Origin of the sequence: Halalkalibacter kiskunsagensis, from assembly GCF_037027555.1 — a bacterium.
Classification (GTDB): domain Bacteria; phylum Bacillota; class Bacilli; order Bacillales; family Bacillaceae_D; genus Halalkalibacter; species Halalkalibacter kiskunsagensis.
In genome coordinates this window covers 57,672-115,342 of record NZ_JAXBLX010000010.1, presented here as the reverse complement: position 1 = coordinate 115,342, position 57,671 = coordinate 57,672, and the positions used below count along the sequence as shown (strand labels likewise).

The 57,671-nt window shown below is 38.0% G+C and carries 44 protein-coding genes and 6 pseudogenes (2 of these 50 cut by a window edge); 10 read left to right on the top strand and 40 right to left on the bottom strand.

Annotation, left to right across the window (positions count from 1 at the left end; translation table 11 throughout):
* From SLH51_RS08020 to SLH51_RS08000, 5 genes are all read right to left on the bottom strand, one after another.
* On the bottom strand, positions 1-456 hold the beginning of the coding sequence (locus SLH51_RS08020) for an aldo/keto reductase (RefSeq protein ID WP_335960513.1). The gene continues 528 nt to the left of window position 1, outside the view; only the first 456 of its 984 coding nucleotides appear in the window; its start codon is at positions 454-456; its stop codon lies off the left edge, out of view.
* A 156-nt stretch (positions 457-612) separates the two neighbouring features.
* Complete coding sequence (locus SLH51_RS08015) at positions 613-696, bottom strand: aldo/keto reductase (protein ID WP_335960545.1); 84 nt, start codon at positions 694-696, stop codon at positions 613-615.
* Between the two features lie 187 nt (positions 697-883).
* A complete protein-coding gene (locus SLH51_RS08010) occupies positions 884-1,024 on the bottom strand; it encodes a Rossmann-fold NAD(P)-binding domain-containing protein (protein ID WP_335960511.1) in 141 nt (46 codons plus the stop codon).
* Positions 1,025-1,142: 118 nt separating this feature from the next.
* Complete coding sequence (locus tag SLH51_RS08005; protein ID WP_335960509.1) at positions 1,143-2,333, bottom strand: MFS transporter; 1,191 nt, start codon at positions 2,331-2,333, stop codon at positions 1,143-1,145.
* 52 nt (positions 2,334-2,385) lie between these two features.
* The gene (locus tag SLH51_RS08000) at positions 2,386-2,913 is read right to left on the bottom strand and encodes a cyclophilin-like fold protein (protein ID WP_335960507.1); all 528 of its coding nucleotides are present in this window, start codon (positions 2,911-2,913) and stop codon (positions 2,386-2,388) included.
* 281 nt (positions 2,914-3,194) lie between these two features.
* On the opposite strand from SLH51_RS08000, the gene SLH51_RS07995 reads away from it, so the two are divergent.
* Positions 3,195-4,097 carry a LysR family transcriptional regulator gene (locus tag SLH51_RS07995; RefSeq protein WP_335960505.1) on the top strand — a complete coding sequence of 301 codons (903 nt, stop codon included), beginning with the start codon at positions 3,195-3,197 and terminating at the stop codon, positions 4,095-4,097.
* Positions 4,098-4,834: 737 nt separating this feature from the next.
* On the opposite strand, the gene SLH51_RS07990 is transcribed toward SLH51_RS07995, so the two are convergent.
* Both SLH51_RS07990 and SLH51_RS07985 read right to left on the bottom strand, forming a co-directional pair.
* On the bottom strand, positions 4,835-5,938 hold the full coding sequence (locus SLH51_RS07990) for an NAD(P)/FAD-dependent oxidoreductase (RefSeq protein ID WP_335960503.1): 1,104 nt from the start codon (positions 5,936-5,938) through the stop codon (positions 4,835-4,837).
* Between the two features lie 554 nt (positions 5,939-6,492).
* Positions 6,493-7,200: pseudogene (locus tag SLH51_RS07985) on the bottom strand (tRNA dihydrouridine synthase); the annotation flags it as partial.
* Between the two features lie 101 nt (positions 7,201-7,301).
* On the opposite strand from SLH51_RS07985, the gene SLH51_RS07980 reads away from it, so the two are divergent.
* Both SLH51_RS07980 and SLH51_RS07975 read left to right on the top strand, forming a co-directional pair.
* Positions 7,302-7,442 (top strand): LysM peptidoglycan-binding domain-containing protein, encoded by a 141-nt coding sequence (locus SLH51_RS07980; protein WP_335960501.1) that lies wholly within the window; start codon positions 7,302-7,304, stop codon positions 7,440-7,442.
* Between the two features lie 112 nt (positions 7,443-7,554).
* Positions 7,555-7,818: a cell wall hydrolase gene (locus SLH51_RS07975; protein WP_335960499.1), complete on the top strand. Its 264-nt coding sequence runs from the start codon at positions 7,555-7,557 to the stop codon at positions 7,816-7,818.
* 15 nt (positions 7,819-7,833) lie between these two features.
* Here SLH51_RS07975 and tnpA read toward each other — a convergent pair.
* From tnpA to SLH51_RS07855, 24 genes and pseudogenes are all read right to left on the bottom strand, one after another.
* Positions 7,834-8,213, bottom strand: a pseudogene (tnpA, locus tag SLH51_RS07970) (IS200/IS605 family transposase); the annotation flags it as partial.
* Between the two features lie 555 nt (positions 8,214-8,768).
* Positions 8,769-8,855: pseudogene (locus SLH51_RS07965) on the bottom strand (transposase); the annotation flags it as partial.
* A gap of 248 nt (positions 8,856-9,103) precedes the next feature.
* Positions 9,104-9,748: a YesL family protein gene (locus SLH51_RS07960; RefSeq protein ID WP_335960497.1), complete on the bottom strand. Its 645-nt coding sequence runs from the start codon at positions 9,746-9,748 to the stop codon at positions 9,104-9,106.
* Positions 9,749-9,863: 115 nt separating this feature from the next.
* Positions 9,864-11,600, bottom strand: a complete 1,737-nt coding sequence (locus SLH51_RS07955; protein ID WP_335960496.1) for an SGNH/GDSL hydrolase family protein — start codon at positions 11,598-11,600, stop codon at positions 9,864-9,866.
* Between the two features lie 194 nt (positions 11,601-11,794).
* On the bottom strand, positions 11,795-13,339 hold the full coding sequence (locus SLH51_RS07950) for a glycoside hydrolase family 43 protein (RefSeq protein WP_335960495.1): 1,545 nt from the start codon (positions 13,337-13,339) through the stop codon (positions 11,795-11,797).
* 73 nt (positions 13,340-13,412) lie between these two features.
* Positions 13,413-15,047 carry a response regulator transcription factor gene (locus tag SLH51_RS07945; protein WP_335960494.1) on the bottom strand — a complete coding sequence of 545 codons (1,635 nt, stop codon included), beginning with the start codon at positions 15,045-15,047 and terminating at the stop codon, positions 13,413-13,415.
* Positions 15,040-16,788, bottom strand: a complete 1,749-nt coding sequence (locus SLH51_RS07940; protein WP_335960492.1) for a sensor histidine kinase — start codon at positions 16,786-16,788, stop codon at positions 15,040-15,042. Before SLH51_RS07940 ends, SLH51_RS07945 begins: the two co-directional genes overlap by 8 nt.
* A gap of 68 nt (positions 16,789-16,856) precedes the next feature.
* Positions 16,857-18,536: an extracellular solute-binding protein gene (locus SLH51_RS07935; protein ID WP_335960543.1), complete on the bottom strand. Its 1,680-nt coding sequence runs from the start codon at positions 18,534-18,536 to the stop codon at positions 16,857-16,859.
* 410 nt (positions 18,537-18,946) lie between these two features.
* Complete coding sequence (locus SLH51_RS07930; RefSeq protein WP_335960490.1) at positions 18,947-20,464, bottom strand: glycoside hydrolase family 43 protein; 1,518 nt, start codon at positions 20,462-20,464, stop codon at positions 18,947-18,949.
* A gap of 29 nt (positions 20,465-20,493) precedes the next feature.
* Positions 20,494-21,510, bottom strand: a complete 1,017-nt coding sequence (locus tag SLH51_RS07925) for an endo-1,4-beta-xylanase (RefSeq protein WP_335960489.1) — start codon at positions 21,508-21,510, stop codon at positions 20,494-20,496.
* 204 nt (positions 21,511-21,714) lie between these two features.
* On the bottom strand, positions 21,715-22,152 hold the full coding sequence (locus SLH51_RS07920) for an ATP-binding cassette domain-containing protein (RefSeq protein WP_335960487.1): 438 nt from the start codon (positions 22,150-22,152) through the stop codon (positions 21,715-21,717).
* On the bottom strand, positions 22,149-22,586 hold the full coding sequence (locus SLH51_RS07915; protein WP_335960485.1) for an ATP-binding cassette domain-containing protein: 438 nt from the start codon (positions 22,584-22,586) through the stop codon (positions 22,149-22,151). The genes SLH51_RS07920 and SLH51_RS07915 overlap by 4 nt, the downstream gene beginning before the upstream one ends.
* Complete coding sequence (locus SLH51_RS07910; RefSeq protein ID WP_335960542.1) at positions 22,526-22,702, bottom strand: ABC transporter transmembrane domain-containing protein; 177 nt, start codon at positions 22,700-22,702, stop codon at positions 22,526-22,528. Before SLH51_RS07910 ends, SLH51_RS07915 begins: the two co-directional genes overlap by 61 nt.
* 146 nt (positions 22,703-22,848) lie before the next feature.
* On the bottom strand, positions 22,849-23,331 hold the full coding sequence (locus SLH51_RS07905) for an ABC transporter ATP-binding protein (RefSeq protein WP_335960483.1): 483 nt from the start codon (positions 23,329-23,331) through the stop codon (positions 22,849-22,851).
* A 156-nt stretch (positions 23,332-23,487) separates the two neighbouring features.
* Positions 23,488-24,804 carry an endo-1,4-beta-xylanase gene (locus tag SLH51_RS07900; protein ID WP_335960481.1) on the bottom strand — a complete coding sequence of 439 codons (1,317 nt, stop codon included), beginning with the start codon at positions 24,802-24,804 and terminating at the stop codon, positions 23,488-23,490.
* Positions 24,805-24,916: 112 nt separating this feature from the next.
* Positions 24,917-25,807 (bottom strand): carbohydrate ABC transporter permease, encoded by an 891-nt coding sequence (locus SLH51_RS07895; RefSeq protein WP_390183836.1) that lies wholly within the window; start codon positions 25,805-25,807, stop codon positions 24,917-24,919.
* A gap of 184 nt (positions 25,808-25,991) precedes the next feature.
* Entirely contained in the window at positions 25,992-26,903 is a 912-nt protein-coding gene (locus SLH51_RS07890) for a carbohydrate ABC transporter permease (RefSeq protein ID WP_335960477.1), read from the bottom strand.
* A complete protein-coding gene (locus SLH51_RS07885; RefSeq protein ID WP_335960476.1) occupies positions 26,900-29,461 on the bottom strand; it encodes a DUF5696 domain-containing protein in 2,562 nt (853 codons plus the stop codon). Before SLH51_RS07885 ends, SLH51_RS07890 begins: the two co-directional genes overlap by 4 nt.
* Positions 29,462-29,478: 17 nt before the next feature.
* Positions 29,479-30,105: a YIP1 family protein gene (locus SLH51_RS07880; RefSeq protein ID WP_335960474.1), complete on the bottom strand. Its 627-nt coding sequence runs from the start codon at positions 30,103-30,105 to the stop codon at positions 29,479-29,481.
* Positions 30,098-31,561, bottom strand: a complete 1,464-nt coding sequence (locus SLH51_RS07875; protein ID WP_390183837.1) for a hypothetical protein — start codon at positions 31,559-31,561, stop codon at positions 30,098-30,100. The genes SLH51_RS07880 and SLH51_RS07875 overlap by 8 nt, the downstream gene beginning before the upstream one ends.
* Positions 31,562-31,577: 16 nt before the next feature.
* A complete protein-coding gene (locus tag SLH51_RS07870; protein WP_390183838.1) occupies positions 31,578-32,381 on the bottom strand; it encodes a carbohydrate ABC transporter permease in 804 nt (267 codons plus the stop codon).
* A gap of 74 nt (positions 32,382-32,455) precedes the next feature.
* Positions 32,456-33,337 carry a carbohydrate ABC transporter permease gene (locus SLH51_RS07865; RefSeq protein WP_390183839.1) on the bottom strand — a complete coding sequence of 294 codons (882 nt, stop codon included), beginning with the start codon at positions 33,335-33,337 and terminating at the stop codon, positions 32,456-32,458.
* A 93-nt stretch (positions 33,338-33,430) separates the two neighbouring features.
* Positions 33,431-36,328, bottom strand: coding sequence for an extracellular solute-binding protein (locus SLH51_RS07860; protein WP_335960465.1), 2,898 nt, complete (start codon positions 36,326-36,328; stop codon positions 33,431-33,433).
* Positions 36,329-36,443: 115 nt separating this feature from the next.
* Entirely contained in the window at positions 36,444-37,838 is a 1,395-nt protein-coding gene (locus SLH51_RS07855) for an ABC transporter substrate-binding protein (RefSeq protein ID WP_335960464.1), read from the bottom strand.
* Between the two features lie 285 nt (positions 37,839-38,123).
* On the opposite strand from SLH51_RS07855, the gene SLH51_RS07850 reads away from it, so the two are divergent.
* Positions 38,124-38,876: a response regulator transcription factor gene (locus tag SLH51_RS07850; protein WP_335960462.1), complete on the top strand. Its 753-nt coding sequence runs from the start codon at positions 38,124-38,126 to the stop codon at positions 38,874-38,876.
* A 417-nt stretch (positions 38,877-39,293) separates the two neighbouring features.
* Here SLH51_RS07850 and SLH51_RS07845 read toward each other — a convergent pair whose 3' ends face one another.
* Both SLH51_RS07845 and SLH51_RS07840 read right to left on the bottom strand, forming a co-directional pair.
* Positions 39,294-41,222, bottom strand: coding sequence for a glycoside hydrolase family 43 protein (locus SLH51_RS07845; protein WP_335960460.1), 1,929 nt, complete (start codon positions 41,220-41,222; stop codon positions 39,294-39,296).
* 533 nt (positions 41,223-41,755) lie between these two features.
* Positions 41,756-43,210 carry a UDP-N-acetylmuramoyl-L-alanyl-D-glutamate--2,6-diaminopimelate ligase gene (locus SLH51_RS07840; protein WP_335960458.1) on the bottom strand — a complete coding sequence of 485 codons (1,455 nt, stop codon included), beginning with the start codon at positions 43,208-43,210 and terminating at the stop codon, positions 41,756-41,758.
* Positions 43,211-43,524: 314 nt separating this feature from the next.
* Between SLH51_RS07840 and SLH51_RS07835 the strand changes: the two are divergent.
* The 3 genes and pseudogenes from SLH51_RS07835 to SLH51_RS07825 all read left to right on the top strand — a co-directional run.
* Positions 43,525-43,724 (top strand): annotated as a pseudogene (locus tag SLH51_RS07835) (MFS transporter); the annotation flags it as partial.
* 160 nt (positions 43,725-43,884) lie between these two features.
* On the top strand, positions 43,885-44,451 hold the full coding sequence (locus SLH51_RS07830) for a CBO0543 family protein (RefSeq protein WP_335960456.1): 567 nt from the start codon (positions 43,885-43,887) through the stop codon (positions 44,449-44,451).
* Positions 44,452-44,767: 316 nt separating this feature from the next.
* Positions 44,768-45,688, top strand: a complete 921-nt coding sequence (locus tag SLH51_RS07825; RefSeq protein WP_335960454.1) for a cupin domain-containing protein — start codon at positions 44,768-44,770, stop codon at positions 45,686-45,688.
* A gap of 219 nt (positions 45,689-45,907) precedes the next feature.
* Here SLH51_RS07825 and SLH51_RS07820 read toward each other — a convergent pair whose 3' ends face one another.
* Entirely contained in the window at positions 45,908-48,331 is a 2,424-nt protein-coding gene (locus SLH51_RS07820) for a transglycosylase domain-containing protein (protein ID WP_335960453.1), read from the bottom strand.
* 260 nt (positions 48,332-48,591) lie between these two features.
* Here SLH51_RS07820 and SLH51_RS07815 point away from each other — a divergent pair, with 260 nt between their 5' ends.
* Complete coding sequence (locus tag SLH51_RS07815) at positions 48,592-49,395, top strand: LysM peptidoglycan-binding domain-containing protein (RefSeq protein ID WP_335960451.1); 804 nt, start codon at positions 48,592-48,594, stop codon at positions 49,393-49,395.
* 263 nt (positions 49,396-49,658) lie between these two features.
* On the opposite strand, the gene SLH51_RS07810 is transcribed toward SLH51_RS07815, so the two are convergent.
* From SLH51_RS07810 to SLH51_RS07795, 4 genes are all read right to left on the bottom strand, one after another.
* On the bottom strand, positions 49,659-50,834 hold the full coding sequence (locus SLH51_RS07810; protein WP_335960449.1) for a TraB/GumN family protein: 1,176 nt from the start codon (positions 50,832-50,834) through the stop codon (positions 49,659-49,661).
* 276 nt (positions 50,835-51,110) lie between these two features.
* Complete coding sequence (gene dctP / locus SLH51_RS07805; RefSeq protein WP_335960447.1) at positions 51,111-52,175, bottom strand: TRAP transporter substrate-binding protein DctP; 1,065 nt, start codon at positions 52,173-52,175, stop codon at positions 51,111-51,113.
* Positions 52,176-52,552: 377 nt separating this feature from the next.
* Positions 52,553-53,479 carry an aldo/keto reductase gene (locus SLH51_RS07800; RefSeq protein ID WP_335960445.1) on the bottom strand — a complete coding sequence of 309 codons (927 nt, stop codon included), beginning with the start codon at positions 53,477-53,479 and terminating at the stop codon, positions 52,553-52,555.
* A gap of 16 nt (positions 53,480-53,495) precedes the next feature.
* Complete coding sequence (locus SLH51_RS07795) at positions 53,496-54,491, bottom strand: Gfo/Idh/MocA family protein (protein ID WP_335960443.1); 996 nt, start codon at positions 54,489-54,491, stop codon at positions 53,496-53,498.
* A gap of 121 nt (positions 54,492-54,612) precedes the next feature.
* On the opposite strand from SLH51_RS07795, the gene SLH51_RS07790 reads away from it, so the two are divergent.
* Both SLH51_RS07790 and SLH51_RS07785 read left to right on the top strand, forming a co-directional pair.
* Positions 54,613-55,446 carry an AraC family transcriptional regulator gene (locus SLH51_RS07790; protein ID WP_335960441.1) on the top strand — a complete coding sequence of 278 codons (834 nt, stop codon included), beginning with the start codon at positions 54,613-54,615 and terminating at the stop codon, positions 55,444-55,446.
* A gap of 210 nt (positions 55,447-55,656) precedes the next feature.
* Positions 55,657-55,875 (top strand): annotated as a pseudogene (locus SLH51_RS07785) (helix-turn-helix domain-containing protein); the annotation flags it as partial.
* On the opposite strand, the pseudogene SLH51_RS07780 reads toward SLH51_RS07785, so the two are convergent.
* Positions 55,875-57,055, bottom strand: a pseudogene (locus tag SLH51_RS07780) (transposase); the annotation flags it as partial. The pseudogenes SLH51_RS07785 and SLH51_RS07780 sit on opposite strands and share 1 nt — an antisense overlap.
* A 240-nt stretch (positions 57,056-57,295) precedes the next feature.
* Positions 57,296-57,671 carry the final stretch of an ABC transporter ATP-binding protein gene (locus SLH51_RS07775; protein ID WP_335960439.1) on the bottom strand. 1,658 nt of this gene lie beyond the right edge of the window, so 376 of the gene's 2,034 nt are visible here — the last part of the coding sequence; its start codon lies off the right edge, out of view — the gene reads right to left on this strand; it ends in the stop codon at positions 57,296-57,298.

Sequence of the window (57,671 nt, the reverse complement as noted above, 5' to 3'; positions counted from 1 at the left end):
CTTCAGCATCGTGAAAGCTTCGGCGATCTCATCCGGCTCCATCAACGGATCCGGGCGGTGCAGCAGCAGCACGTCCAAATATTGTGTACCAAGCCGCTCTAATATGCCGTCCACCGAATGCAGGATATGCCCTTTCGAGAAGTTGTAGCGCTGTGGCAATATGCCGTCGGAGAGATGAATGCCTACTTTGGATTGAATGACAATCTGTTCACGAAGCCGGGGCTGCTGCTTAAGAACTTGCCCAAATACGGATTCCGCTTTACCCCTCTTATAAATGTCCGCATGGTCGTACATTGTAATTCCTATGGAAAGAGCGGCTTCCACGGCTTCTTCCGCCTGACGGATGTGGCTGGACGTAACCGGGTCTGCAGAATTCCAGCTTCCTCCTAAGCCCATGCAGCCCAGCACTAAACGGCTGTTCGATATTCCTCGACGCTCTAAAGGCATCATTTTCATTTTCCATCAACCTCCGTAAAATAGATAAACTACCTTCAATTATATTGTTAGGAGTTGTTTCAACTCCAATTACATCCACCAGTCATAAACCGATAGATAAACTCAAACCTAACTATTTCATTATTTCAATTGTAACTGTAAAATTACCACTCATTCTTACAAGCTAGAAACACCCCATGACCTAATTTCCCCCTGACTTTTTGCTTTCTCCAAGGCTTCAATCGTTTCTTCAATAGGAATATTCCCTTTCCACAGGAAGTATCCATTCGAACTTTTCCTTAGCTAACCTCTCCATAGATTCGGTTTGTGTTTTCCATGAAAACCAGCATACATCCCTATGTGCGGATAAACCATTTAGTTCATTATCCCAGGCTAAATGATCACCTGAGAACAGATATTTATTGCGATAAAGCAAAACCATATGTCCTTACCGCTCATTTACTGTATTCGCAGCTTGACGGATGCTTTCTTGATCGTCTACATCCATTACCACAAAAGAAACGTCCAGCTTTGAATCATTAAGTTTTTGAGTGGCTTCATGACCCCTTTTTGGATTCCGACTTGCCAAAATGACCTTAAAACCTTTGAAAGCCAATTGTTTGACCAGCTCACCTATCCAATTCCACGATTCCCTCCGGTGACAAGTGCAACTTTCTTTGACATTTTAAACATCCATTTTGTGGCTACTAATCTTGAACTATAGCAGCTTTAGAAAGTTGTTTTGAAGGAATAATCATATAGTTTCTTAGTAAAATCGCTATTAAACCTAGAATCAATGATAGGATTCCCACCAATACAACATATTGTGTTCCCATTTGTGATATAAATAACCCGCCTGCAGCTGCTCCCACTGTTGTTCCTACGTTACAGGCTGATATAAATAATCCATTGGCGAAATCAGGTGCTTCTGGAGCTGAAGATGAAATCAAATATTGATTAATATTAGCCATGATTCCTCCTGCCAATATTCCCCAAAGGAAAGTGATGATGACCATAGGTACGGCAAACTCTCCAGTAAAGAATAAAAGGGTGTAAACGACAATCAATAACAAAGGAAAAGTTAAGATGGACTTAATAGGACTATTAGTGAGCACCCTCCCTGCAACGATGTTTCCAATAATATTAGCTCCACCGAAAACGAATAATGTTAAACTGCTAATATTCGGAGACATTTGGGTAACGGTTGCCAAATACTCAGCAATATAACTATATACCCCGAATACGGAGGCATTTAATAAAATGACAGCTACTATCGAAACCCATATAATGGATTTTTTTAATACAGCAATTTGTTCACCGTAAGATTGTCTTTCTTCAACAGGCATAGATGGTACAAAAATCAATGTAGCGACCAATACAAATGCATTTACAATAGCAAAGAATGCCATCGCCATTTCATACGAAACGGCACTATCAATAAAACTTGCGATCGGTATGCCGGCTACCATACCAGCAGATACTCCTATAAATACTTTAGAAACAGCTTTTGGCACTTCTTCTTTACTTACTGAGGAAGCAGCGACTGTAAAAGCCATAGCACAATAAATTGGATGAAATAAGCCTAGAATGATACGAACCATTAATAGAATGGTAAAGTTAGATATAAATATGGATACAATGTTTCCCACAACGAAAACACCTAGTACAAGTAACATGACCTTCTTTCGATTAATCCCGGAAAACAATAAAGGCATCGTTGGTCCAGATATAGCAATAGCAAGAGCAAAGAGACTCACCGTCAATCCTGCTTGTGATATGCTGACATTAAAGTGTTCAGCAATGGAAGGCAATAACCCAATCACCCCCATCTCCGTATTTAAGATGCCGAAAACACCTACGGTTACTATGAAAATCAATAAATTATTTCGTTTCATCAAAAAAACAACTCCTATTCTTATCAACTCCAAGTACTAATGAATGCAAGCTTATTTACTCATTATTTTCAGCCAAATCAAAAACGACATTTATATTACCGTCGCCGACAGCTTGAGCAAATCTTTCCACATCCTCGATATATCCGAGACGAGTGTAGCTATAAGAACTTGAGAAGGTTTCATAGAACAATACTAGACAATTGTCCCCATAAAGCATAATATCTCCCCCATTAATAACGCCGGATCTCTCAGAATCTGTTGGGAGTCTATCTGATAGATAATAGAACTTTTCATTTCTATGAAGATCCTCCATGTCTATGCTTAAAGGGAGTATTTCAATCAGTGCTTGTGTTGTTTGGTTATCATAAAGCCTAGCTAAGAATACTTCGTCGCCTATTGTTATGTTTAAATCAATCAACGTAAATGTGTTTGACATGTCAATATCCCTCGTATCTTGAATAGAATCACTGGTTGGCATATCCCCTTGACGAGTTTCTTCACTTTCATTTGTTTCACTTGTAGCACAGGCAGTCAGACCAAAGCTAAAAATAAACAAACAAAGTATAGAAACGTTTTTTTTCATACTCAATAATCCTTTCTACATAAACTTTGGTTTTGCATTTCATCAGTCTTTGAAAAGCTTTAAAATTTTGTTCAATCTAATCTTCATTGACTTGTTTTCAAGATCGAATTGGAAGTGGTTATAGCAGTCTGTCACAGGTAATCAACCACCAGATTACCTCCTCAGTTATTTATTCTAGCGTGCCTTTTTATATATAACAAATACCTATATGATATATCTCAATATGCTTGATAGGCATTTCATAAATATATATACTGAAACATTATAAGGAGGAGTAAGATATGGAATTTAGAATTTTGCGATATTTTCTTGCTGTTGCAAGAGAAGGCAGCATGACGGCCGCTGCTGATTATTTGCATGTGACCCAGCCAACCTTGTCAAGACAGTTAAAAGACTTTGAACAAGAGTTAGGAAAAAAACTGTTTATACGAAGTAGTCACAGGATGAATCTCACAGATGAAGGGATGCTCCTGCGAAAGAGAGCAGAAGAAATCGTTGATATGGTCGATAAATTAGAGGCCGAATTTAGTTCCAAGGTAGAAACAATAAGTGGTGATGTTTATATAGGTGGCGGGGAAACAGATGCCATGAGACAGATTGCACGGGTAGTAAAAGATCTAAGGCTGAGTTTTCCCAATATACACTACCACCTATACAGCGGGAACGAAGACGATATAACTGAAAGGCTTGACAAGGGTTTGCTTGACTTTGGTATTTTCATTCAACCAGCTGATTTATCAAAATACAACTATATCAATATCCCAGCCAAAGATGTTTGGGGTGTTGTTATGAGGAAGGATAGTCTTCTTGCTTTCAAAGATACCATTCAAGCAGGAGATTTATTACATGTTCCGCTAATTTGTTCCCGACAAGCCATGAAACAGACATTTTCTAAAAATGAGTTTTTGAATTGGTTTGGTGAAGATTTTGATAAATTAAACATCGTAACTACATACAACCTTGCATACAATGCTGCCATTATGGTTGAAGAGGGCATTGGTTATGCAATAACTCTTGATAAAATCGTGAATACGTCTAGCGACAGTAACCTTTGTTTTAGACCGCTAAAGCCAAGACTTGAAGCTGGCTTAAATATTGTTTGGAGAAAGCATCAGGTTTTTTCCGCTGCAGCTGATATGTTTTTAAAAGAAATTCAGTCGAAATTTACAAATTCTTTATCATAACATTAGTATTTAAAAATATTTCGAATTATTAGGCCTGGAAATAAAGAGACTATTGCTGCGCAGTATTCTACCTCCTTTGCTATATAGGGATCTTTCCCCTCAAATCGAAGGAGGTTTTTATTTTGGCAAACCAAAGTAAACGTAAGGGTAGGAAAACCCACTAGCGTTGCGCGCATGTATTAAATTTGATAAAATTAAAAATATTTACAGTTGCACTCTCGCTTGTAAATGAAAAAAGGTAATAGGGTTGTACTATGACCTTGTCCCCTTTTTTTACATTTAATAATTTCCTAATTTACGCTCATTTTTTCTACTTTGTTTCTTTCCTTTTTCTTTCACTAAAGCGACAGTTCCAATACAGTGGTTTTTCCTTTTCTAATGGAATAGCAAGCTTTTGTCTGCCTTTTGATTTTTCTTCCTTTTTTGCTTTAATGCCCTTTTATAGGACGCATTCGTTTTATAGAGACGTTTGTAAAATTCTAAGTATTCACATTGTGTCTTTTTGGGCTCCGTTTGGAGTTTAATAATGAGTGAAACACCCTACGCGATAAGGGCTAGAACATCTAATTCCAAATTCCCTGTGGTTTCGAACTCCAGACTTTTGTGAGTTTAAGATACTGTTTAATCCATTAAAAAAAATTCGATAAGCCGTCAATTACGGTGAATCTCCATCACTTGTTGATCAGTCAGATCAAATCTAGTTGTTAAGATCCTATAGGTTGACTTTGGTCTGCTCATTATGAGGTCACTCCTTTTTTTATTTTTATATAGGGTCGGAGTAAATAGCTGGCGACTTTTAACGGGTTAATGGTTTTTGTTTGGAACAATTTTGCACCCCAGTAACCTTGTAGCGAGTGGATAATTCGATCCAATCCTTTATTGGATAATTGCTCGATTGATCTTCTTAAAACGAGAGAATCTTCATAGCTCTGACGAAGTGGTTTCATTAAATCCTCATATTTTCCTAAACCACATAAATCATAGGCGGCATAAACTCCACTTAATATAGACTCATATTGTTCAAAACCCATAAAAGGCATCATGGTCCCAAAACAATTCCCAACATAAAAAGTATTCCCTATTCGCCCTGATTCGCATATTCCAATTGGATAACGGGTAATTTGGAATTGATCGGTTATTTGTAATTCCTGTTTAAACTGAGAACGTACCTTTTCATGAAATAAGTTCCAAAGATCGTTAATATTTACCTCTTCATTTTCAGGCAAGTCTGGGAGTGCTATGGAGAAATTTGCTTCTTTTTCTGAAAATGGAATAAAAAAGCAGTACCCGTAAGGAGCTAGGTCGTAATCAAGCCAAGTCATTACAGTATACCGGTCAAAACTACCTTTAACTGTCGCACCTTTTATAGAAACGGTTAAATCCTCTCTATAATTTCGGGTCTTTTTAGCATAAGCTCCGTCTCCAGTTGCTAGGACCACATGTGAATATTTACTTAGTAATTGTTCATATGTTTCTTCTGAATTATAATAAATGGCTGATTTTGTTTGTTGTTCTAGCTGTGATTCAAATGAATCCTGTTCCCTGCCACGAATATTCGAGAATCCTAGCTGTCCCTCTATGATTGCTTTTTCATGCTTAGAAAACAGTTCCAGTTTATGGATGTTCGAAGTAGGGTTAAGATAAATTCCATATTCTTCTGACAACCACGCGATACAATCATGTACAGGTCTTGTAAAAATAGACAGCAGAACCTCTCCGTTAACAAATCGGTCCCCCACTTTGCTGCGTTTTTCAAATATCGTTGGAGTAATTCCATTTCTTTCAAGAGTAATGGCACATGCTAAACCAGAGAGTCCGGCACCCATGATAGCTATATCCATTTCACAACACGCTCCTAAATTATTTATGTATAGTAAGAGCGTTCCCTTTAGGGCAAGTAATAAATGTAACTTCAACTTCCAAATAACAACAAAATTGACTTTATTATTGGAATGGGTATCTTCAGTGCGTTATTAACAATAATTTTTAGTGGAACAATTATCAGTATGGTTGCAAATTTAAACAACGATTAATAAATATAGAAAGAACTTGGCGACACTAAAGCACTTTTATAGTGCTTTTTTTAAAAAATTATTTAGTCTACTACGCATTACAGACTTAAATGAAAAAGAGCCTTTCAATTGCTAAAAAAGGCTCTAACTTACCGTTACATCATTATTCACCTTCATACGTTAGTAATGAACTGCACTCAACGTGTGCAGAGTTTATGTGGCAACAAAGGGGGATGGTGGGTTTATTACATTCTTAAGACCTTTTTCTTTCAGAAAACAGACTTTATCAAAACAAAATTTGCCGGCTGCAAACGAAATTGAAACTGAATATAATAAGTATACATGAGTTAATGTGATTCATTTTTCCCCTAACTTTTTGAAAGTTACATCATTTCACTGTCCCCCGTCCCATCAACTTCTTTTCCAAAGTTATCAAGCAATGCACGCACTTCATCTGTTGATTTCGTGTTCATCAATTGATTTCTTAATTCACCAGCTCCACGGAATCCTTTGACATAAATTTTGAAAAAGCGATGAAGCCCTGTGATTGAACGTGGCAGTGCTTCCGCATATTGATCTTGAAGATCAAGCTGCAGTCTTAAAAGATCTAGGTATTCTTTACTGTTATGCTCTTTTGGCTCTTTTTCAAAAGCAAAAGGATTTTTAAAAATACCTCGCCCGATCATAACGCCATCAATCCCATATTGTTCAGCAAGCTGCAGCCCAGTTTGACGGTCAGGAATGTCTCCATTGATTTTTAGTAGCGTATTTGGTGCGATACGGTCACGTAATTTTTTGATTTCCGGAATTATCTCCCAATGCGCATCTACTTGGCTCATTTCCTTTCTTGTACGTAAATGAATAGAAAGGTTCGCAATATCCTGTTTTAAAATATGCGTTAGCCACTCCTCCCACTCATTTACATCGTTATAGCCAAGTCGTGTTTTCACGCTGACAGGCAGTCCGCCCGCTTTTGCTGCTTGAATAAGTTCTGCCACAACGTTTGGACGCAGAATAAGGCCACTACCTTTCCCTCTAGATGCCACATTCGGTACAGGGCAGCCCATATTAATATCGATGCCTTTAAATCCTTGAAAACAAGATGAACAAGCTTATTTTCGTACTAACACTACTAGACGCTCTATATTTTTCAACACCTGCTTTTGCTTATACCGTTCAAAAAGGGGACACCATGACCGAAATCACAGAAGACAATGGATTGACGTTAGAAGAATTATCGAAAGCTAACCCGAAAATTAGTAATATTGATCTTATTTATGTCGGTCAGCAGATCAATTTACATAAAATAGAACCACACTTCCGAACCAAATAGTGAAAAAAGCAACAGCTCTATCAATGAATCTCTTTCAGAAAGAGAATTAGATCTGCTTGGTAGAATCGTGAGAGCCGAAGCCCAAACAGAACCTTTTGAAGGAAAAGTTGCTGTGGCTGATGTGGTCTTAAACAGAGTAGAAAGTCCACAATTTCCTGATACGATAAAAGAAGTCATTTATGAGCCTGGACAATTTGAACCCGTTTCCAATGGTCAAATCAATAAACCAGCTGATGAAAAGTCAATCGAAGCAGTCGATGCCGCATTATCAGACATGAGAAATATAACGGAAGACTCATTATTCTTTTACAACCCAGACATAGCAACAAATCGTTGGCTAGATTCAAGAGAAACAGCCGTTGTTATTGGAGACTAATTCTAAAGAATTTCTTTATTTCTTCTTATTTTTCTTACCTGTAAATGGGTCATAATCTTCGAACAATGTTAGCTGGTCACCCATATAGTCTTCTTTTAGCTGATTTCTAATGTATTCTTGTATTTGCTTTTTATTTCTGCCCACTGTATTAACGTAGAAACCTCGACACCAGAACTTCCTATTCCCATATCGATACTTCAAATTGGCATGTCGATCAAATATCATGGGACTACTCTTTCCTTTTATGTAACCCATGAATTGAGATACACTTAACTTTTGGGGAATACTCACTACATATGGATGTGATCCGGACAAGCATTTGCTTCATGGATCATTACACCTTTTCGTTCACATAAACCTCTTATGATTTGTCCAATGCTCTTTTTATATTTTCCATCACTAGTGTTGCATTAATAAAAATTAACTATTTAAAATACTCCAAATGTTCAATTTTGTTATTTTGTGCAAAGAAAAAGTCCTTTATAATGGATTAGTCAGGTGGTAACCCGTCCAAATCCACTATAAAAGGACTCACACTATGGACAAGATTACACGAAAAACGTCATTTAGACAATGGTTTTCACCATTAAATCTTCAACTTTTTGAAGAACAGGTGAAAACTATGAAATTAGATTACTATACAAAGTAATTAACGACGGAATCATTCCTTAAATTACTACTCTTTGCGCAGAAACGGAAAGCAAGCGAAAAACCTTACAAATCAGTCGTTATCTCAGGGCAACTTTGTGGAAGCCAGCATATATTTGGCTTCGAAAAATTGAAGGAAAAGCCATTCCTTAATAGACAAACTGTCGTCGTCACAAATGTTTAATTGTAAATAATTTTCCAAATAGATGGAGCCACCTTTAATTGGGTATTTACCTTTTTGGCTCTAAACAGGATGAAAATAGAAACTGAAAATTCTGTCAAATTTTATGCAACACTAGTGATTTTCCATATATGATTTGTCTTCTGTATTTTGGAGCAAAAACTATGTGATACTTACAATTCCATGTTGTGTGTGCTAAACTATTCATGTCCTTCACAGGGCATACCTCCTTCTATGGTTAGATGAAGTGGTCGGGAAACCAACTTTATCCTACCATGAAGTGAGGTTTTTTTAATACCACGCTAGAAGCTCTTTAGAACCCCCGGCATAGCCAGGGGTTTTCTAAACCACTAAAAAGACTCAGGCAAGTTGATGGTTCAACATGTCTGAGTCTTTAGTTTTAATATTCTATTCAACTAGTACCTTCATATATATTGACTGAGATTGTCAACTTTGTTAAGCGTTTTCCATTTTCTCAGAGTCAGCCTGTCCTTTATTAAGCATTCTGTTGAAAGCCCACATTGAAATGGTCATTACTAGAAGGGTACCGGCACTGCCACCGAAAAACAAGATCAAAGCAGGAAAAAAATCTAACAGGATAAATATGACCACGCTTCCTATTATCATGATTACTGTAGCTATCGGATTAATAATCATCAAGAACAGTGCATTTCTTAAGGAAGTGAATATATTTAATTTGAAATGTACATATACAGGAAAAACATAAAATAACGTAAGTAAAAATAATAAAATGAGAATGAGAGTTGGGTAATATAAATAACTTATCGTTGATGTAGATTCTTGGATAATACTAAAATTAACATACAAGAGGACTCCGAATAAGATAACTATGTAGCCCAATATATTACTTTTTACAAGTTCTTTTTTTACAGTCATCCAGTATGTTTGAAAAATAGGAGTGTCCACTTCCCCTAGCGCAAGCTTACGAATGACCGTAAACATTGCGACTGTAGCAGGAAAAAAACCAACAACAAAAATACCTAAGATTGAAAAGAAGATCCATAGAACATTGACATAAGCTAGTCTTGTAATCCATTCTGATATTTTATATAGACCACCCATTACTCCACTGTACTCCATAAAGCGTCCCCTTTCTGACTAATGTTAACTAATTAATAAATTAGTCTTCCCTCTAAAATTCTTAAGCTTTTCTATTTATCAAAGAGAAGTCTTACATAAATAAAACCATAAAATTCTATAAGGTATATCCAAATCCAAGGATCGTAAAACACTTATCTTGATTATCTGAAGCCATCTTAATTTCTACGAGATGATCCTTGCAGACATTCTCCTGATACAAAATTACCGCATTGCAATGCGTCCAGTTATTTTCATGAGGATCCGCGGTTTTTACATGTTGTCCATTGACAAAAATATTTGCTTTCCCAAACTCACTACTTCCCGAATCCTTAAAAACAAGGATGAGACTACGGCTGTTAATAGTCATTTTAAAACTCTCTTCTCCTGATGCTACTGTATGCATCCAGTTATTCGGAAACTGAGGTGTCGGAAAAGAGTTAGCATCCAATTCTACCATCTGCAGGTTAAGGTCTGTTTCCGAAAAACCACCCAAATCGATCGTAGCCACGTTTTGAACCTCTTTTCTGTCGAGTAACTGAATGTCAGTAAAATCATTACCGATAACTGGCGTTTTATCTATCGTAATATCAACCTTATCTGTATCCGACTTTTTTACTTCTGAAAACAAGTATGATAGGCAATCTGCCATTACCATATGACCATCATTTGTTGGATGATAAATATCATAAAAAAATTGCCTTTTAGATATAATCTTGCCTTCTCCCTTCGAAAGTTGGAACTGATCTACTACCGCATCCTTTACACTTACCATCGGCAAATCATAATGAACTCCCACTGGAGAAAGCCTATCCTGCAGATTCCAGTCATTTTCAAATACACTAAATAACAAGATGACCGCAGGCTTGTTATCTCTAGAAAGTATTTTTAAACATAAACTTTCATAACAAATTCCTTTTGTTTCGTCCCCTGCGTCATTCACTGCAAACTCAACAATGACGATGTCTGCTTCCACTGTTCCATTTCTTAAGATATCACGGTCATAACGGATGATACCAAGCTCTGATGGCGTACCTCCGACTCCAGCCTTCACAAAATGTACATTCTCCCCTCCATCTTTTCCAAACATTTCTTTGAATTTTAAATAAGATTGATAGGCATAACAATTCGTATGGATTGGTTTTGCCCCAGCACCTTGGGTAATCGAACCCCCTATATAGGCAATGGTAACCTCTTCACCTCTTTCTGCTTTTTCTATGGCCGCTTTCAACCTTTTGTTATTGCCTTTACTTAAAAGGGATTTACTTATCATGGTCTGATATGTATCCGAGCTAAACGGAACTGGTGCTTCTATTGATATTTCTGGAACCTCATAGCCATCATTCAAATATAATACGACACTTGCTTTTGCCATTTTGCCAGGTTGGTCAAATTCAAATGCGAATTTTCCTAGAACATCATCATCTTCAGACCATTGAAAATCCTCAAGCTTCATTATCATCTCCGTACCATCTGTTGGACATGGCATTCTGAGGAGAGTTCCCGTTTCGTATTTTTTCTCTTTCCCCCAATTTTGTAATACGAAATAGATTTTTTCGTTATGATCATTACGTGCATCTATCACTACACCGATACTGTGAACCAACTTATGAAATCCCTTACAGTTTACTAGAAGCTTTAGTATTTTCTCATCTGTAACGCAGCCTGTAAGTCTAGCTTTCGTTACTAATTGCTCGCCTTCTAAATAGATTTCCTGTGAAGGCTCACCTTCAGTACGAGGAGTTGCCTCAATGTCTGTTTCAAACATCAAGTAAAAACTACTCCGTCTTTCAACAGGATCCTTTGGTACCTTAAGTTTAATATTAGCTTGTATTGAACCTTTTTTCTCTGTCATTTTTTAATCCTCCTCTTAAACAAACTTACAACCTGATTAAATAAAGTCTTATAGTAGGATGGTTTGGCATAAATTTCATGTGCGATATATGCAAAAAGGCAAGCCCCAAAGGACGGGGCAGTTGCCTTTGTTCAAAAGAATGTATGGTTTCTCTTTGTATGTAACGGAATAGATAACCAATATCGGTTACAGCCTTATAACCCTACATATTCAAACCAGTCAAAATAAGCGGTATTATTACTATTTTCACCATTAGAGCTTGCATATAAGCCTAACTCTGTACCTACAAATCCCTCTGCAACATCAGTACTTAAAATCCTTCCATCGACGTTTTCGATTAATGGCCTGTAGTTAGTTGTGCTTTCTCCATAATAAAAGCTATAATCTTGACCATGTGCCGTTACCTTCAAATAAACCTTAGCTGTATCTACTGGTGATTCCATTAAAACTTCTTCTTCACCAGCTGTACATTTAACTAGCTTCATTACTTGTTCATTTCCTTTTTTAAAATATACAAATTTAAAATTATATTCGTTGCTTTGAAGTAAAACAATGCCAGCTTCTTCATTCTCTTTCTTTGGTGAGAATTCCATAACTGTAGAAGCGGTAAAATTAATATGCTGTTGCCTTCTTCCAACAAAACTAGGGGTAACTAACTCTGTTATCCTTTCAGGTCTAAGCTTTAAACTTAAATTACCGGGACGCTCCGATAAACTATAAAATTCTTCTTTTGGCGTACGTAAGAAGTTCCATTTGAAATCAAGTTGATCATCTTCAAAATGATCACACATGGTAGGTATCAATGACTTTTCTTCTGGTAGAATAGGCATTGGATACGTCATTTCCAATTTCCCAGTTCCCGGACTCATAATTGGCCATCCATCTTCCCAAGTAACTGGAATTAAGAAAGTTTCTCTGCCAAGATTTCGATAATAGCCACCGTAAATACGTGATGCTAGACAGACAGCCCACCATTCACCATTTTGAGTTTCTACAAAGTCACTATGGCCAACATTCACAACGGGATAATCTTTACCTAAATGCCTGTGCGTCAGGATAGGGTTTCCTGGATTTCCAACATACGGACCTGTTATCGTTTCACTTCTTGCAACCGAGACAGCATGATGATGCCCAGTTCCCGCTTCAGAGATTACTAGATAATAGTAGTCGTTCACTTTGTAAAGATGAGGACCTTCTGGCCAGATAACATCCCTTAACGCGCCTCGCCATAATCCAATTGGCTCTCCAACTAGTTTCTTTGTTTCTAAATCAAGCTCTTGTAGCCATACTTCCCAGTTACCACTATACTTTTCTCCTTCGGGAGCTGGTCTTGTACCGATATAATAAGCTTTGCCGTCATCAAAAAATAACGAAGGGTCAATACCTGGGGCATTTAAATAATATGGATCAGACCAAGGACCAGCAGGGTCTGTTGCCGTCACGAAAAAGTTACCCCCTTTTCCAACATTGGTTGTGATCATGTAGAAAACACCTTCATGAAATCGGATGGTTGGAGCAAAAATGCCCTGCGACTGCCTTTGACCTTCTAACGGAAGTTGAGAAGGTCTATCGAGTACATGTCCGATCTGTTCCCAATTCACTAGATCCTTGCTATGAAAAATAGGTACACCTGGATAATAAGCAAAAGAGGAAGTTACAAGATAATAGTCCTCATTTACTCGACAAATGGATGGATCTGGATAGAAACCTGGTAGGATTGGATTCTGAAACGTTTTCATATTTTTTCTCTCCTTTAATACGATTTGTTTTTTTTTTGAGTATTCAAACATTCAAACCAAACATCCATGAATTCTAGTTACTTTGTATCGCAAGAAGCTTATCGCGGTATTCTTTTGGTGTCATACCAGTGACTTTCTTAAAGAAGCGTGTAAATGAATGAGCTGCATTGTATCCTACAGCAACACCAACTTCGCGAACTTTTAATTCTCCATCTGTTAAAAGTTCTTTTGCTTTTCTTATTCTGCATTTGTCGATATACTCCGATAAATTTAGACCGCACTCCTGTTTAAAGAAATAAGATAAGTAAGAAGGATTAAAGTAATGAATTTCGGCTAGTCGCACTAACGATAAATCCTCACTTAAATGTGTCTCAATATAATGACAGATACGGTCTACTACGCAAGAAGCTCTATCTCTTTCATCTGTTTGCTTCACTTTAATGATTTCTTCTGCAATATGTTTTAAAAATTGAAATGCCTCTTTCATAGAAGGATGATCATCCAATCGTAATAGCTTTTCATAATTGTTCATTCTATTGTGCCACCCTTGTTTATTAATGTAGGAATACAGCACAAGTGCCATGGAAAAGTACGTTTCAACCATTTGCATAACATTACCATTGAGAGTATAGTTTGTTAGATAAACGAATTCCTCTAAAAACTCAGCTTCCCTATTTGTTTCAAGGTGAGATGCCAAAATTTCTATTTTATAGCTCGGAACCCTTCTTTCATTACTAGCAACTTCATCCTTTGTGTCTGGGCAGTCCCTCAAAATTATCGGAATACTATCTCCAATTTTTTGCTGTTGTAACTTACGTAGGCGTTCGTATTTTGTAGTTATGCCTTGCCATTCACAGCATCTGTCGCTTACCGTAAATCCAATTGTCACATTTTCGGAACGTAAACATTCCTCTTGAATAATCTCTAGTGTACCTTCCAAGAAAGGCAATAAGTGGTGATCTAATTTCTCCTTAGTCGTAGTAAAAGGTTGTATAATCCATAAAATATCACCATATTTATCTAAGATTCCGATACTATTCGTTTTTTCTGACAGATAATCTTCCCATGTAGCTCTGACAGACGATAGAATTTCTCGCCTTTCCGTATAAGTCTTGCCTATCGGATATGTTAACCGTCCAAGGACCATCAGGACACCTTTTGTTGAATCCATATTAATATTTAACTTTCTGAATTCACCAGTAATTTCTCGTTGATGTGAACAGATAGCTTTGCTATCCTGGAGAAGGTATCTCATGTAATCACCTTGCGTCAGCATTTCGTAAGCATAGATTTGTTCTTGAGATTTCTTCAACAAAAGGCTTTCGCTATTTCTCCGTTGGATTTCCGTCAACACCTCTTTAACGGTATCAGTTACCTTATCGTATCCTTCTGTTTTCAACAAATACCTTACATTAGGATTTTGAATCGCTCGATACGTATAATCAAAGCGACTATGTCCAGTTAAAAAAATCACTTTACACCTTGGCCAATAAGATTCGATACGCTCCATTAATTCCAACCCATCAATTCCAGGCATCGCGATATCTGTAAGAACTATGTCAATTCTCGTACGAGACAGCCAATCTAAAGCTTCTTTCCCTGAATATGCCTTACAGACATCTAATTCGTCTGGCATTAAGCGGCTAAATACTTCGTATAATCCATCTGCTATGATTTCTTCATCGTCTACAATCAATAATCTATACATCGGAATTCTCCTTTTCTAAATTGATTCGAACCATGACTTTTAGACCATTTAACGTACTTCTAGACAAAAATACCCCGCTGCCTTGCCCGTATATCAATTCAATTCTCCGGTGAATATTGATTATACCTGTAAGTTCCTGATTATCTTCCTTCATAGCTAAACGTTCACTTAATTTATGAATATCGTCGTCACTTAGTGTGTCACCGTTATCTTCCACAATGATAGAAAACTCATTATCATGCATTTCAAAGGTTACAAGAAGCAGACCTTGATCTGACATTTTTTCGAGACTATGTTCATAAGCATTCTCGATAATAGGTTGGACAATCAACCGCGGTACCTTAATTCGTTCCATTTCTTTAGGCAATTCATCAAATTGAACACTTATGCGTCTTGAAAAACGAAGGTTTTGAATTTCAGTATATGTCCGGGCGTGTTTAATTTCATCTACTAGAAGCACATCATTATCTCCATTTCTAGTAATAAATCGAAAATATTCACCAAGCATTTTCGTAAATAACTCAATTCGCTCCGTGTCTTCTAATTTAGCAAGTGAATTCAATATAAAAAAGCTATTATAAAGAAAATGAGGGTTGATTTGGGACTGTAACTGCTTCAATTCAGCCTTTTGCATCATCATCTTCTGTTTATAATCTTGATCAATGAGCATCTGCAATCGAATGAGCATTTTATTGTAACGGTCATATAAGAATCCAAATTCATCTGTTTTCTCGTGCTTAATCGGCATATCCAAATGTCCCTTTTCCATTCTCTTAAATCCTTGAATTAAAAGTAGCAACGGTCTATGCACCAATCTATAAGTCGAATAAGCATAGATAATTAAAGCACTGATTGAAGTAAAAGCGAATACTAAAGCCCAATTACTGAACTTATTCAGTGGTCTGCTAACAACCTCTTCCGGTAAATAACTTACGACAAAGAGACCCATTTCTTCGGAATAAGCTTTGTCGATATGGTAGTTTTCGCCTTCAACATCTACTAAATTCATAATATCTATTGATCTATTTACGGCATTTCTGTAGCTTTCTTTTATATGAGGTGACTCCTCACCTGCAACTACTATGAGACCCATTTCTTCTGATAGTAAGAAAGAGCCACTTTTTGGATATAAATTTATCTTGTCCAAAGCAGCCTTTAGTTCTTCTGTATCAAATTCAATCTGTACAACCGCAAAAGGTTCGTTAACATTATTTACTCCCATCATGGAGGTACTGAGATATAAAGAGTCTTCCTTCTTTATTAGCCGCCTTTCATTACCTTGTATACCAGAGAGAATATACTCATATTTCAAATGATCAAAATCTTGAACGGCATTTCCGGCTGATATCGTTTTGTCGATGGTGATAATATGTATAAAAATATCCTTTATATAATTGCTAGTATTCTTAATCGAGGTCAGTCGATGCACCATATAGTTCATGCTTGATTTTCTTTGCACATTATCCATTACTCCCCAGGTGAAAGCTACTTTTCTTAGTTCATTATCCTGCAAAATATCAAACTGTTGAATTTCCAACCATTGAATTTCACGATTTAAATTTTCTAAATACGAGTCTAATTGAATCAATGTATTTTTAGAGATTTCTTGGCTCGCATTATGATAACTCCAATTATACAAATAGACTCCAAGCGAGATAATCGGAAGGATGACAGCAAGATACATAACTATTAGTCGTACAAAGATCGTTTTTCGTAATGGATGAACAGGAATGCTAAACAATTAACTCCCTCCGATGCTGCTTGGTCCAAAATCTATGTTTGGGGAAATCTTACCTTATGACTATCTCTCTACTCCTCTATACTGCCTCTTTCCTTATACCACTGATTAACTTCATCCGTAATTTGATCGCCCCCCATTTTATTCCAATCATCCACAAACTTATCGAATTCATATAAAGGACGTCCGAGTATAATGTTGACATACGTTTCGTGCATAAGATTATTCATGACTCGATTCATTTCAATCATCGTCGTCGTAGGGGCTCCCACAAAGCGTTCGTACAATAATTGATCGTTTTCAATGTATTGTTCTAGGATGGCATAAGCTCCCGTAGGACCATATGTCCGCTCCCATCCCCATCCTGAATCATCATTCTTTATTAAATAATTATCAATGTTCTTTAGTATCGATTCTGCTTCCGGATTTAACTCGGAATCATCTCCTGTTCGCCGCACCTTTTCAAGTTGCCGATACGCCTCTAAATTTTTCAATGCTGGAAATGGCCTTACAGGAGAAAGCTGCCATACAGGAAATGGAGTACTGTAGTAATTTTCGTAATCGGCCGTTTGTCCCCAGTTCTTTTCTAAATATAAGTTTATCAATTTTATAATTGCTTCAGGGTGTTCATACCCTTTTCTGACAGCCAAGAACCGGTGATCTCCAAACTTTAACGGCACCTTTGTCAACTCTTCCGTATCAGAAACGATTGGGTAAGCACGCCATTCGGAATTCGGATCATTATTACGGCTGACACCAGCTAAAAAAGACCCCCATTGTTCGCCATAGATCATACCTATCTTACCCTCAGAAATTTGTTCGATGACCTTGTTTCCTGATTTAAAAGCAAAATCGCTGTCGAGTTGACCATTCTGATACATGTCTTGAAGCGCTTTCAAAGCTGTTTTGACTTCCGGTTGAACACCTCCAAAAACGAGTCCGCCAGAATCATCTTCAATCCAAATCGTAGGGTAAGCATTATAACCAGCCATAAAACCCAATATTCCCATAACGGGATCCCACAAGTGTTGAGTTATAGCAAGTCCAAACGTATCAACTTCCCCGCTTTGATTCGGATCTTCTTCTGTAAACGCCTTAGAAATGTTCAATACATCCTCCATCGTTTCGGGTGGGTCTAAGCCTAGAAATTCCAGCCAATCAGTACGAATCCAAATAAATTGTGCTCTTTCGATGGAAGGTTCTATTTCCGGTATCGCCATGAATTGACCATCGAGCGTAGCAGCTTCAAGTAGACCATTCCCTTCCTGATTCATAATTTCCTTTGTAAAGGGGGTGGCATACTTTTCAAAAACTGACGATAGGTCCTGAATCAAGCCGGCATTGCTCAACTCTCTTAGTTGCTGTGAGTTTACTCTCACCACATCAGGCAGATCTCCAAAGGAAATGGCAACAGCTAATTTCTGGTGGTAAAGATCGCCACTGGCTAGCCAATCGTATTTTATTTCAACCCCTAACTCCTGTTTAAAGAGCTCGTTCCACCGATTATCTTCCAATGTTTCCTCTGGCATCTCTTCAAGTAGATCCTCAAGACCCTTGTTTACTTCTCTTACGAAGTGAATTTCAATAGGCGGATTATATTCAGTTAGGCCAGGGTGTTGATTAACCATTTCTTCACCAATCTTGTCCAATTCTTCATCATCTTTAGTGCTGTCAGTTTGCTCACATGCTAGTAGAACTTGCATACTAAGAAAGAGAATGATAAACCCGTAGTTGAATTTGTTTAATTTCATTTCCACAAACGATCGACCCCATTTCTTATAAAGTCTCGAAACAGCGTAGTTCTCTCATTTTTGCAATATACATTTAAAATGATTATGTTCACAAAGGGACATTCATTGTAAGCGCTTTTAATTTAGCTCGTTACGAGTCACTTCTAACCCCTATTTTTTACTCCTGCAACTGCATAATTATTGAACCATTATTATTCATTCTCCTATTGGTGTGATCATTTTGCAATACACAATTTTTTAGATTCTTACTATCTCTTTGTTTCGTGAGTTAGAATATACTTTCTTCTATATATATTTAATAAAAAGACGCCATCTTCACATGATAGAAAAGTGGCGTCAAAATCTTTAATTATTTATTAGTTTACTTAACTGAATCTGCACTCCTCAAAAATGAATCAAATTATTTTTATTTATTCTATATCCTTTTTAAGATATTTAAAATAATCAAAATCTACAAAACCACTGCTTTCCTTCGTAGCATAATTGAATAGGCCAATTCTGCAGCCCATGAAATGATTCAATGTATATTTCAACTGTAATGGGGCCCCTATTTGATACCATTCCACACCATCATCAGAATAATGAAACGTTGCCAAATCTTTGCTGTCAAGGAAATCAAAATCAATTTTCAAATAAATCTGATGTCCTTCAAATCGAATGGACTCAACTGCCTCTTCGTTGCCATCATTGCCCTTGACACACATTGAAATATAACGCTCGCCAGTTTCCAAGACTTGAATACCAACTAAACCGAAATCGTGTTGTAAAGCTACTAACCCAGCTTTGTCACCTGGTTTCATATGATTTACTTTCATCAAGGTCATTCCACTGCATGCAGGTCCCTCTGTCCGTTGGGTCAATGTATTACGAGCATATTCTACACTGTGCGTTAGATAACTCGTTCTCAATCTCAAAAAGCCAGGTCGTTCCGTTAAAGACCACAATTCATGATCTGGATTATGATTCCACTGCCAATTAAGTGACAATTTATTTTCGGAGCAGTTAAATTCATCATTTCTCACCAGTGATTTAGTCTCCGACTTGGGGAGCCTTGCCACAAATTTCTCAGGTACGGTCCCATCTATTCCGAAAACAGGCCAGTCGTTGGACCATGTAACAGGAACAACACATGGAATTCTGCCGACAGCATCATGATCTTGGAACAAGAACGCATACCATTCACCTTCAGACGTATCCACAATCCCTCCTTGAGCAATTCCTTTATTGTTGTATCCCATATCATCATCAAGAACGATTCTATGTTCATATGGACCTAAAAGTTCCATAGAACGGTAGCATAGTTGTCTGCGCCGACCATTTCCAATCTTCGGCCATTCAATAAAAAACAAATAATAGTAGCCATTCAGCTTATAGGCATGGCATCCCTCACATCGTAGACCAATGCCTTCTCGTTCAGTCTCGAATAACAGTTGATTGATACCACCCTCTTTTAATGCGGTTGCATCTTCTGTCAGCTCAGTAATGCGGATGTCTCCATTTCCATAGATTACAAAAACGCGCCCTTCGTCAAACAGCATACTAGGATCATGATATAGACCTTGGATAACGGAACGTTCCCAGATTCCGTTATCAATATCTTTTGTACGGTACACATAGAATTGATTCATATCATTGCTTGAGAAACATACATAGAACGTGTCACCATGATAACGTAAGCTTGCTGCCCATGAACCTTGCCCATATATACTTTTTCCATGAAGCAAATTATGCTCAACATTATCCTCAAAAGTGTCAAATACATAATTCACGATCTCCCAGTCCTTCAAGTTCTCCGATTTCATAATAGGGTAGCCTGGCATAGAGTGCATACTAGTGCTGACCATATAAAAAACTTTTCCCACCCGGATGACACTTGGATCCGGAATATCAGCCCAGATGACAGGGTTCGTAATGGTAGTATGGCTCATTTTATTTCCTCCTAAAAATCTATCCTAGTTTATGAATTTGCTACATTTACTAATTCCCAATATGATTGCTTCGGCTTATGCTCTGCATCAAAAGGAAATGGCCAATTTTTCCTACCTCTGACTGGAAAGTTATTCAACCATGTATAATCATCAGCTGCTCCCCAGAGGGTTACCGAAGTAATATATTCACGGTATTCCTTGAACAAACGGAAGATTTCACCATATCGTTCTGCCTGACTCTCCATCATCTCGGCGGTCGGTTCCTTCAGATCCGTTCTTTGGTCATCATGCTTAAATACGGATATATCCAATTCTGTGATATGAAGCTTCATATCAAGACTTGCATATCTCTCAATTGCTTGACGAATAAGGTCAAGGGACGGGGACTCTAGATTCCAGTGTGCCTGTAAACCAATTCCATGGATTGGTACCCCTTTATCCTTAAGTGATTTTACCAGGGTAAATATTTTCTCTCTTTTTTCAGGGTCAGATTCGTTATAATCATTATAGAACAACAACGCATTTGGATCCGCAACATGCGCATATTCAAACGCTTTACTAATAAAATCCTCTCCAGCAATCTCAAGCCATTTGGACGGACGTAGCAGTTCTCCACTTTTGTCGGATATCGCCTCATTTACTACATCCCATGCATAGATATTTCCTTTATATCGAGTCATGACTGTTTCAATGTGAGACTTCATTCTTGCCATAAGCGTTTCTCGATCAACTGTATTTCCATCTTGATTTTCAAATATCCACTCTGAAGTTTGGTTATGCCATACGAGCGTATGTCCTCGTACTCCCATTCCATTTTCTTTTGCGAATGAAATCAACCGATCGGCATGATCGAACGTATACTCTTCCTCGGTAGGATGTAAACTTATAAACTTCATTTCATTCTCTGCTGTCAAGCTATTGAAATGATGCTTAAGAAGATCACGTTGCCCCTCCAATGTAATCGGATTCACTGCTGCGCCAATAAAGAAATCTTCTTTGAAAGCTTCATATAACTTTACATTTGCATTCAAACGTTGATTGTTCATTTATTATCTCCCTCTTTCTATTCTTATCTTTTAAAGATACCTAGAGTAAGTGTAGCGTGCATGTTTAGAAGCAACAACCTGTCAAACAGTTGGTGAATTACCCTTTATCTATTAGGTATTATCATCAGGAAGGGTATGAAAAGAAGTCTGTTTGCGGGTTTTAAAAAAGTGCTGAGACACATGAGCCTATAGCCAATAAGAAGATTAAATAGAGTGAACATTCTCCAATTCATCAGGCTTCATGGCTTTTAATTGTTTTTCATAGAGGTTACGGTAAACACCATTTAACTGTAAGAGCTCTTTATGAGTACCATTTTCCACAATTCCTCCCCGGTCTAATACTAATATTTGATCCGCACGTACTACAGTTGCTAAACGATGAGCAATCACAACCGTTGTACGATTTTCCATGAGTTTTTCTAAAGCTGCCGTCACGAGCGCTTCCGATTCAGCATCTAACGCTGAAGTTGCCTCATCAAGAATTAGAATACGAGGATCTTTAAGCAAAGCTCTAGCAATGGCAACTCGTTGTTTTTGTCCCCCAGATAATCTCATCCCTCGTTCACCTAGGATCGTGTCATAATCATTTTTTAACTCCATAATAAAATCATGAACATTAGCTGCTTTTGCTGCTGCAATCACTTCGTTTTTAGAAGCTCAGGCCTTCCATAAGCAATGTTCTCATACACAGTTCCAGAGAAAAGAATATTATCTTGAAGAACTAAGGCAATTTGTTTTCTAAGATCGTAAAGATCATAATTTTTAATGTTAACCCCATCAAGTAAAATCTCCCCTTCATCCGGATCATAGAAACGAGGAATTAGATTGGCTAATGTTGATTTTCCTGAACCGCTTGAACCAACTAATGCAATGACATCACCAGTTTTTGCATGAAATGAAATATTCTTTAAATCTTTGTATGTTTCGTATTCATATCCTTCAATTTCCGGTCTTCTGTTTGGTAGTATTTTAGGAGGCACTAAGAAAAACTTTTTATCCGCTTTAAATTCTTCTACTATATCTGGATCGCCGTCTTTATCTCTATTTGTAAAGATGGGGCGTTCGGATTGATACACGAAAGATACAAATATTGATCTGCTTGTTTCGTGTACCGTTTCATCTCTGTTTTTTCTCGGGTAAAAGCTTGAACAATTTTAATCCCGCTAATTCGTTCCACTAAAACAGAAGACATCCGTTCCATTTGACGATGGACAGACCTCCATGCAAAGCGAATACGGACGTTTAAATTCGTAAAAGTTAAATAACATTGGTAGAATCCACAGAGCCATAATTGCTAATCGCCAGTCTAACACAAACAACATTGCTGTCGCAAAAACACTATAAATCTACAATAATATTGATAACACCCCCTTGTACGAGATTCTGTGCCCCATTAACATCATTTAATATTCGCGAGACAACCCCGCCCACATGTTTGTTATCATAGAATTTAGGAGATAGTAATTGCAGGTGTTGATAGAGCTTTTTCCTTATATCAACAACCATTCTATTCCCTAACTTAGCAGTTACATAGTTTCTAATAAACTCCATCGTTACACCAAACAAAAATACAGCTAACAAAACTAGCACAGCACTTTGAAGAGTCCATGTATCTTCTCCTTGTAAAACGTGGTCAATCAACACAATTCCCGTTATATAAGGTGCAACTAGAGGTACAGCTAATTGCAATATACCTAGAACAATGATGATCAAAAAAACAAAGCGATAGGATCTAATGAACTGCCAATACTTTCTCAATAATTCCTTTCTATCCATTTCTTCTTTTATTGCTTTCTTGGTATTTTCCCCATCTTTATCCACCAAATTCCCCCATTAATATTCACGAAAGTCCATTATTTAAGTTTCACTTGTCGTTGAAGAAAGAGCATTTCTAGACTTTTATGAATAATGTTTTAGTAACAAAGGGAGCAGATGCCGCCAACGCAATCTGCTCACTACGAGAACCCTTTCATACGATTAGTTTTGAGGTAGCTTTGAAGGGTCGACAACGGCCCAAAACGCCGACTTTACATTAAGATTCTGATCAAACAATAACGGTGCATTTGTACGATTCACCGGAAACGAATGTAGCCAAGTGTGGTTATCAGCAATTCCCCAGAATACAACACCACTTAGTATATCCTTGTGTTCTTTAAATGCTTCGAATAATTCTTGATATCTTTCAGCTTGTTTTTGAAGTACAACTTCAGGAATATCATCGCTAAAATCACTACGGTCATTCCAAGAATAAATGCTCATATCCAATTCAGTAACTAAATTATCAAGGCCCAGTTCGCTGAATTTCTGCATCGAATCTATGATGGACGTCACAGTAGGTCCATGAATGTCGATATGCGTTTGGTGGCCAACTCCATCAATTGGTACACCCTTTTCAAGCAACACCTTTACGAGTTCATAGAGTCGGTCCCGTTTCACCGGATTGTCTGTTCCGTAATCATTAATATAGAGCTTGATCCCGGGACCTCCTGCTTCACGCGCAGCTCGGAATGCCGTCTCGATAAAGTCGGTTCCTGTAATTTGATACCATTCACTTGCTCTCATACCATCCGGATCGCCCGGTTCAATGACCTCATTCACGACGTCCCATGAAATTATATCGTCCTTATAACGACCTACTACAGTGCGAACATGTTCATCCAAACGTTCAAGCAACAGTGTTTTATTCGCTTCACGTTTTACCGGATCGGTTTCATCGACCATCGGTTTGCCTTCAGAATCCTTAAAGAACCAGTCGCCAATCTGTGAATGCCAAACTAACGTGTGAAATCGTACCTCCATGCCGTTCTTTCTGGCAAATTCAACAATTTGATCTGCATTCTCCCAATTGAAGTTACCCTCAGAAGGTTGAATCGCATCTGGCTTCATCACGTTCTCAGCTACTAACCAGTTTACGTGCTTTTTAAGGAGATCTGCCTTAAGTCCGGTCGTTTGGAAAGGTTCAATTGCTGCCCCCATCGGGAAATAATCAATATACGTTTCAGCAAGTGAAGGTATATCCTCCTCAACAGAAGGAACAGGAGGTGTTTCAATCACGATAGATTCCGAGTTATCAGTAATATCATCTTCCTCAACCACTGAATTTTCTTCTGAATCGGAAGCACTCTCTGCACTATCCTCTATATCAATCTGTTGTGCTGGCGCAGTCACAGGTTCACTACTTTCGATATCTTCCATGCTTGATTGGCATCCACTTAGAAGCCATAATGAAAAGATTAATATCAGTGCCGCGGTATGAATAATAAACGTTTTTTTCTTTTTACAAATTTTATTCATCAGGATTAGTCCCCACCTCTCTATAACACCTCAATAACGGCCATGAAATTAAAACACCTTACGGACCTATTAAAAAATTTCCGCAAGGTGCTGAGCTGTGCAAAGAAAAAGCTTATCCGACAACCCCACTTCTTTCAACACTTTGAACGAAGTAACGTTGAAGGAATAGATACATAATGATTAGCGGTAGCATAGAAAGTAAAATACCAGTGTCTTGCACCATGCTTTGGAAGAATGGATCATTACTGCCTGCTTCTCCCTCGAGCATGATAGCCAAGTTATATGGCAAAGATGACAATTGCGTTGCTAACACGTTACTTGATGTCAAATACGTTGTCGTATAGAATGTGTCATTCCACTGCCATACAAACGAGAAAAGCATAACTGTAACCATTGCTGGAATAGCGTTTGGCAACATGATTCGAAAAAACGTTGTGCCAACGCCAGCTCCATCAATATATGCTGCTTCCTCGATAACTTTTGGTATCCCCTTGAAAAATTGTCTAAAAATAAAGATGAACAGACCTGCTTTAAGGGAAGTTGCAGTAAGAGATGTCAAAATAAACGGCCAATAAGAGTTCAACAAATTTACCGAATCCCCAGTTAATAGTGGAATGATTCCCATCAAGGTAAAATCTCTTAAATTCATGTATATCGGAATAAGGATCGTTGTAGGCGGAACCAAGATCGTAAGTATGACACCTGCAAAAAGCAAATTGCCTCCTTTTATCTTCAGCCGAGCAAATGCGTAACCTGCTAACGCACAGGAAGCAGTTGTTAAGATCGTTGTGATTCCAGCAAGGAGAATCGTGTTAAGCAATGTATTCCAATAATCCATAATCGATATAGCATTCCTAAAATTATCTAGTGAAACATTCTCAGGAATCCATACGACAATCGGTGAGTAAAGGTCTTGTTGGTGCTTTAACGCCGTCGATATTTTCTGAAGAATGGGATATAGGATGACAAACGCTAATCCAACAATTAGAACGAAGCGTACCATCGACCATAGCCAACGCTTCCAATTGTCTAGAGATGATAATTTAGATATTTTCAACTCGTTCCCCCCTATCTTGTTAAGTTGATATTTGAATTAAGTTACATGTATTCATATTTTTGCACTTCTAATGATAACGAAACTATTCGGCTTTCTTGTCCTTCCAAAATCGTTTTACTCCTAGACCACTCTATTCTTGGTAGAAGACCCTTTTCGATATGAAATACGTACTAACTACTAAGATTAACATAATGGAAAGAAAGTAAAGCCACGCCATAGCCGAGCTAAGCCCAAAATTGAAGGTATCAAAGCCTGTTGACATAATGATATCTGTTACTGGACTCCTCGAAAATGAATCAATAATCGTATAAATTACATTGACAAGGATAAGCGGGCTAACCATCGGTAACGTGATCTTCCAGAATGCTTCATACCCAGTGGCTCCCTCAACCTTAGACGCTTCATAAAGCTGAGGTGAAATCGCCTGGATACCTGCAAGGAAGATTAAGATCTGAACCCCAGACTGACTTACAATGTCATAGATGCGATTAACTGCTCCGGTAAGATACATAACAATATTTTCATGAACTCCAGCTCTTAGCATCATTCGTTCAAGTTCAAAGGATGATAGAGCATTGATAGCTCCACTTGAACCCCCATTCTGTTGATTAACCGCTTGCACAAGGCTTGTCGCTTCTAAGCTCACAATAGCCCCAGATGCCAGTATGACCGGAAGGAAAAAGATAGCTCTAGAGACCGTTCTACCAAAGAACTTCTGGTTCAGTACTACTGCCAAAAACAAACTAAAAATAACGATTAGCGGTACATTTACCACTATATCTATAAGTGATTCCACTAATATACGGTTAAAACTTGTATTAACCGTTAAAGCCTGTACGTAATTAGTAAAACCGACAAAGGTAATTTGCATACCTTCAGAACTTGCTTCGATCGTACTTAAGCTGTATCGTAAAGAATTTACCAGTGGAATCATAAAGAAGACGATAAAACCGATTAACCAAGGCGAAACAAAGAGAAATCCCCAAAGCGCCTTTTGTCCTTCATATGTCTGAAATGACTTCCCCATTTTTATGGATTTCATAGACCCTCACCACCTGTTATATAGCCTTGGGCTTCTACCGTCTTTCCTTCAACCGTCATGGAATGACGATTATAGTTTACAATTACAAACATCCCGTTGTTATATACAGTCTTGTAAACTCCCTCATCTAGTTTTTCATGCAATAAAATCGGTTCATTGTTAACCTTGCTTAAAATGTCGTTTAGTTCATGGTAAATTTCCGTGGCCTGGTCGATCCATAGCTCGTAATTAACGGCATATAAATGGTTGAAATTCGTATCCTTGACCTTGTAATTCGGTTCATATATCCATGTAAAATAAACGTTCGAACCATACTCTAGATTTCTCAACACATATTGCCTCACATCGGAGTAATTAGATAGGTTATACGGTTCCCCTGTGTAATCTATATGTCCTCGAATCACCATCTGATAGAAAGGAATGACTTCATCAACAATCTTATAACCGCTGTTACCTAGTGGTGCATTCGTAATATGTGACAAGTAAGGTAAGGAATAGGCATTACCTCCGTTAGCCATGATATTCATATCTTCTTCACGAATCTTGTCTAACGCCTGCAGGGTATAACTCTCAGACTCTGACCGATGAATCTGATTATTTCTCCTGTAATCACCATTAAGTTGGTTAGCCATATCTCTCAGCGAGATTCCACCTGTCTCAAATTCACGTAAGTCTTTTAGCATGTTCTCCGTATACTGTTCTACAAGCTTCGGTGATAGAATATAGGACGGTGATTTTGATCGATCACGTCGATTCAGCGTCAAATCCATTGGATATAACTCAGCAGGAAGACCTGATAATGTTCTTGATGCTTCGCGAGATTCTCTGAATCCCGACCCTGAATTGACTGTCAGAATACTAACACTCGGGAAGAATTCAATCCCTTCTTCTTGAGTAAATGAGGCGAAATTGCGCATACCATTACTTCCTCCAACTGCTTTGTCGACTGAGACTTTGTTTGGGACTTTATGATTCTCTCCTCCATTAAACCAGCCCGTATAATTCAATTTAATATTAGAAATCTCTCTATTCTGCATTTGGTTAATAATGCTTTCTGCCTGTTCAAATGTTGTTAGAGGTTCAAGTGCTTGATACGGAATGCCAGCTAAATGCTTCCTTTTAGAGATGCTTCCCACAAGCTGTAAATAGAAAGGACTATCATTCGTTTCACTAACAACCTGTCTATCGGGTAACCCATTATTTTTTACCAGATAATCCTGATAATACCCTGCCATTCCATTATAAGAAGCGCTTTCACCACTTAAAAATGCATAGCGTACTGTGAAGTCTGTCCTCATCGGATCTTCTTGGAATTTTGGTAATGTCCGTTGTTGCTCATTCGCATTTAACGTCACATCACCCTTATTTACTACATAGAAGCTTGGGTAAACGTAGTTATAACTATTTAATCTGCCGTTGATATCTGCGTTAATTCTCGCAACTGAGGCACCCTCTTCTATAATTCCAAATAAGGCGTCGTCCTCCTGAATAATTCCGAATACAGGCAATCTGACCTTTTCTTCGCTACTATTACTATCATCTGTCACAGACAAAGTTAAATCTGATCCGTATATTGATTGCCTGTATGACGGGTACTGTGTATTTCCACTATTAAAGTGGATGAGAGCACCTGAACCGTCTGGTACAAACAATGATCCTTCGTCTTCTGCCCCACCAGCACCAAAGAAATTCATGAAAGAAACCATATTTACAGGAAATTTATCAGGGAATTCAATACTAGAAACTGGAACATGCACAACAAGATTATCGTTGTCCAACGTATATTCTATTGATGCTCGGAAAATACGTCCCTCATTTGTTTCTTGAGTAAAATTCAGTTCTGCCATATCCTGTGCCAGGTCCTCTTCAGTGTATCCTGCATCCTCAAACGCCTGTAATGCACGTTCCAATTGAAGTCCACTTAGCGCACTGTCATTTCTTTCATATACAGCTTTTTCCGAATTCTCTCTGTATGCAATCAATAAAGCACGCTGCCCCGTTGAATCCAATCTGCTTGACAACTCTTCAAATCTATCAACGCTTAACATGAGGGGTAAATCTTCTGCTCCTCTCTCAGCTTTTCCGAAAAGATAAGAAGCCCTAACACCATTTGGAATCTCTTCAAATGTAAACTGTTCGTGCACCACACTGCCCCCGTAAGAATTGATGGAGCTTCTTTGTCCGAAATTATTAAAGAAATCTAACTGCATCTGAGAGCCTAATAAGGCTTTGTTTTCTCCAGATGCGATTGAATCCTGCTCCCAGTTCTGAGGATTACTATGCCAGATCTTTCCACTATTTTTATTATGAACGGCAATTGAGCCGTTTATATCATCTACAAACAATTGCAGATAATCATTTTCTGCAATCCCTTTCATTCCGCCAATGCGATCATCGGAGAAAGAGGCTTGCAATGCTTCTCCCTGTACAAATACCGGATCAACTTCATCACCATCCGTTTCACTGATTGAACTGGGTTCTGAACAGCCTACTAAGATGATGGTAAAGAGAAAGCACATAAGTAGTAATATTTTTCGTGTTTTTCTATCTACACCCATTTTTTTACCACCCCTTCTTAATACCTATTGACAATTTCTTGATAGATTACGCCGAAGAAAGCGACCATCTGTTGAATCAGGCTAAAGAACAATAAGCATAGAAATGCCATAAAGCCCATTGCCACTATTGTCAGTAAGATGGTCCCGACTGATTTGGACGGAGTATATTGATGCACCGTCATGTTTCCGATAAACAATAGAAAGACAAACCAGAGAACCGCAAAGCTAGTAAAGAAGTAGTAGAACATCGTCTCTTGCATCGATATCAAATTGCTTAACCAAATCCACGGGAAGTTAATGATAACAAGTGGACTTAATGCAAAGCATGTAGATGTAAAAATTTCAACAAACTTCCCTTCCCCGTCCATTAAAGTTGTTAGTGACCAATTAGCCACACACCAAAATAATACCGGTATAATGACGTATAGAATTTCCATTAAGCTGTTCATGTTCTCCGGATTATACAAATTAACGAGAAAGCCACTGTACTGACTGCTCAAAACATTCGTGACCACAAGCAAGAACAAAATGGCAAAGGAAATAATCAGATTCATTCGCTTACTATATTCATATTTCAAATCCCAAAACCCGTTAAAAGGATGAAAGATAAGGTGAAATGGGTATTTAATCATCTCTCTATTCAATTGAAACCCCCCTCTTTCTCCATTTTACTTTTCGGTAGATCCTAAAGCTCACAGCACCTACAGCTACTAACATAAGTACCGTCATAATCGTAGAAAAATGTTCTCGAAGCACTTCATTTCGGTAAAGCAAGAAGGCCTTCGAATAATTAGTTCGATCGTAACTTTGCTCAAAGTTATGCATTGCTTCCTTGTAATCCCCTTGGCGTAACAAGGCTTTGCCAATGCCGCTATAAGCGAAATTAAGATTGGCATTCATGTTGACAGTTCGTTCAAAAAGATCATTCGCCTTTTCTTCATCACCTCGATAATAACTTCTTACAGCCTCAGTGAGTGTCCGGCCATATTCAGTTGTGCGGAAAACGGTTATTTCGCCTAATGCCCTATCCAACACGAGAAAATCTTCTCCAAACCAACTGATCGCAACAGGGGTATTAAATTTACCTAATCGATTCCCCAGACCACCGAACATGTACATTAAATGTCCATCACCATCGTACGTAAAGATTCGACCTCGCCTAGAATCTAGAACGGAATAGATCTCGCTGTCCGTAACAGAAATATCAGTCAGCCTAGAAGGACCTAAATCATGCTCATATCGAATATCACCAATAGGACTGAAATACCCTTCTCTTCTTAAGATATCTGTTCCCCTTGCATTAAGCTTTTTGATACTATCGTTTGAGCCATCGGTACTAGTTGCATAGAGAAATCCTTGATCATTAATATCTAAATTTGAAAATTCCGTTGGTATAAACATCCTCATTTGGCTCCGTTGCTCTCTTGTTGCAACACGACTCCAAAAATATTCGATCGGTTCAATCTGTACTCGGTTTGCACCTATGAATGTGGTGAAATCCCCCTCGATGTCAAATTCCATAAAACCATCAAATACTCCTGAAGCTAACACATAGATCCTGTTAGCATTATCCACAACAACTCTTTCAGGTTGAAATACAAAATCTTCTCTTATAAGGTCGGACTTTGGTTCCTCGATAATTTTCACCAAATTAAAATGTTGATCCAAATGAACCACACGATGATTTCCGGTATCAGCTATCAGAACGTGTTTTTCATTCGTTACGAACACACCACGTGGATTGGAAAATGTATCATTTTTCCCTCCATGAAGAAAGGAATCAATTGTATCAACCATATTAAATTCTTTATCTATTATCACGACACGATTGTTACCAGTATCGATGACATAGATAAAATTATCGTTTGTTACATACAGGTCATTCGGTTCTCTGAGCGCTTCGATCCCCAAGCTTGCGCCGTTCACCAGCTGTGTTGCTTGGAAGGCAGCTGGAGCTGGAACGGATTCTCCCCAGAATGAATAATTATAAGAATCGGTACCAGTATCTGCTCGTACTGTCATTGGTTCCGTACTTATAAACAGGAGAAAATAAAATGCAGGTAGAAGGAATGCGCTCAACTTGGTTAACATTTTCACTATCGTGCACAACTCCCTTCTAATCTTTTATCCCTGAATTAGCCATGGTTGAGATAACACTGCTCTGAGAAATAACAAAGAGCGTAATCGGTACAATCATCAAGAATAAGGCGACCGCAGCTCCGACACCTGCTCTGGCAATCCCCCCCAGTACAATCTGCTCTAGTGCATAGTTTAGTGTTTTTAAACTCTCACTATAAATGAAGTTTCCTCCATTACTTCCCCACAACATTGGAAACTGTAGAATCATTAACGTTAACCATGCTGGCTTCACATTAGGCATGACAATTGACCAAAAAATTCGATATTCGTTAGCCCCATCAATTTTAGCCGCCTCTAGTAAGGCATCTGGTATTTGTTCCATAAATTGCTTCATCAGGAATAACCCAAGCGGGAACGCCATGGCTGGTATGATTAGCGATGCGTGGGAATCAACCCAACCGAGCCACGACATTACCATATAATTAGGAATCGCCGTAACGTGCGGCGAGAACATTAAAGCTAATATGACAATGGAAAAAATCGTTTTCGAACCCGGGAAACGGTATTTTGCAAGTGGATATGCCGCAGCTGATGCCAGCAAAATATGTCCGACAGTACCTACAATTGTAATGATCAAAGTATTCGCAAAATATCGAGAAAGCGGTACCCATGAATTCCCCATAATCGCTATTAAATCAAAGAAATTATCCATGGTCGGATTTCTAACGAAGAAGCGTGGTGGAAATAAAAAGATTTCATCCAGTGGCTTGAATGCATTATTTATGGCATATACTAACGGCAACGCCATAAAAGCACCAAATACGGCAAGGAGAGCAAACATAAGACAGCTTACAGTAAACGAACGATTCAGACTTTTCTCAATTCCGAAAGTCTTCCTTATTTTTCGAAACAATGTCACTCACCTACCTTTCTTAGTACTTTTTGTGTCACCAAGTTCGTACCAACCATAATTGCAAACAGCACTGTTGCGATCGCAGAAGCATACCCCATCTCAAATCGAATTGATCCATAATCCATAAGATGAGTGACGACAGTATGAGCTGCGTAGTTAACACTTGGAAAACCAGCTAGTGCAATCGAGATATCGGCGACTGCGAACGCCATCGTAATCTGCATAACAGCCCCGAATAGCAACTGAGGTTTCATAGATGGAAGTGTAATGAACCAAAGCTCCTGCCATCTATTTTTAATCCCATCTACAGCCCCTGCTTCAATTAACGAACGGTCAATTGTTTGAAGACCGGCAATAAACGCAAGAAAAGCAGTTCCTAAGCTTAACCATAATTGAACGATGATAACAACCCATAGAATGTACTGTTCATCCCTCAACCATTGAATCGGCTCTAAGATAAAACCAGCGCTCATTAGGAAGCCATTCAAGTAGCCATAACTGTCACCAGAAAAAATAATAAGCCATATAAAGAAAACATTCCCCGAAAGTGAAGGCGCGTAAAAGACAAGTGTCATAAACGCCCGAACCTTCGGTGAAAGCTCATTGATAATCCATGCAAACAGAAAACAAGCAATATAACTGACAGGACCTGTTATGACTGCAAAAACAAACGTATTTTTCAGTGCAATCATGAAGATATCATCATTTAAAAATAGTCTAGAATAATTATCCCATCCGACGAAACTCGGTAGTTCTAACATATTAAAATGGAAAAAGCTCAGTACGAAAGAAACAACTACAGGGATGAGTGTAAACAAAGTGAATATAATAAAATAAGGAGCCATCAAAATGTAGTAATGTTTCCCTCTTTTTAACTCCTTCATAAATTTGGCTAATCGGGTTTCCTTAGCCTGATAGATGGAGCCTGTTGCGGGTTGTTGATTTATTTTTGTTTGCACCTGCTTCCACCTCCTATCCTAATTGGGTAAATTAAATTCTTTTCGCTTAATTTCAATTTCATCATTAATGTATAAAATATAATCCGACAATGCTTCGCGAGGATTCTCATTTGCGTTAACAACTCGTCTAAAAGCGTTGTCCAAATGTCTTCCCGTAAAATATCCTCCTGGAACTTGAGGTATTCCATTTACCCACTGCCACTGACTCTCTAGATTGTTGTAATCCTCCACTGGCCAAGGCAATTGTTCAAGCGCTTCGATGTTGGCAGTAGGATACCGCGCTGCCTCTCCCATCAAACCTTCCATCTCGCGACCGAAAGCAATCTGGGTATCGCGATCCGTCCACCATTTCATGAATTCCCAAGAGGAATCCTTATCATCCGCATTTTCAAGCATCATAACTGCAGTTGTGTGGCTAGCTACACTATGATTAATCGTACCGTCTTCCATTTCTGTTCCAGGAACCATCGTGAAGTCCCACATTCCCCTGATTTCAGGTGCTAACACGGTCAACATGTTATAAGTAGTGTAATCAGCAATGCCTATTGGCATCTCGCCAACGCGGAACCGGTTTGGAAAATCAGCCATTAACGGGAACCTATAGTTGGTGTAGAAATTAGTCCAATCTCTAAAGGCTTCCATGGAGATCTCGGAATCCAACGCACTTGCCTTGTTATCTTCTTGGTAAAACTGTCCGTCATTTTGATACAGCAGCATGGCAAAAGTAGAGTTTGGCACCAAGTTATGTTGAGCTTGCTGCATCATCGGGTCGTCTATTGGTAAAAAGAATTCCAAATTATGCTTCTGTAGAACGGAAATCATATTATAAACTTCATCCCAAGTTTTAGGCGGTGTCAAACCAAGTTCCTCAAGAATATCCTTGCGGTAGAACAACATTGGGAATATTTGTTGCTCAGGAAGACCATACACGCCCCCATCATATAAATATGGCTGTAATCCACTGTCACGGAACCGCGTTGCGACTTCCTCATAATCAGGAAAACCCGACAAATCAGCTGATGCGTTCCTCATAGCATAGTTGACAGGCATATCTTCACCAATCTGTAAAGCAACGTCAGGTCCTTCATTTGCAAGTGTAGCTGGCAATAGAATTCCGGCAGGAACTAGCCTTAAATTTATCGATATATTACTCTCAGGTGTAAACGTTTCGTCAATCAAGCCTTTCAATACTTGAGCCTGATCTCGCCCAGTCGTAATCCATACATCAACCGAACGATCTAACGTTGCAATGTTGCCTATACTGTCATAATCCATCGTATATGAAGTGACAAATGCTCCTACCTCATGTTTAGCCCTTTCAAACAATGTGGCTTTTGCTCTAACAAGCTCGTGATCAGGAGAAGAGAAAACAAGATAATCTAAAGTAAGTGGTTGTTCACGAACAGTTAGGATAAATGTTCCTAGACCACCGACAGTTAATTTGAAGTCATCTAGGCGCCGTGCAATCGTTTCAGGAGCCCTCACCATGTCCTCAAGTTGTCTAACCATTGAGTGAAGAACTGCCACTTGATCACTTCGCTCTCCGGTTTGTTCCACTAGATAATCTGCAACACTCTGAATAATCTCCGCTTGCTCTGAAAATCCTTCTATCAGACCAGGGATTCGTCTTTCTAACTGGTAATCACGATATGGATCAGGTGTGTTAGAGGTAATCATCAATATCTGTCTATACATTTCGTTAAGCTGTAGAACACTCGATTCAACCGTCCTTAAAACAGGCGCAAGTTCACCTAGCGAAACAGTCATTCGAATCCGATGTGTTCCCTCGGACAAATGAAATAGGTAAGGTTCCTCTTCACCTAGTATTTGATTCTCCCAGTCTCGATTAAAATTAAATCGAATTCGTTTCATTTCTTCAAACGGATATTCTCCATTTATTGTAAGGCTCCTTGTCGCGTATAAGCCACGAAGCTCATGTTGCTTACGTTTCAAAACGATTTCGTATAGCCCTTCCTCTTCTACTTCTACCTCCCATTCAATCCACTGACCTGGTAGCTTCCAATTCAGGCCTCCAATTGTATTGATTCGAATATTTGAAACATGGTATGGAGAAACCGTCGGACTTGACCGGTCAGACAGCGGGAATAGTGTCGGCGAAGATTTAGTTACTGCATCTTGTCCCTCGATTTGAATATATTGGTTATCCACAGGCTCTAGCCCTTGATCCTCATATTCTTTCTTCACTTCTTCATAAGTCTTGACGGACTTTTCTTGATACAGCTCGATGTAATCGATAGCCATAGGTTCACGTAAAGCTGACAATGAGATGCGTTGCACCCCTTCATCAAAATAAAAAGAATAAGGTTCCTCAAAATAACCTTCACTATCCTTAAAAGACATTAACACCCATTCAGGGCGCTCCACTTGTCCAGGACGTAATTCGTTTCCTCTGTCATCTTTTTGAATTTCTTCAAATCTATTACCCCAAACACGATCAAATATCAATGAATCAGCACCATGAAAAGAGGTTTCTCCATTAATAGTGAGCGATCTCTCAATCGAAGAACTCTTTCCTTCCAATGGGTAATAATGAATTCTGATATTGTACAAGCCTGGATTATCAATTTGCAGATCCCAATCAATAGAACCTTCTTCGGGTGTGAGAACAGCTTTTCCATTCAATCCTTCAAATTGATCTATTACTTGGAAACCTTCTCCATTTGTCTCAACATAGTCCTCCGCCTCGATACGTATAATTTCATCCGGACGTTTCGCTCCTAAATGGATATTTACATAATTTTCATAACTATCTTCTCTAGTTTCATGAATAATAGCTTCAAAGTCAGTCATTGCCTGAACGTGTCCATGATCGGATGATTTTGAAGGGTTATAAGCCCAAATACACGAAAAAAACAAGGTAATAGCTAATATGACCAGGACAGTTTTCTTTTTCATAATGTGCAACTCTTCTCCCCTCCTATAGCAAGAGATTCCAAATAATGAATCGGCCCCCTATCACTGAAACAAGTTCAGTGAGAAATAATAGGGGCCATGTATCAATTGATATTAGTTAGTTTGTACCATAAACTTCGTCAATTGCTGCTTGGAACTGTGATGTATATGCTTCAACAACTGTAGATACCGAAGTACCCTCTAATAGTTCAGCTTCTAAACCAAAATATTCCAAATTAGGGAATGTATCGTGACTTAGTACAATCATGTTAGGTGCAACCAGCAAAAGATTATCAATGTCATCTTGATTTGAATAGTTGGTCTCATAACTTGCCTGACCAGGGTAATCATAAATGGAATCAATATCATTAATTTTCTCCCAGATATAAAGTAGCTGTTCTGGATTTTCTACCGCCTTCGGAATCGTCAATGCTTGCAATGCCGGTTCAACAGAATGATAGGTCGTAGCACTTGGACCTTTCGGGAAAGGAACGAAACCAATTTCATAATCAGGCATATCGTTTCTTAAGCCACCAATTTCATAATCCGCACCTGCGAACATCAACGTATTACCCTGGCGGAAGAACTGACCAGGCTCCGTCCAATCGCCGCCTTCTGTTGGTCTTGCTACTTCGTCATTAACTATTTGTGATACAAAATTAAGGGATTCAAGAGTAGCAGGATCCTCGAGATTCTGCTGATCTCCCACAGTAAGACCCGTATTGTTTGAGTACAGGGCAGGAAGAAGAACCGAACGATTTGCAAGCCCCCAAGTATCTACTTTACCATCGTTATTCGTATCTTGATTGGCCTCTTTGGCGACTTCAATGAAAGTTTCCCAATTCCAGTTATCCTCGTTAACATAATCCTGCAACGGTTTCATACCTAGTTCATTCATCAAAGTTCTGTTGTAGAATATTCCTTGAATTAGATTGGACTGAGATTCAGTAAAAGCATAACCTCGACCTTCAAACGTGTAGAGATCATTTGTTATAAGCTGGTTGAATGCATTAGGATTCTCAGTATATTCGTCGATCGGCCACAAAAGATCTTGTTGTACTAATGTTGGAATTGTGTAATTTTTTCCTAATCGTACGATATCTCCTAATGGCTCTCCCGCTAATAAAGATGCGGTAACTCTTTCTTGATATTCACCGTAATCAATTGCAATATATTCTATTTCAAAGTTGTGTTTCTCCATTAATTCTTCAAGGTTTTGCTGACGCTGAATATTATCTGGATTGTCATCTGGAATCGTCATATCCCACCAAGATACGACTTTAATTGTTTTTCCTCCCAAATCAAAATCCATTTCAGGAGTTTGATAATACGCATTCTCCTCTTCCTTTTCTACATCATTACCTGTTTCTTCTGATGTGCCATTTTCAGTACTATCATCTGCCTCCTCGTTGGTACTTTCGACGTTCAATCCATCGCCGACACTGTCGTTGCTGCAAGCTGCAAGAACTAGGAATAAAACAAGTAATAGCGACAAAATTTTGTAAGCTTTCATTCGAATCCCCCTTTTTCAATTTTTTGTAACAAGTTGTTTGTTACACCACTTAATATAGCGCTTTCATTTTCGAGCAACAACCTGTCTCACACTAGCTATTTTCACCCACCAAACTCTAGATGCCCCTATCTATAGCCACTTCTCAACCGAAAGTCTATCTCAACATATAAACATCTGTATACAATATAAAGAAAAGCACATTTTATAAAATTACAAAATGTTACATAATGAAAGCGTATTCTAATTTTAGAAAATTCGAAACAGTTTCATTAAGGGGGAATGATCGTGTATAAGATCATGCTTGTTGATCCAAATCAATATTCGAGAGAAAAGATGAAGAAGATGCTCGATTATAAACAGTGCGGTTTTGATTTGCAGGACTATGCTGAATCGCAGGGAAGCGCCTTAGACTTAGTTAAAAAACAACCATACGAACTTATCATCATTAATATGACTCAATTGAACCAAGAGGGATTGCAAGTATGTGAAAATATACGAAAGGAAAGCTCAATTCCAATCATTCTCATAGGAGGTAGTAAGAATTTTCAGCTTGCTAGGAAAGCATTGAGTCTTCGAGTAAGTGATTACTTACCTGATCCGGTGGAACCTGATGAATTTAAGACATGTTTATTTACCATAAAACAAGATATAGAAGATTACGCTATTACTCATAGAAAAAGCAAGTTAGCAAAACGAACCATTCATTCCAATAAGTCCACGACAAATATTATTGAGAAGGTAAAGACGTATGTGGAAGAGGAAATTAGTGAGAACATCACCTTGAAGAAAATCTCTGACATTTTGAACTATAACTGTTCTTATTTGGGGCAAAAATTCAAATTTCAAGAGAAAATGACTTTTAACGAATACCTCCTACAACAACGCATGGAAAAAGCTAAGCTTCTACTTGACAACACAAATATGAAAATTTATGAGATCGCTAATGAAGTCGGTTATTCAGAATTGGACTGGTTCTACAAGAAATTTAAAGCGTACACAGGTGTAAGCGCTAGTGAATATAGGAAATTATCCGTTTAATATAATTATTTATCTGTTACTATTCTTTGAGAGATTAATACTACCAATTCATTTATAAAATAAATAACAAGATGTAGAACGTAATCCGAGTTGCGGATCGTTCTTTTTTTTGAACTCTGTTATTTTCCCGGAGGAACCCCGCACCTTCCAGACGATTATAAATTCTAATTCAACCGAACTTTTTGTGAAAGAGGCTAGGACATAACTAAAGTGTTTAACTGAGAATGCAAACATTACACAACCTTCGCGAAGTATATTTCCGAAGCGAATGCTATGCATCAACTATCATTACGTTCGCATTTCTCATTAATAAAAACTTTGTCCCAGCCTCTTACACCTCTTTACTTTAAGAGCGTGTTCAAAAAGGTAAATAAAGACTACCTTTTTAAATAACATCTTTAAAGTTCATGTTACTGCTTATTTGCTAAACTGCCAGTAATCAATCTTAAATAGATTTTGGTCCGACTTCCCTCTATAAACAAAGTATAGATCGTGAACACCTTCCACGTCTGAAACGGCTGTTCTTAAAGTTGTCCATTGCTCCCATCCACCTGTATTCGCTACAGAAAGTGTCCCAATCAACTTACCATCAGGATGATCTAAGCGAAGTTCGATGCTGCCTTCACTCGTTCCACTTGAAACTGTTGCAGCAAATTCAGATGCTCCTTCACCGAAATCCACTCCTGAGACCGCAGTCCAATCTCCATTCTCAATGTCAGTTACTACCATATTCCTAGAAAAGTTATCCTCGACTAATGGTTCCACTTCTATTCCCGCGTTCCATGCGATGTTCTCTGCCTCAACACGTTGGAATGGATTCAAATGTTTGACTCCCTCTACCCCTATTAAATTAGCATGAATCGGTTCAATAGTACCGTTATCATTAAAGTAAACTTTATTTAAATGTGTGGAACGGTAACCCTTTGGGAATCCCATCGCTTTTGATAATGTTTGCGCATGATAGGCAATGTAATACTCACCATGGAATCGGAAGATCGCATGATGATTATTCCCACCGACTCCAAAGAAGTGTGCAGGATTTTTTAGAATTGTATCTTGATATGTCCATGGCCCCATCGGATTGCTGCTCGTCATATAAGCAATCTCCCCTGCTGGCGGGCTTCCCTCAGGGCGAACCCCATCATAGAAATTCGTACAGTATGTGTAGTAATAAAGATCACCCACTTTGTTAATACCGGCATTCTCAAACATAAATGGAGCTGGAATTGTCACAGCTTCTCCAACTACACTCACCATGTCATCACCAAGTTCCATAACCCGTGCCGTATTCGGCATTTCATATTGCCCTTCAGGTACACCACCACCAAAATAAATATACGCTTTGCCATCATCGTCTATTAGTACTGCAGGGTCAAAGAGCCAAGTGACCTCCTCTACTCCCGGTGTGGATCTTAAAAAAAGTGCTTTTCCAATCGGATCTTCCCAAGGACCTGTAGGACTATCGCTTGTTAAGACACCGATGCCACTTGCATTGTTAGCAAAATACAAGAAAAACTTGTCTTCTCCAGCAATCACTTTGTGGGCGGCTGCAGGTGCCCATGATTGAGTCGCCCATTTAGCTGCGCCCTCTGGTCCAGCAGCATTAATTACACCATGATCTGTCCAGTTGACTAAGTCATCCGACGAGATAACTGAGAGTTTGTTAATATTGCCATAACTATTGTCTTTTACGTTGTTCTTCTCGTCATATTCAAATACATCGTTCGTAGCATACAGGTATACACGATCCTCAAATACTAAAGCAAATGGGTCCGCACCAAATTTATGGGAGACAAGCGGGTTTCCGTTAGGCGGAAGCTTACCAATAGCATTAGCAGGTGTCGAGTAGGTCACTTTGCTATTGGCTCCACTGACGTCGTAATCTTCCAACCTATCATCAGAATGAGTTATTTCTAGACTTCTTACATTAATTTCATCATTCACTTTTTCCTTCAACTCCTGTTTAAGCTTCATTTTAATGGTCACTAACTCTCTGCTAATATCCTTGTTTGTGAACATTACAGCAGAGTCTTCTCCGTTATTGATTTGAATAACGATCCCTTCGTCTATAGGCTCAAAAAAGATATTCTTTGCCACTAAATTTTCCGTATTCGGAACTACTTCTGTGACCTCCAATACTTCAGGAATACGAACTGTTGCTTGAATCTGTCGGACATCTGCGTCCTCTGGTAACTCATCTAGAAGCAACTGAACATCGTAGGCACTATCCAAGTCCTGACTTAACTCAATAACACCTTCTTTTAAATAGGCAGCCAATGAGTTTGGTGTGATTTTACTAGTTGTAGATACATTCGGTCGATATAAAGTAATAGAGACAGCTACCAACAAACCAATTATTAAGGTTGCTATTAGTAAATAATGTTTGTTCTTTTCTTTCCCAAGTACGTTCCTCCTCTCTCTTACTTAAAAAAGTGTAACGCTTTCACAAATTAGGAACAACCTGTCAATTAATTATAAATTCACCCTTCTAGTTCTAGATTTTTTTATTAACTCTATAACACTAAATTGTTGATTTTCACTTAAGATATTCGCTTTTCAAGGTAGTTCAAGAACTTTCTCGGAAGGTGTCTCGTGTCAACTGAGAAACTCTTGATAGAAATATGCTCAAAATAAGGATATAACATAAGGTAATAATGTTATTATCGATTGGAACGAGGAAAGTATTAACGAGAGTGTTTTCATTAAGGGATAACTATGTGGTCTTGTTTAACGTAAACAATAATTAATACATTCTCTAATGAGAAAAAAACAACTTCAAAAGGGACGGATTCAAGATGATACCGAGTCTTTCACCGTCCCATTGCTTCTTTGATTTGACCTTGTTGAAGGTTTCGGTTTCATTTATAAAACAGAGTAACCTAAAACAGTAATTTTTCTTGCATTATTTCCAAGATCGTCTCTTTATCATTCCGTGTCTTATACCGATACTCTTCCGCATAATTCTCTGGTCCTTTTCCTGTAATAATCATCCCATCACCATTTTTTAATAGAGATAAGACATAAGCGATTGCTTCTGTTCTATCATCGATAACAACGATATTTTCATACGGTTTGCTTAATTCTCTTAACTCAGCTAGCATCAATGCTTTATCCGTCCCATTCAGATCATCCAATGTTAGGAAAACAAAGTCACTGATGTTTTGACTGACTTCAACCATTATTGCTCTTTTGAAAGGATCTCGCTTCGCCCTAAAACCAAAAATATGATATAGATTTCGTTCTATGCATTCTTTTGCTGTTTTTAACGCGTACTGAAGACCATCAGGTGTGTGCGCATAATCTATGAACGCTTTTGCGCCATTTTCTATCGACACTTCTTCAAATCTTCCTGGGACAGCTTCAAACGTTTCTAATCCTTCAATTACTTCTTTAGGAGATAGTCCGATCTCTCTTGCACATATATAACTCCCTAATGCATTATAAACATTGTGTTCACCTTGAATGTTAAGTTTAATGATATGCTCTTCCCCATTATCATCAATCACTAACTTCACGTCAGGAAAAGTTTGATACGATTTTAAATAAATAGATTCTCCCCCTTTCGTCTGACCAAACGAAAGAGAAGGGATTAATTCTTCCGCTAACTCTTCTTGTAATCTATCTCCCCATGAACTATATGTGCCTACTATTCCTTTGCCTTCGTTTTTTAGACAACGAAATAATCTTTTCTTAGCTAGATAATAACCTTCAAGATCTTTGTGATAATCTAGATGTTCATGACTCAAATTCGTAAAAACGGCATAGTCAAACATTGGACCATGTACACGATATTGGTCTAAACCGTGAGATGAGACTTCCATCACCACATATTCATCTTCACTTTCATGCAGCATTTGTTGTAACAAAATAGCATCCGGCGTCGTTAAACTAGATTCTCTCATGTTTCCATTTATCACATATTCAACAGTACCTAACCTATCAGCTGATTTTCCGTGATGATTCAATATATGGTGTATTAAATAAGAGGTTGTCGTTTTTCCATTTGTCCCTGTAATGCCGATCATTTTGTGTTTGCTGTGAGGCTTGTCATAGAAATGATTTGCTAAAATTGACAATGCCTCTCTTGAATCACGCACTCGGACATAAGGAACCGACAATTTTTCCTGTAGATCCTTCTCCCCAATAATTGCAACAGCACCGTTTTGAATAGCAGAATGGATGAATTTGTGACCATCTGATTCATATCCAGAGATCGCAACAAATAGAATTCCGGCTGTTATTTTTCTTGAATCGAATTGAATCCCCGTAATGTTTATATTAGCATCACCTTGCATGTTTAAGGGGTGAAGCAATTCATTTAATGTTTTATTCATAAATTTTCACCCTCGGAAAATAAATGTTTTTAAAAACCTAATTTTTATTAGTGTGTACAGATATCCTTTCATTTACTCAAAAACATTCATTTAAATTGATATACGGTGAGTGAAATTTTAATGACTTTCATTGTCGTTTACGTATGCAAGTTCGACTACACGATGTCATTTACCGAATGAACAAACATAAATACAAAAAAGGGCATAAAAAAAGACACCTCCAATTAGAAGTGACTTTCATATTTTAGATGAGTTATTATTTGCACATCTTTAACAGGCTCTTGTTTTTACTAGCTCTCCTTCATTCTGTATGAACTATACGGGTTTTTGCTTTTGCTCTAGGAGCCGTTTACATCAATTGTTCTTATTTGGACAGTTTAAGTTTACTATACCTATGGCGATCATAACGTTGATTTGGGGAATCATAGCCGGAATAGGAGCTAATATTAATCAATATTGGATTATGTCTTCAGCTCCCGAAGCCGCTAACTTAGGAACAACCATTGGTGCTGCTGCTCCCGTGATTGCTCACCAACTGCTTCTTCATTTTGATAGGCCGCAGCTACATCAATCAGACGATACCCAGCTATAAGAGCATAGGTAGTTTTGAATATAAATTGGTTTACAAGGATAAGATAAATTCAAGACTACAACGAGATTGGATGGTGACTAAGTTGAATCACTCCCCTTCTTGGGAAGAAATATCAAATATTCGTGAAACATTACGAGATGCTTACATGACCTATTGGCTAAATAATAATTTATTTTCTTTTGGATGGTGGGCAGTTTTAATTATAAATCTTTTGTTTATATATATCGCTTGGAAATTATTAGATAGAACACGTTTATTTGAATTACTAACTGTTGGTGGATTAATTATATTATTCAGTACGGTAATAGATGTTATTGGTCTTCATTTTCAACTCTTTTCATACCCAACAAGTTTGACTCCAACAATTCCATCATTCTTTGTAGCAGACTATATAACACTCCCTGTCATTTATATGTTGCTTTATCAGTATTTTTCGACATGGAAATCATTTATTACAGCAAACATAATAACAACAATAGTTTTAGCTTTTGTGATTGAAAACTTACTTCGTTGGTTAAACATTTATCAGTATATTCAATGGAATTCCTTCTACTCTTTTATCGTATATTTTTTAATTGGAATAATTTTAAAATGGATAATGAATAATTTAACAAAAGCTCAAAATAAATACACCGTGTCAACAAATTAGATTAAATCCTACCTAAAATAATGACCTGGTGAAACCTAATTTTTTTCACCTATTAAATCTTATATAAAAAACACATGGATTTCATAAAAGTTCTCCATGTGTTTTTCATCATTTCTAAATTTCATCATCATGCAAGTCATTTCGAAAACACCGTTTCATTGGAAAGAATACTGATTACTCTTTATTTTACATTGACTTTATATAATGGAGTTTCAAACTAGCAGCGCTTAATCTATATAATTGTAATTTCAATCAAGTACATTCTCTAAACATAGGCATATGATAATTTAATTAACCTTAGAAGGGATTGAGCAAAATGTATTATGTTCCAAAAACGTATCCATCTCCTTATTACGCAAATGTTAACACACCAATATATAACCCAGATTTCATGTCAAGAAATCATCATGGGCAGGATCAACAAGTATTTGAAGCTATACTTGTAGGAATAAAAAGAGAGGCTTCGGCCATTGATCTTTATAGGCGATTAGCAAATGCAGCGCCAAATCAAAAGCACAAAAATGACATTCTTCATGCTTTAGAAGGAAAAAAAGCCCATTTCACACAATTTACTAATCTCTATATTAATCTTACTGGAAGTCAGCCTGTGTACCAAATAGATCAAATTCCTTTTCAAAGTTATAGCGAAGGTTTACAAAAAGCTTATGAAGCAGAAGTAGAGGGGTATGAACAATATCAAAGAAGTAGTGTACTTACTCAACATCCGCAAGTTCGAAATGTCTTTTTATGGGCTTTAACTAATGAACAAGAGAATGCTGCCCGATTTGGTTGTTTAAATGAGGACGTCCGAAATCAATTTACGGACTATGGACCAGAACCGTTTGTCGTTAATATTGAGGAGGCTACGAAACAAAACAACACGTTCCGTACCGCTTTATGGACAGGAGACCATTTCCAAGTGACCTTGATGAGTATCAATGTTGGAGAAGACATCGGCTTAGAAATCCATCCGGAACTTGATCAATTTCTACGTATTGAAGAAGGGCAAGGAATTGTTCAAATGGGTGATAGCAAAGATCATTTAGATTTTCAAGAAGAAGTCTTTGATGACTTTGCGATCGTGATACCTGCTGGGAAATGGCACAACCTAACCAATACGGGTAATCAACCACTTAAACTTTACTCGATTTATGCGCCACCTCAGCATCCATATGGGACAGTTCATGAAACGAAAGAAATTGCAATGGCAGCTGAAGAAGACCACCACCATTTTTAAAAAAATAGATATGAGGATGAGAAAAAATTGATGATGCTTATTTAATTGACTTTTTTCATCCTTATTAATGCATTGCTTGTTTTTAACTAGTCTTATCAACTGGGTGCGTTAGGTCAAGAAATGAAATCGATTAAAAGGCTTAGAAATACTGCCTCCCATAAGCTAGTTTCTCTCATAAAGATAAGATTATTTATTTTTGAAAGAAAGACCCTTTTAACTCTAATCTTCATTAAGCTCAGGTTCTTCTTCTGTTGTACCATCTTGTTCCTGATCTTTGTCCTTTTCTTCAGACTTCGAATTAGATTCATCTTTTTCTTCATTTATATTTGGTTCTTCTACATCTTCATCGTCTTCAGTATGCTCTGGTTCCGGTGCTTCCATATCATCTTCTGGTTTTCCATTTGATTCTTCCTCTTCTTCTTGGCCTTCTTTTTTTTCTTCTTTACTCTCTTTTTCCTCTTTTTCGTTCTCTTCGTTTGTTTCTGGGTCTTTTGGCTTTTCTTTTTCCTTTTCTACGTCATCTTTATTGCCGCCTCTATTTACATTTGAGTGCTTTTCATCATCTTTCTTCGCTTGCTTCTGTTCCCATTCTCCTTTAACAAGACTATATGCATCTTGAATTGTTGTTCCAGAAACAAATAATTCCGTTACGATCTCTCCTTCATGAGAACTTTCCGTTGCTCTTTCTCCTGTTTTTGTATCAATGATGATTTCTTCTACAGAATCTGGCTTTTGAAAATCATTTGTTTCTTCATCTACCATTTTGACCATCACTTCTCTGAATATCTGTTGAGCAATTTGTCTGTGTTCTCTTGTCTTTATATAGTTCTCTTCATTTACTTGCCGATACCCTGTCCACACAGCGGCTGTATAATTGGATGTGTAACCAGCAAACCATACATCTGGTACGCCTTCAGATATATTATATTTTTGCTTTGTTTCCTCATTGAAGTTTGTCGTACCTGTTTTCCCAGCTACTGCTACACCTTCAATATTAGCAAGTATACCCGTTCCTTCTTCTACAACCGTTTGTAGCATATCTGTGACCATATATGCAGTAGAATCACGCATTGCTTCAATTGATTGAGGCTGCATATTAATCTCTTTTCCATCAGGAAATACGACTTTTCTAACGACATGAGGCTCATTATATATTCCTTCATTTCCAAATGCTGCATACGCACCAGCAAGCTCTAACGGAGAAATTCCTTCTTTAAAGGAGCCTAGCGCATAGGATTCGTAAAGAGACCCTTCTATTGTTAACCCTACATTCGCTGCAAACTCACGGGCACGCTCACTCCCTACTTCTTTAAACGTTTTTACTGCAGGTATATTCCATGATTGTGTTAATGCTTCCCGCATGGATACAATTCCGTGATAATCCCCGTTATAATTACGTATTACTTGTTCAGATCCTGTATAGGTTATCTCTTCATCTTCAATTTGCTGATATGTTGACCAATTTAAATATTCAATAGCAGCTCCATAATCTAGTATCGGTTTAATGGTGGAACCTGGTGAACGTTGGATATTCGTTGCATAGTTTGCACGACTCTTTCCAGGTTCTTGATTACGGCCTCCTCCAATTGCTTTGATTTCACCTGTTCGATTATCAATAAGTGTAACTCCTGCTTGAAAACGTTCATCTGGGTATGTGACAAATTCGCCTGAATTTAACACTTCATCGACATGCTCTTGTGCCTCTTGATCATAGGTCGTATAAATCTCAAGACCACCGTTGTAGAGCATTGAAGCATCGATTCCTTCAATGCTCTCAAGTTCCTTATATACTTGATCCATAAAAGCATCTGAAACCTCTTGCTTTCTTCTCTTATCTTGTAACACCTCTTCTACTGAAACATTTGTTGCTGCCCTATACTCTTCATCCGTTATAAAATCATCATCTTTCATAACATGCATTACCGTATTGCGACGTTCTTCTGCCTGCTCCGGAGCTTGAAAAGGATCATAGCTTGAAGGTCGTTGAGGAAGTCCAGCTAACAATGCAGCTTCTTCAATAGTTAATTCATCTACACTTTTTTCAAAGTACGTACCTGCTGCAGCCTCAATCCCATAAACACCATTACCAAAATAGATTTTATTTAAATATAGTTCGAGAATTTCATCTTTCGTATATTCCTTCTCTAATTCAAGAGCAAGATAGGCTTCTTGAACTTTTCTCTTAATTGATTTCTCCGAATTTAAAAGAGAATTTTTGACTACTTGCTGAGTTATCGTACTTCCCCCTTCAGAACCGAAACCATTCATAATATTGGATAAGACCGCTCCACCAATCCTTTTTAAATCAAGACCTGAATGTTCATAAAAACGAACATCTTCAATTGCAATGAACGCATCTTGAACGTGTTGAGGAATATCCTCAACTTTGATCAATTGACGCTCTTCACCATTACTTAAGATGGCAATTAATTCATCATTTTGATTATACATTGTTGATGAGTCCGCTAAATCAAAGCTATTATCTTCAATTTTTGGTGCAGCTTGAACATAAGCATATAGTTGAATACTGATTGCTAGCCCACCATCTAGTATACATAATACTATTATGATAAACATTTTAACAAAAAGATTTTTCCTTACTTGTTTTTTCCCTTGCCTCGTTGTTTGAGGTTCTTTCTCCATATTCTCACCTCTGTACATCAAAAATAGATTACAGTAGAAGTTCCCGTATTTATAGAAATTAAAACAACTGCAAGATAAACTATCTTTCTTCAACAAAAAAAGCCCGTCAATATGACGAACTCCAAACAAATACAATGGATTTTTTTAGTTAATCGTGAATCAAAACCTCACTTCATACCAAACATCATTACCTTTCTCTTTGCATATTCACTCCTTCACCTATCATACATATAGACGATAAACATAAAGGAGCGATGAACATGTCTATACAGCACGGAACTCACATTATTCATACGGTTCAGCATGGCGATACCGTTTATAGTCTCTCTGTTCGATATCAAAGCGATATTAATGAGATTACTCGTGCCAATTCATTGTATCCACCGTTCACAGAACTTTATGGTATTTATCCAGGGCAAGTACTCGTTATCCCTAAGATTTTTTCGGATAGAAACCAAACATTTTATGTTATTCAACCTCAAGATACCATTGGATCAATATCTCAAAGCTTTTCGACTTATTCAGAACTTTTAGTGGGGATCAATCAAACAATTCATAATCCAAATTTCATTTTTCCTAATCAACAAATACAAGTTCCTGTTTTTATCTATCAAGTAGAGATTGGTGACTCTATATGGACAATTGCTGAAAGAACTGGTGTATCAATAAATGAACTGCTTCAAGCAAATGTCAATCGACCAAGCATCTCACAAGATCTCATTTTCGAAGGCGTAACCCTTATTATCCCACTTCCAATGTCTGCAAATATTGTTGTGACTCATCCTTTGCCGGGAACAATCGTTCATGAAAATGAAATGATAGAAGGCTTTGCTAGGGCGTTTGAAGCGAATGTACTCTATCGCCTTTTTGATGATAATGGTGTTATCGTTACCGAGGAAACATTTACAACTGCAGATTACGGAGCCCCATCATATAGCCGTTTCAGAGACAGAATTCCTTTTGAAAATTCTCCTACATCTGCACAAGGTGAACTACAAGTCTATACACGAAGTGCCAAGGATGGATCGGTTCAAGATTTGGTTCGCATAAGAATATTATTTTAGAACTTTTTTTAGAGATCTTATATAGAACTTCTAGAATATTAGACTTTTTCCAGAGTTTTTTCCACTGAACGACAGGTTCGAAGTTATTTGGACCATAGTAAATGGATCAATTATTCATTGTCGTTCGTAATTTAACATTAGAATGCAGTTACAACCCTTTAATTGAAGTGGTTTCAATCCCTAAATTAGACGCTCTCCGTTAAAACGGAAAGCGCCTAAGTATTATATATAGAATTTCCTTAAATTTGACGGACTATTTCCCATTAACCTCCAAGGATATTACGGAAGAACAACCGAATTACATCGGCTCCTCCGATTATAGAACCTAGCGTACTACCTAAATTAGCCAAGACAACAATGAGGAGAATTCGCGTTACTTTATTGCTCCAGAATCCCTTTACGGTAAAAACATCCTCTGATAACGTTTCAAAGTCTCGTACTTTTGGTTTTCGAATGTATGCTTCTAAAAGTCCCGCAAACCACCCCGCTGCTAATAGTGGATATAGCGAAGTCAACGGTGCAACAACAAAAGCGGTTATAACAGTGAGAGGATGCCCAAGAGCAATCGCAGTTCCAAGTGCGGCAAAGAAGCCATTCCATAAAATCCAACTCATCGTTAAATCGACTCCAGCTGCAGGGTTAGCATAAAAAGTATAACCGATGATTCCAAGGATCAACAGTGGGATAATCCAAGCAATCATAATTGGTGCCCTAGACTTGGCAGGGCGTTTGGTTAACGTTTCTAGATCATGGTCTTTTTTAATTTCTTCTTTAATTCCAGGAACATGGGCCGCTCCGAGTACGGCAACAATCTTCTTTCCTGGTGCTTCCTTAATCTTCTGAGCTAAATACTGGTCTCGCTCATCAATTAAAGGAACTTTTAATCTTGGAAAAGCTACTGTAAATTCATGAAGTGTACTGTTTAACATATCTTGTGTTTTTAATTTTTCTAGTTCTTCTTCTGAGATATCATCTTTGCTAAAAATACTATAAATAATTTCTAATAATAGCTTAGCTCTTCCCCAAAGCCCAACATTATGCCAAATACGAGCAAACGTAATTTGGATATTTCGATCGGCTAAGACAATAGTTGCTCCTGTTTGTTCCGCTGATTCAATTCCTTGAATCATTTCTTGTCCAGGTTTAATGCCAAATTGCTTCGCCAATCGCCTTTGAAAAGAGGATATAATTAAATTCATTAATAGAAGCGTTGCTTTCTTTTCTTTTATCACTTTAAATATATCCATATCTTTCCAACTGTTGCCCGCCTTAATAGACTGATACCTCTGCTCATCTAATTCTATACAAACAGAGTCTGGTCGTTCCGTTTCGATTACTTCTTTTACTTGCTCCGCACTTTGCTTGGAAACATGGGCGGTTCCAATAAGGATTAACTCCTTACCATCTAAACTTAATCTCGTAATATTCTCTTCTGACATAAAGGCCCTTCCTTTGTAAGTTCATTATCCTAAATTTATTTCATCACTCTTTGATAGGAAATAAATTTTGAGCATAAAACCATAATGACCTAGATTAGCATAAATTTCAATTAACTTTATCTGCATTTTTAAAAATAGTCATTTATGAACAATTAATACTCACCAATCTGCCTAATTTCTTCACACAATTCATGTACGAAATGATCATAAACAAACAAGAAAAAGGGCTTTTGATTGACCAATTCCCATGAGTAATCAAAAGCCCTAATCTATTTTCTATTCAATTGTTTGGATTTTTTCAATATATTCCCCGTAACGGTCGGCATGCTTTTCATATACAGGCTGCACTTTTTCGCGGAATGCTTCTATCTCAACATCATCCATTGAAATAATTTCAACACCATTATCAAGTAGATTTTGCTTTTGTTCCGCTTCTAAGTCTTGTGAGATCTCTCGTTGGATCTTAGCATACTCTTTTCCTAAATCAGTTACAATCTCTTGTATGTCTTCTGGTAATGACTCGTAAAGGTCCTCATTGATCACGAGTGTTGCAGAAGCATAGTAAAGACCTGCCTCAGAAAAGTATTGCGTTTGTTCATACACATTTGTACTCCAAATGACCCCGTAAGAGAAATCTGATCCATCAATAACACCTTGTTGCAAACCACCATAAACTTCTGGGAAGGCCATTGGAGTAGCATTCGTTCCTAGAGCACTATATGTATCTAATAGAATTTCACTTTCAATTGTACGCATTTTTAACCCTTTTAAATCATCAGGAGTGCGTATTGGTTTTTTACTATTAGCTAAGTGACGCTGACCATTTTCCCAAAATGCAATCCCTTTAAAACCTGCATCCGACATTTTTTCTAACAGCCCTTGTCCTACTTCACCATCTAACGTTTTATATGCATGATCTAAATCTCTAAATAAGAACGGGAATTCAATTGCAGTTACATCTGGTACAAAGTTACTAACAACCCCTGTTGTAATTAAGCTCATATCCAATGTTCCTAATTGAACCGCCTCTAATAATTCTCTTTCTCCTCCTAAGGATCCATTGCCATATATCTCAAATTGGATTTGACCTTCGGTTGCCTCTTCTACCGCTTCCGCATACGCTTCAAAGCCTAATGCATAAGCCTCCCCAGGTGGCGCTATATGGCCAACTTTAATTTTCGTAACATTTCCACTTTCTTGTGTTGCAGTATCTTCGCTTTCTTGTTGAGGCATGTTACCACTTGTCTCTGTCTTTACTTCCTCAGTTCCTCCACATGCTGCTAACCACATAAGGCAAACTACGGAAGAAAGAATTGATGCTATATTTCTTTTTATCATCATTACTCTCCCCTATCAATCTTTTATACATGAATCGCCCTTTTCACTTTAATACCTAAAAGCGTTGAAGCGATGGTGTGATTTTTATTATATACTAGAACGGTTCACATTACATTGTTTTTTTTGAATTTTTTCGTTTTTTTCATTTAAGTGTTTGTATCACTCCTTAGTCAGGATGAATACGAGGAAAAGATTTTATTCTTTACTGTAGATAGAGAAGCTTGATAAAAACGGTTAGTTCAGTCATTTCACTTATGGGCACCTAAAATGAGAACATATGAACGAGACGACTGAAGAATTAAACCATACACCGAGGAAACACGAAAACTAGGTGCTATCCATTTAAGGACAGCACCTGTTTTCTGAAAATGTGAATTCACTTATAGTCCTTCTAACCACTTTACTTCATCTTGAGTTAACACAATTTCAGCTCCTTCAAAACAAGAGCGTAATTCTTCTTCATTTTGTGCACCAATTAATGCGCAAGTTGGAAACGGTTGATTTAGTACATATGCAAGTGCAATTTGGATCGTACTAACTCCCTTTTCTGTTGCTAATTGTTCCGCTCTTCGTAATCGATCCCAGTTCGCATCACTATAGAAGACACGAACAATATCTTCATTGCTTTGATCTTCTGGCGTAAAGCGACCTGTAAAGAAGCCTCTTGCTTGTGAAGACCAAGAAAGCAGTGGAAGTTGATGCTCTTTGTGCCACTTACAATCAGTTGCATCAGCCGATACACACCCTGCCCAAAATGGCTCATTTGCTTTAGCTAGACTCAGATTGGGACTACTGAAAGAAAATCCAACTAACCCTTTAGAAGCAGCATATTCATTTGCTTCTTGCAAACGTTCCACAGTCCAATTCGATCCACCAATCGCTTTTATTCGTCCAGCTGAGATGTGTTCATTTAATATATCGATTATGACACTTACTGGGACAGAAGGATCATCACGATGCAAAGCATATAAATCTATATAATCAGTGCCTAACCTTTCTAAGCTTTCAAATAAATCTTTTGTAATGGCTTCTGGATTGACACGTGGACCATGTTGATCGTGGTGAGCTCCTTTCGTGAGGATAATGACATCTTCACGATTATTGCGATCATTCATCCACTTTCCAATCGCTACCTCACTCTCACCACCACAATATATATGGGCTGTATCAATCGTATTTCCCCCTATTGCAAAATAGCGATCTAGCACGTTACAAACTTTTTCATAGACACTCGGTCTAAAATAGTCCGATCCCTGGATAAGGGCTGACACCGGTTTTTCTACACCTGGTATGTTTATCGTCTTCATCAAGATTCCCTCCTTATTAAATTTCAACACGACGACGTTCTTTGGCTGATGTCAAACAAGCGTCTAAAACCTTCATATTTAAGACTGCATCAGATGCTGGAAACGGAAGTGGTTCCCCGCTCAAAATACTTTTACCTAGGGCATCTGCTTGCAGCGCATATTGGTTTAACATAGGAACTTCTACTTCTCTACGACCATCTTGCGTAAACACGAAAAAGTGATCATTCTCATTTTGATGGCCAATAAAGGCAGACGGGACTTCGATCCTACCTTCTGTACCGACAATTTCAAGAACATTTCTAAACGCTGCCCACATCCCGCAATCGAAGGTGAGCGATATGCCCTGGTCAAACTCGAGTATCCCAGATGCCATCATGTCAACATTATCGTGATCTTTAGAGAAAAATGCATTAACGGTTGTAGCTTGTGGTTCTTTTTCTAGCAACATTCTTGCCGCACTAATTGGATAAACTCCAACGTCATATAAGGATCCACCTCCCCATTCTTTCTTGTAACGAACATTGCCTTTATCGTTGGCATTATTAAACGTGAATGTTCCATGTAATCCACGTAGCTCGCCGATTTCACCTGACTTTATAATGTCTTGAATCATCGTATATCGTGGATGATAGCGATACATAAATGCTTCCGCAAAGACAACACCAGCCTTGGTGCATATTTCTACCATTTCTTCTGCTTCTGTTGCATTTAGTGCTAATGGTTTTTCGCATAATATATGTTTGCCAGCTTCCGCTGCACGAATCGTCCATTCTTTATGTAAATGATTAGGGAGCGGAATGTAAACGGCTTCAATTTCTGGATCAGCAAGTAATTCTTCATAACTTCCATACGCAACCGGAATATTTAATTGCTCAGCTGCTTCCTGCGCTTTTTCTAGTCCTCGACTAGCAATCGCTCTAACTTCCCCTGTTTCTGATTGCTGGATACCCGGTATTACTGACTTTTTTGCAATATTAGCAGAACCGATAATGCCCCAACGAACGTTCTTCATACTTTCCTCTCCTTTATAAATAATTAATACTTTATTGTCATTATATATAACCCATTATAAAATAAAAATAAAATCTTTTTGCGCTAAGCTAAAAGAATATTGCGAAAAAAGAGGGATACTATTGTTACGACAAATTACTTTGCCTACATTAACCAATCACGACTACATGATTCTACCTGAATCAATCGGTCAATATGCAGAAGAGCCTAACCATGATGTCGACCGAAACGTAGGAACATTAAACAATTTTAGTATTCATTTTATTTTATCAGGGTCTGGATATGTAGAAATTGAAGGTGAGAGATTTCTTTTAAAACGTGGTGATGCATTTTTATATTTCCCAATGCAAAAACAGCGTTATTACAGCTCTAAGAATGATCCGTGGAATATTAAATGGGTGCATTTTTATGGAAGTGTTTTGCAGCAGTTTCTAACGGAAAGAGGATTTCATCAACATTCCCTTTGGAACATTCAACCGATTTCAACATTAGAACAAGCCCACAAACAGCTTCTAGTAGAAACAGAAAAACATAGTTTCTTACAATTGACTCTCTTATCGACTCTTACTTATGCTTTCTTGATGGAATTCACTACGAATGCAACACCACGAACTTCTCGTAAGAAAACAGAAGGAAACGACCGAATTCAGAATTTACTACCTTTGATGCAACGAAAAGCTGGTGAGCCGTTTGAACTAAATTATTGGGCGCGAGAAGCTGGGGTTAGTACATATTACTTTTGTCGTTTATTTAAGCGCGCTACACAAATGACACCAATGACGTTTATTACATTATGCCGTCTGCAATTAAGTAAGCAGTTACTTGTTGACAACAAAGAAATTACTATTAAAGAAATTGCAGAAAAAGTAGGGTACCCGAGTATCAGTTACTTTAATAAGCGATTTATCGAACATGAAGGTATGACCCCAACAGAGTACCGCAACCTTTATTTTTAACCATAGCGCAAGAATAAGAAGATGGTAAAAGTAAAAACCTCCCCTTAAGATAAAAAAGATTTTAGTTTTTTTTCTTAAGGGGAGCAAATCTCCATCTTTTTAATTGGCTGTTTTCGCATACTTTGTTGTTTTTACCAGTTAGGTGAAAGTGCCGTGTTCGTTCCATTGCGCTCCAGTCACTCGCTTTCCGCGGGGAGGTGGTGATTTGATATGACTAAACGAAATAAAGCATATAAATTTCGTCTATACCCAACAGATCAACAAGCCTTGCTCATTCGCAAAACCTTTGGTTGCGTTCGCTTTGTATATAATAAAATGCTAGCCGAGCGAATAGAAACCTATGAAACACTGAAAGACGATAAGATAGCACTAAAAAAGGTTAAGCACCCAACACCTGCCAAATATAAGAAAGAGTTTGAATGGTTAAAACTTCGTTGCTTATAAAAAGTTTTCCATGCTTTTGACCCTCGAACTGGGGCAGTATAGCGTCGCAAATCGGTTGTGATTTTCACTTTATACACCTTCTGACATAACGTGTCCTCAGCCAAAGGGCAGTCTTTACATTCTTTCGGACGTGTGTATTTTAAGGTCTTGTACGTCGCATCGTAACTATCGTATCGATACGAATGTTCTCGGACACAAGTTGGGGCAAAGTGCCTATCAAATCCTTCTAGCTCTGATTCATTTTTCTTATTGTAAGCAATAACGGATTGTGCTCCGATTCGGTAAATCTGTTGGTAAATAGCTGGATAATCATAACCAGCATCAAGTGTACTAAAAGAAATTTTCAGTTCAGAAAGACGCTCTTGCATTCCTTTTAATAAAGGGATTGCAGCTTTTCCATCATTCAGGTTTCCAGAGGAAAAGAACGACTGAAGGATGTACTGACTTTTCGTTCCAACGGCGAAATGTCCTTTGTAGCCAAACCAAAAAACGTTCTTTCCTTCACTGTTTTTCTTGATGCCCCACTTAGGGTCAAGAGGAACAGCTGATCGTAACTCAACTAAAGATGCGTCAAGTTGAGCTTCAATTCTTTTCTCGAAAATAGGAAGAGCCACTTCTCGTCCCGCTTGTTCTTGAAGCCATTTTTCTTTCTCCTCCTTTGATTTGCGGCCGCGCTTTTTGGGTTCAGGTTTAGGCTTTTCTTCTTTCGATGGGGCCTGGTCACGAGCTTCGATGTGAGTCGCATCAATGGCAACTGTATCATCTGTGATAAATCCTTCCGTCATCGCTTGAAGGATGAGCGTTTCTTGAACACTTTCAAGAACAGCTGATTCCGCTATTTTAGAAAGCATTCTCGAGTAAGAAGCTTCGGATGGAATCGCATCAGAAAGAAGGTACCCGCAATCCAAACGGAACATAAAATCATGTTTGAGGCGTTTAATTAGATCCTTTATCGTCGGAATGCGTTCGAGAATTCTAGCGACAAGTGAGTAGATCATAGCTGCGTAATTAAGCTGAACAGGCGCACCATACAAGGCTTTTTTAGATACAACAGCCAATATAGATCGACTTTAATTGTCGAAAATACTGCTTCAAAACGGTGGGTAGGTTCTAAATCGTATAAATCTTGCAGGTCAAATAGGCTTCCTTGTCGTATAATAGTCATAAGGGGACAGGGGGTCTTCCTCCAGTCTGAGAGTTGGTTTGGTCACTTACTCATTCTACTTTTGGGGAGGTACTCCTTTTTTCGTGTCTTGAAAACCTTGCGAGACTAAGGGTTCAAATTATGAAATTTACTCATATACTGTCCATTTGAATAATCAGATTTAAAAACAAAAAAAACAGGCTGTTGAGAACACTTTCTCAACAGCCTGAAGGAGCATTATGCTCCTTGCTCCTTCTCCCACTAACCAACCTTCGATACTTCTTTTCCTTGCTGAAGCTGATACATTTGATAATACGTTCCTTGTTGATCAAGTAATTCATCATGTGTACCTCTTTCGACGATTTCGCCTCGATCCAGTACAAGAATTTGATCTGCATTTCGAATCGTTGATAACCTGTGGGCAATGATAAATGTGGTTCTTCCTTCCTTAACAATGTTTAGCGCGTGTTGAATCATTGCTTCTGTTTCCGTATCAATATTGGCCGTCGCTTCATCTAAAATTAAGATTGCCGGATCATATGCTAACGCCCTAGCAAAGGAGATAAGCTGTCTTTCTCCAGCAGATAATGTACTTCCTTTTTCAAGTACTTCTTCTTCATATTTGTTAGCAAGCTTT

Coding starts and splice junctions, on each gene's coding strand:
- SLH51_RS07910 (WP_335960542.1), bottom strand. CDS start 22,702: ATGTCTTCTGTTTTAGTGGAACGAATTAGCGGGATTAAAATTGTTCAA.
- SLH51_RS07885 (WP_335960476.1), bottom strand. CDS start 29,461: ATGGGTGTAGATAGAAAAACACGAAAAATATTACTACTTATGTGCTTT.
- SLH51_RS07870 (WP_390183838.1), bottom strand. CDS start 32,381: ATGTTTGCTCTCCTTGCCGTATTTGGTGCTTTTATGGCGTTGCCGTTA.
- SLH51_RS08000 (WP_335960507.1), bottom strand. CDS start 2,913: ATGAAAAAAAACGTTTCTATACTTTGTTTGTTTATTTTTAGCTTTGGT.
- SLH51_RS07995 (WP_335960505.1), top strand. CDS start 3,195: ATGGAATTTAGAATTTTGCGATATTTTCTTGCTGTTGCAAGAGAAGGC.
- SLH51_RS07925 (WP_335960489.1), bottom strand. CDS start 21,510: ATGAACAATCAACGTTTGAATGCAAATGTAAAGTTATATGAAGCTTTC.
- SLH51_RS07860 (WP_335960465.1), bottom strand. CDS start 36,328: ATGAAAAAGAAAACTGTCCTGGTCATATTAGCTATTACCTTGTTTTTT.
- SLH51_RS07810 (WP_335960449.1), bottom strand. CDS start 50,834: ATGTCAGAAGAGAATATTACGAGATTAAGTTTAGATGGTAAGGAGTTA.
- SLH51_RS07890 (WP_335960477.1), bottom strand. CDS start 26,903: ATGAAATCCATAAAAATGGGGAAGTCATTTCAGACATATGAAGGACAA.
- SLH51_RS07795 (WP_335960443.1), bottom strand. CDS start 54,491: ATGAAGAACGTTCGTTGGGGCATTATCGGTTCTGCTAATATTGCAAAA.
- SLH51_RS07950 (WP_335960495.1), bottom strand. CDS start 13,339: ATGAAAACGTTTCAGAATCCAATCCTACCAGGTTTCTATCCAGATCCA.
- SLH51_RS07960 (WP_335960497.1), bottom strand. CDS start 9,748: ATGGAGTACAGTGGAGTAATGGGTGGTCTATATAAAATATCAGAATGG.
- SLH51_RS07930 (WP_335960490.1), bottom strand. CDS start 20,464: ATGAGCCATACTACCATTACGAACCCTGTCATCTGGGCTGATATTCCG.
- SLH51_RS07955 (WP_335960496.1), bottom strand. CDS start 11,600: ATGACAGAGAAAAAAGGTTCAATACAAGCTAATATTAAACTTAAGGTA.
- SLH51_RS07820 (WP_335960453.1), bottom strand. CDS start 48,331: ATGGAGAAAGAACCTCAAACAACGAGGCAAGGGAAAAAACAAGTAAGG.
- dctP (WP_335960447.1), bottom strand. CDS start 52,175: ATGATGATAAAAAGAAATATAGCATCAATTCTTTCTTCCGTAGTTTGC.
- SLH51_RS07895 (WP_390183836.1), bottom strand. CDS start 25,807: ATGGTACGCTTCGTTCTAATTGTTGGATTAGCGTTTGTCATCCTATAT.
- SLH51_RS07815 (WP_335960451.1), top strand. CDS start 48,592: ATGTCTATACAGCACGGAACTCACATTATTCATACGGTTCAGCATGGC.
- SLH51_RS07840 (WP_335960458.1), bottom strand. CDS start 43,210: ATGAATAAAACATTAAATGAATTGCTTCACCCCTTAAACATGCAAGGT.
- SLH51_RS07945 (WP_335960494.1), bottom strand. CDS start 15,047: ATGTATAGATTATTGATTGTAGACGATGAAGAAATCATAGCAGATGGA.
- SLH51_RS07990 (WP_335960503.1), bottom strand. CDS start 5,938: ATGGATATAGCTATCATGGGTGCCGGACTCTCTGGTTTAGCATGTGCC.
- SLH51_RS07865 (WP_390183839.1), bottom strand. CDS start 33,337: ATGAAGGAGTTAAAAAGAGGGAAACATTACTACATTTTGATGGCTCCT.
- SLH51_RS07980 (WP_335960501.1), top strand. CDS start 7,302: ATGACCGAAATCACAGAAGACAATGGATTGACGTTAGAAGAATTATCG.
- SLH51_RS07855 (WP_335960464.1), bottom strand. CDS start 37,838: ATGAAAGCTTACAAAATTTTGTCGCTATTACTTGTTTTATTCCTAGTT.
- SLH51_RS07800 (WP_335960445.1), bottom strand. CDS start 53,479: ATGAAGACGATAAACATACCAGGTGTAGAAAAACCGGTGTCAGCCCTT.
- SLH51_RS07900 (WP_335960481.1), bottom strand. CDS start 24,804: ATGAATAAAATTTGTAAAAAGAAAAAAACGTTTATTATTCATACCGCG.
- SLH51_RS07935 (WP_335960543.1), bottom strand. CDS start 18,536: ATGAAATTAAACAAATTCAACTACGGGTTTATCATTCTCTTTCTTAGT.
- SLH51_RS07825 (WP_335960454.1), top strand. CDS start 44,768: ATGTATTATGTTCCAAAAACGTATCCATCTCCTTATTACGCAAATGTT.